A 56,977-nucleotide genomic window follows, 5' to 3' on the forward strand; every position below is an offset into this window, starting at 1 on the left:
ACGCCGCGCAGACCGTCCAGGTCTCCGCCTACCCCGACGCCTACGCCCAGTGGGAGCAGCAGGCCACCGACCTCGTCAACCAGCACTGGAACAGCTGACACCAGCACCACCGCACCACGACACCGACCGCTGGCCGGCACCCGCAACCCGGGGTGCCGGCCAGCGGCGTCTTCCACGCGACCCGACGGCACCCCGCAGGGGTCAGAAGAGGACCGTGGCGAGGGTGCCGATCGGCTGGAAGCCGCAGCGCTCGTACACCCGGCGGGCTGGGAGGTTGAAGTCGTTGACATACAGGCTGACGGTGGGGGCGACCCGCAGCAGCGCGTCGCGGACCACGGCTGCCATGGCGGCGGTCGCGATTCCTCGACCCCGCCACTCAGGCGCCACCCAGACGCCCTGGACCTGCGCCGTCCGCTTGGTGACCACGGCCAACTCGGCCTTGAACACGACCTTGCCGTCGACGAAGCGGGCGTACGCCCGACCGGCCCGGACCAGGTCGTTGACCCGCCGGCGGTAGCTGCGTCCGGCGTCTTCGGCCAGCGGGGAGACGCCGACCTCCTCGGTGTACATGGCCACCGCGGCGGGGAAGAGCCGATCGACCTCGCCGGAGCGGACCTGGCGTACCTCCGGGTCGGCCGGTACGGGTGGCAGGGTGTCGGTGGCCAGCAGTGGCTGGTTGGGGCGGACGTCCCGCGCTGGCCCCCACGTGTCGGAGAGGCGGTCCCACAGCCCGAGCACCGCATCGGCTCGGCCGACGATCGAGGAGCAGAGCCGCTCCTCGCCGGCGAGCAGGTCGGCGAAGGCGGCTACCGCGGCGTCGGTCGCCAGCACCGGCGTGAGGTTGCCGCCGAGCCAGCACAGTGATTCGAGGTTGCGGCGCGCGCCGTACCCCAGGATTCTGCCCTCGGCCCGCCACCAGGACAGCCCGCGCGCGGCGATCCGCTCGGCGACCTGCGCGCCCGCGAACGGGTCATGGTCGAGTAGACGCTCGACCGCGCGGCGCTCCGATTCCCCCAGTTGGCGTACCGGCACCGTCAGCACGACTACCAGCCTGCCAGATCGACCCCCCGCTTCGCCGGTCGAGTGGCAAGGCCGGCACCGGCTCGGCGGGCGCGCTTGTCGGCCGGCTCCGCCCGGCCCACCTGACGACCGGGGGCACCAGTGCCCCGAGCAGGAGGAACAGGGCACCGAGCACCAACCAGCCCGGTACGCCCCAGCCGAGCGCGAGGGTGGTCACCACCGCCGGCGCGAGCATCTTGCCCAGTTCGTAACCCATGCCGTACGTCCCCTGGTACTGCCCCTGGGCGTCGGCCGGCGCCAGCCCGAAGGAGATGCCCCAGCCGGCGGCGGAGTGCCACAGTTCCCCGGTTGCGTGGGCGATCGACCCGACGCCGAGCAGGCCCACCGCGCCGACGGTGGGCAGTGCGCCGCTGGCGGCGAAGAGTACGCAGGCAAGGGCGATGGCCACGCCCGCGCGACGGGCCGCGCGGGCGGCTCCGGGCACTGTGGTGGCGCTCCGGGCGGCGCGGACCTGGAGGAGCACCACGAGCACTGTGTTGACGAGCGTCAGCGCGGAGATCATCCAGATCGGCGCCCGGGTGTGCCCGGCGATCCACAGCGGCAGGGCGATGGTGAGCAGGCTGAAGTGCATGGACATCAGCCCGTCGACAAGGGTGAAGGCGAGGAACGGGCGGTCCCGCAGGGCGATCAGTCGGGGGCCGTGCGTCGGGGCGGCGATCGGGGCGACGCTGGGCAGGCGGAGGAAGATCGTCGCCGCGGCCAGGGAGGCCGCCGCGGCGGTGAGGATCAGCGCGACGTAGCCGGTTCGGGTGTCGGCGGCGATGGCGAAGCCGCCGAGGACCGCGCCGACGGAGATCCCCACGTTCGTGGTGGCCCGCAGGTAGGCGCGGGTGCGTACCCGTTGGTCGGCGGGGATCGCTCCGGCGATCAGCGCGCCCCGGGCGCCGCGCTCGATGGCGTCGGCAAGCGCCGTGGCGGCTCCGACGAGCACGAAGGTGGGGAACGAGCGTACGGCGATCAGACCTGTGGTCAGGGTGCCGGCGGCGAACAGTGCGCCGACCTGCACGCCGCGGGGGCCGACGCGGTCGGCCAGGTAGCCGCTCGGTGTGCTGGCCAGCACGCCGACGAGGGCCGAGATGGTCAGACCGATGCCCACCTGGGTCGCCGACAGGCCGACCGAGCGGGTGAGGAAGAGCGCGCTCGCGACGAGCCAGAGCCCTCGGCCGACGGTCTTGACCAGGGTGCCGGTGGTGAGGACGCGGGCCGGGCCCGGTGGGGGAAGCAGGCGCATGACCGCGACGCTAGCAAGACGTACGTACGGTTTGCAATTGAAGGCTTGTCGCCGGCGCAATTGAAGACTTGTCGCCGATGCGTTGCCGATATATCGTTGATGCATCAGCGACAGTACGAAGAGAGGAAGAACCCGATGCGGTTCCACCGACAGCACCACCAGATGCACGAGGCCCGGATGCGCGGATTCGGCTTCCCGCCGATCCCGCCCGGCCCGCACGAGCACGGACCCGGCGGCCCCTGGGGCGGTCGAGGCCGTGGCCGGGGTCGGGGCCGACGCCCCAACGTCCGAGCCGCCGTGCTGGCCCTGCTCACCGAGCGGCCGATGCACGGCTACGAGATGATCCAGGAGATCGACTCCCGCACCGGCGGTGCGTGGCGGCCGAGCCCGGGCTCCATCTACCCCACTCTCCAACTGCTGGAGGACGAGGGTGTGATCGTCGCCAGCACGGAGGAGTCCGGCGGCGGGCGGAAGCGGTTCACGGTCACCGAGGCCGGCCAGGCCGAGGCCACCGAGGCCGCGCAGACCCCGGCGTGGGCGGACGTCGCCCAGGGCACCGTGAGCAGTTGGCACGACATCCGCGACTCCGGCGCGCAGGCGATGAACGCCCTGCGTCAGGTGATGATGAACGGCACCGACGACCAGCGTGAGCGGGCCGCCCAGGTGCTCGACGAGACCCGGCGCAAGCTGTACGCGATCCTCGCCGAATCCGAGTGAGCCGCGGCGCACGACAAGCACGACAAGCACGACAAGCGCCACCCAAAAGCGAGGAAAGCGGCCGTCTCCCCGAGGGGAGGCGGCCGCTTTCCGCAGGCAGTGGAGATCAGTGCACGGTGACGGTTGGGCCGCTGATCAGCCCGCGCAGTTCCTCGGGCAGCTCGGCGCCCATCTCGTCGGCGATCCGCAGCGCCTCCTCGATGAGCGTCTCCACGATCTGCGCCTCGGGCACCGTCTTGACGACCTTGCCCTTGACGAAGATCTGGCCCTTGCCGTTGCCCGAGGCGACGCCGAGGTCAGCCTCGCGAGCCTCGCCCGGACCGTTGACGACGCAGCCCATCACGGCGACCCGCAGCGGCACCGGCAGCCCTTCCAGGCCGGCGGTGACCTCCTCGGCGAGCTTGTAGACGTCCACCTGGGCACGTCCGCAGGACGGGCAGGAGACGATCTCCAGGCCACGCTCGCGCAGGCCCAGCGACTCCAGGATCTGGTTGCCGACCTTGATCTCCTCGACCGGCGGGGCGGACAGCGACACCCGGATGGTGTCGCCGATCCCCTCGGCGAGCAGGGCGCCGAAGGCGACCGCGGACTTGATGGTGCCCTGGAAGGACGGGCCGGCCTCGGTGACTCCCAGGTGCAGCGGGTAGTCACACTGCTCGGCGAGCTGCCGGTACGCGCGGATCATCACGACCGGGTCGTTGTGCTTGACCGAGATCTTGATGTCGCGGAAGCCGTGCTCCTCGAACAGCGAGCACTCCCACAGCGCCGACTCGACGAGCGCCTCGGCGGTGGCCTTGCCGTACTTGCTCAGCAGGCGCTTGTCCAGCGACCCGGCGTTGACGCCGATCCGGATCGGCACTCCTGCCGCGCCCGCGGCACGAGCGATTTCCTTGACCTTGTCGTCGAACTGGCGGATGTTGCCCGGGTTGACCCGGACGGCCGCACAGCCGGCGTCGATCGCCGCGAAGACGTACTTGGGCTGGAAGTGGATGTCGGCGATCACCGGGATCTGGGACTTCTTGGCGATCGCGGGCAGCGCCTCGACGTCGTCCTGCGAGGGCACGGCCACCCGGACGATCTGGCAGCCGGACGCGGTCAGCTCGGCGATCTGCTGGAGCGTGGCGTTGATGTCGGAGGTGAGGGTCGTGGTCATCGACTGCACGGACACCGGCGCGCCGCCACCGACCGGCACCGAACCCACCATGATCTGGCGGCTGGCCCGACGGGGAGCGAGCGGCGGGGGCGGCACGGCGGGCATACCGAGACTGATAGCTGTCACTTCAGGCACTCACCTTGAGAAGAGCGTGATGGGGTTGACGACGTCCGCGGCGATGGTCAGCAGCGTGAACGCGCCACCGATCAGGATCACCACGTACGTGAAGGGCATCAGTTTGAGGTAGTCCACCCGGCCGGGGTCGGTCCGGCCGATGCGCGCGTAGACCCAGGAGCGGGCCCGTTCGAACCAGGCGATGGCGATGTGGCCGCCGTCCACCGGGAGCAGCGGCAGCAGGTTGAACACGCCGATGAAGAAGTTCAGTGACACGAAGAGCATGAAGAAGACGAGCCAGGCGTTGTTCTCCACCGCCTCGCCGCCGAGGCGGCTGGCGCCGACCACGCTGATCGGGGTGTCGACGTCCCGTTCGCCGCCGGTGAGGGCGGTCCACAGGGCGGGGACCTTCTGCGGGAGGCGTTGGAGCGCCTTCGCGGTGCCGACGGCCAGTTCACCTGTGAAGTCGGCGGTGGCGCCGAAGGCGCCGACCGGGCCGTACGTCACGCGGGTGGGCGTGCTGGGGACGAGCCCGACGCCGAGCGCGGCCACCGGCGCGGCGGCGCCCTTCGGGTTGTCCAACGGCGGACGCTGGGTCTGCGCGAGCACCGTGCTGGCGCTGCCCGGCTGCCCGTCACGGACGTACTGGATCTGCGCGGTCTCCCCCGGCTTGAGCGTGCGCAGGGTGGTGAGCAGGTCGCCGTAGTTGCCGATCGGGGTGCCGTTGATCGAGGTGATCCGGTCACCGTTGCGCAGCTGCGCCTGGGCCGCCGGGCTGGCCGCGTCGGCGGACGTACAGGCGCGCACCGCGTTCTCCGGCACCACGCACTGGCTGAGCTGGATGACGGCGGGCTCCTGGCGGGCCTGCCCCTCGGTGGTCGGGAAGTCGGGGTTGGGCAGGCCTGCGGAGACGGCGAGGATCCAGATCGTGACCAGGGCGAGCGCGAAGTGGGTGATCGACCCGGCGGCCATCACGATCGTGCGCTTCCACACCGGGTAGCGCCACATCACGCGCGACTCGTCGCCCGGCTCGACGTCGTCGTCCTGCGGCGTCATCCCGACGATCTTGCAGAAGCCGCCGAGGGGGATGCCCTTGAGGCCGTACTCGGTCTCACCCCGCCGGAACGACCAGATGGTGGGGCCGAAGCCGACGAAGTACTTGGTGACCTTCATCCCGAACATCTTGGCGGTCAGCAGGTGCCCCGCCTCGTGCAGACTTACCGAGACGAGGATGGCCAGGGCGAAGAGGACCACCCCGAGCAGGTACGACATCAAGCTCCTTCCACCGAACCCGCGATGATCTCCTGCGCGTGCGCGCGTGCCCACGACTCGGCCGCGAGCACGTCGTCGACGGTACCTGGTTCGTCGAAGTCCGGAGCGTCCTCCAGCACGCGCTCCAGGGTGTCGACGATGCCGAGGAACGGCAGTCGGCCCGCCACGAACGCCGCCACGCACTCCTCGTTCGCCGCGTTGTAGATCGCCGGGCGGCAGCGCCCGGCCTCCCCGGCGGCCTTGGCCAGGGCGACGGCCGGGAACGCGACGTCGTCAAGCGGAGCGAACTCCCAGGTGTGCGCGGCCGTCCAGTCGACGGCGGTGGCGGCCTCGGGCACCCGGTCCGGCCAACCGATGCCGAGCGCGATGGGCAGCCGCATGTCCGGTGGGCTGGCCTGGGCGATCGTCGACCCGTCGACGAACTCGACCATCGAGTGGATCACCGACTGCGGGTGCACCATCACGGTGATGTCGGCGTACGGCACGTCGAACAACTCGTGCGCCTCGATCACCTCAAGCGCCTTGTTGACCATGGTCGCCGAGTTGATCGTGACGACCGGCCCCATGTTCCACGTCGGGTGGGCGAGCGCCTGCCCCGGTGTGACATGCGTCAACTCGTCGCGCCCCCGACCCCGGAACGGGCCGCCGCTGGCCGTGACGATCAACCGCCGCACCTCGCCGCGCGTCCCGCTGCGCAGGCACTGCGCCAGCGCCGAGTGCTCCGAGTCGACAGGCACGATCTGCCCCGGCCGCGTCACCGCGGCCTTGACCAGCGGGCCGCCGGCCACGAGCGACTCCTTGTTGGCCAACGCGAGGGTACGACCACCCCGCAGCGCGGCCAGCGTAGGAGCGAGGCCCAGCGAGCCGACCACCCCGTTGAGCACGATGTCGCAGGGCCACTGGGCCAGCTCGGTCATGGCGTCCGGCCCGGCCACGATCTTGGGAAGCTTGAAGTCTCCGGTGGCCCAGCCACGCCGGCTCGCCTCGGCGTAGAACGCGAGTTGCAGGTCCTGCGCGGCGGACGCCTTGGCCACCCCGACCGCCTCGACGCCCAACTCCAGGGCCTGCGCGGCGAGCAGCTCGACGTTGCCGCCACCCGCACCCACCGCGACCACCCGGAACCGGTCCGGGTTGCGCCGGACGATGTCGATGGCCTGCGTGCCGATCGAACCGGTGGACCCGAGCAGGACGAGGTCGCGGGGGGAAGTCACACGGCCATTCTCCCCCACGGTCACTGAACACCCGCTGGGAGCCTCAACCCTCCCCGCCCACCTGTTCCGCGCCGCCCGTCGAGCGCCGCCGACCCTTGATCAACTCGCCTTCCAGGAAACCGGGCTATCCCCGGCACCCGGACACCCCGACTTCAACGAAACCGTGTCGATCACGCCAGGTCGTCGGCCGAGTCGGCGGGCGTCGGATCTGACGCTTCCTCGTCGAGCAGTTCGGCCGGGTCGATGGCGAACTCGAACGGCTCCCGCATGGCGAAGGTGCTTCCCGCCGCAGCGGCGGCCAACGGGCGATATTCACCGTCGACCAACTCGAGCAGGGCGATCGTCGGCACCCGGTTGCGCAGGTCCACCCGGAGGAAGAACGGCACCCCGACGGCCGCGTACTCCCGGGGCCTGTCGATCACGTCCTTGCGCCGGTTTCCCGGGGAAACGATCTCCCCCAGCAGCACCGCCTCGGCGATGGGAACCGCGGCGCGGCCACCACCTGATGTGCGCAGCACAGCGATGTCCGGGATGAAAAGATCATCCCCGGAGATCACATTGATCTCCGGATAGACCCAGAATCCGGCCTTCCGCGCAGCACGGTGCAGCACGTACGGCAACTCTCGCTCGACCGACTGATGATCGATTCCCGCGTGTGGTGTCACGATCACGCTTCCGCTCAGGACCTCAACCTTGGGGCCGTTGGTCTCCGGCAACAGGTCGAGGGCGAGCTGCGCGGTCCACGGCTCGTCGTGCCACCGCAGCACGTCGAACGACGGCTCGGTGTGCTGCGGCGCCGGCTCCGGCACGAACGCTGCCTGGGCCATCCGGGCTCACCCCCTCAGCGGACCATCCTGCTCAGCTCAGCCTAGTCCCGCAGCCCCGCGAAACCCCGGTCGCACAGCCTGTCCGTCGATGCGTGGGAAACCAGCGGGCTTCATCGCACAACTGCGCCTGAATTGAGAGCGAGGCCTGGACGTCACGGTGAATTGCCGGAGCCGTCAATCGATCGATGATCCACAGCAGTGCGGAGGAATCTCTTGCCGCTCCGCACAAGGCCCTCGCTGCGCGGTCGGGCTCGTTACCGCCAGGCCCGCGGCAAGCTCTGAGGCGCGAAGAATTCTTCATCGACGGTGGGATGCCGCTCCCGCCCGGCCGCAGCCACCACTGCCTCACCTCGCCACGTCGACAGGCTCTTCGATGCCCAATCGGCCAAGCCAGCAGGCATCGGCACAACCGACAGATCCGGCCCCAGACTAAATCGAGACGAGAGCACCCCCGCCGTTAATCCAAGCAGCCGACACGCACCCGTCGACGACGGCTTGGTCCTGCCAACCTTCGTGAATCAGCCCGTCAGATGTTGATTGATCCCGAATCTGACAAGATCTGGGAAGCTGTCAACGCGAATGTCTTTTGCGAAATCAAGGCCTAAAAACGCGCCCAAAGACCTTCCGATTTCGTCGCCCGCAACATCAGATAGCTCTTCATCTCGAGCCGCGTGGACCAAGGCTTCGAGAGCTCGGGGGTCCTTCCAATTCGCTAGATCAACGATAGCCTCGCAGCGTATATCCAAGTCCTCTGATTCATCGAGAAGCAGTCCGGAGAGACGCTCGGACCTCCAATCCCACACTAGAGTACTGATATCGGCCAAGTCTCTCAGGAAAACCCCAGGAGGGCGGTATCCGTGTTTTTCAACGTAATGCAGAATCATCATTGGCGCCGAATACACCTCACCAGCCTGAGTGTAGTAATGATATTCCCCGTTCCCCTCGAACACGGGACCTTCGCGACAGAACTCGCATTCATGGAAGCCCAAGGTGAGGCTCGACAAGCGCCACGAAGCGCTTAACAGGAGCTCCAACTCGTATCCGGTCACCCCGGATGCGGATGCGCCAACGCCCTGGACCCCATACTTGCGGCCCAGCCATCCCACAGAGCGCATAGGAAGTGGAAATGTCCGGTACTCGTAAGGCGAGAGATCGAGGTATTCCATACCGCCACTTTCAGCAACAGCCTTGGGGTGGGGGGGGGGGCCCCCCCCCCCCCACGCTGCGTCTGACGCACCACACGACCCGGCGTGGCACGCGCTGTGCCCCAGGTCACAGCACCTCAGGTAACAATCCGCGGCACCGATCCGTCCTTGAGGCAGACAACCACAAGGAGGACACATGTTCGCCGCTTACGTCACGCTCACGATTCTCGCCTCGGTCTTCACCGGCATCGCCGCCGTCACCTACCTGATCGGCCACGACTACCCGAAGGCCCAGATCGACATGAAGCGCCTGCCACACTCGTGGATGCCCCGGTTGGGCCTGACGCTGGCGGCGGGCTCGCTGGGCCTGCTGGCCGGATTCGCCGTACCGCTGGTGGGCACCCTCGCCGCCGCCGGCCTCGTGCTGTACTTCGTCGGCGCGCTCATCGCGCACCTGCGGGTGGGTTCCCGCCACCTGGTCGGGTGGGCCGTCTTCTTCACCACCACCGTTGCCACGCTGGCGGTGAACCTGGCCTACCACTGGTGACCCGTGCCGGTAGGCCTGCTCGTGGTTGCCTCGTCGTCCGCCGCCGATCGGGCCCGACGGTCAACTGCCGACGGTCAGCACCGCCGCGTCGTACGAGCCGACCAGAGTGGCGTCGTCGCGGGTGGGGCCCCAACCGGCATCCACAGGGATGAGGTCGCGTCGTCGAAAGCCTTCGCAGTGGACGGTGTCGTTATTCGGCGAGGAACGCCGTCAGGGTCCGGAGAAACTCGTCGGGAACCGCCTCGTGGACCAGGTGACCGGCCGTGATCGTCGTCAGCCGCGCGTCGGCCAGACGGTCGGCGAGTTCGACGAGATGCTCCTGGGGGATGGAACTCGCCGGGCCGCCACCGATGATCAGCGTGGGTGCCGTGATCTGGGCGACGATGTCGGCCCAGCCCGGATCCGGATCGTCGATCTCGGGTCGGATCTGCTCCACCAAGTGCCAGTCGAAGGGCAGGTCCCCCGCGGGACGGTCGGGAAGTCCGGGCGGCCGCGGGTGCAGATATCCGATGTCCTCGAGCACGAGTCTGCGGACGCTGTCCCGTCCCTCGGCGGCCACCCGGCAGGCCACCAGGCCGCCGAGGGAATGGCCGACCAGGTCCACCGGTCCGAGATTCAGCCGCTCCAAGACGCCGATGACGTCGTGCGTCAACAGTTCCAGGCTGTAGCTGCCGGGCCAGTCGCTGGCACCGTGACCCCGCAGGTCGACGGCGTAGACCGTGCGCTCGGCGCGCAGACCGGAGGCGATCACGTCCCAGTCACACGCGGTCCGGCCGAGGGCGTGAAGCAGCACGGCAGGCGTCCCGCTGCTGTCAACTGCGGACCACACCTGCAGGGAGAGGCGTAGATCTCCGACCGCGACGTCCATCAACTCGGGCATGCCCCGAGCCTGGCCACGGTCGACGCGGAATTCAAGACATTCGCCCGTGGGCAGAAGAGTGGGCTCTGACCACCCCGGATCGTCAGCAGCTGTTCGAGGCGCCAGCGGAGTCGCCGTCCCGCCTCGCCGTCGGGCACGGCTGCCACGGTCGTCGAGGGTATCCGGATGGCGTGAGCCGAGCAGCTTCCGACGGAAAGACTCTGGCTGGCTTTCGCTGGTCAAGACCTCGCGCTGGTGCCCCCGGCTAGAGACAAACCTGCACGGCTTGACCGTGACGCTGCCTGGATTGAGCTGCGCCGATGGCGCGCGTTGACCTGGTTGTCGAGCTGCCAAGGTGGCTGCAGGTTGGCAGGCGGTTCCAAACGGTGCTTCGTGCGCTGACGACCGGAAGCTGGCACTTCACTCAATCGATGGTCTTCGTTAATCAGCGCCTGCTGTGATCGCTGCGAGCGGACTTGCGCGGTGGACAGCATCGTTGCCTGCCTGCCTGCCTGCCTGCCCACCGCCCGCTTTCTGACGAGACCTCGACGGCCTCCCGGGCGGTACCGACGACGGAGGACCTGTGAGAAGAAGCGGCGCCCTGCGGCCCCGGCCGAAATCCGCTGTGTTGGCCCGACTGCGGATCAGTACCGCGATGATCGTGGTGGCAGCCCTGATCGGCGGCGGGCTGGCGGCACCGGCCCAGGCCGTTCCGGACCGGGCGCCGGCCACGCTGCCCGCCCAGGTTCCGATGGGCCCACTCGGCAGCATGACCGTCGAGGCCGCGGACGATGACATCGTCTTCACCCTGGATCTGGGGGAGACGGTCGATGTCGCCCGGGTACGCGAGGCGGCTTCGGAGTTCCAGGGCCGTGGCCCGGCGTTCGGGTCGACATTCCAGGCGGAGACCCAGGCGAATCCGCCCGGTGCCACGTACCCGGGTATGGACTCCTGGCCCGACTTCGACGGCACGATCAGCGTGACGGAGGCCGAACTGTCTCTCACGGTCACCCGGCCGGAGGTCCAGACCGATGCCGGCTGGCTGGCGCAGATTCTCGCCACCGGCGCCGGCGTCACAGTGCTGATCGTTTCGCGGGCGCTCTGCGTCGGGGCGCTGGTGGCCATCACCAGCCCGCTTGTGCTTCCCGTCGCGAAGCCCGTCTGCGCCTTCGTGGGCACGTTCCTGGGCAACCTCACCCGCGGCGGCATCCTGATCGCGGTGGACGGCGGCACGCTCGATGGCAGCGTCTGGGCACATCTGATCGTCGCAGGAATCATCCAGGCCGCCGGTGCGGCCGCCTGGGAATCCGGCATCGGACACTGGGCCGAGACCACCCTCCCCGGCTACCTCGAGCGGGCCGGCAACGGCGTCGTCACGCTGGCCACGAAGGTGGGCCGATGGTTCGCGTCCTTCAAGCCCGCGCTGATCCAGGCAGGAACCTGGCTCAGAGAGCACGTGACCGATGTTCGCAGGGCCGTCGACGAGGTCGGCATGGCCGATGTGCCGCTGAGGGTCATGCCGATGGGCGACTCGATCACGTACGGCGTGAGCAGTTCGACCGGGTCGGGATACCGCTCGGGTCTCCACAGCGCTTTGACCGCTCAGGGCGGGCAGGTCGAGTTCGTCGGCTCGCAGCGCTCCGGCCCGGCACCGAACGCCCACGAGGGGCACTCCGGCTGGCGCATCGCGGACATCGCCGGCATCGCGGACTCCGTGCTGAGCACTTACCGGCCCAATGTGGTGCTGCTGCACATCGGCACCAACGACATGCACCAGAACGGCGAACCAGCCGGCGCCCCGGGCCGGCTCGGCAGCCTGATCGACCAGATCTTCCGGGCGGTGCCCCAGGTGACGTTGCTGGTCTCGACCATCGTCCCGTCCGGCAACTCGGCCACCCAGGCCCGGATCGCCGCCTTCAACCAGGCAGTGCCCGGCCTGGTGGCGACGAGGCGGGCGGACGGCAAGCACGTGTATCTGGTCAGCATGAGCGCGGTGACCACATCCGACCTGGCCGACGGAATTCATCCCAACGACGCCGGCTACCGGAAGATGAGCGCGGAGTTCTACCGCGGTGTTCTCGCCGTGGCCGACGCCGGCTGGATCGTGGCACCCGGCGCCGTGACCCCGACGGCCGCCCCGGTCCGGGCGTGGAACTACCAAGGAGTGGTGGCGCCCGGCACGATGAGCCGCGATTCCTACCCGGGCAGCCTGTCGCTCGGCAGCGGCGACAAGGTCCTGTTCGGCGATGTCGACGGCGACGGCCGAGACGACTACCTCGTCAGCCACTCCGACGGCTCCGTGAACGTGTGGGTCAACGGCGGCGCCGGCCTGGACGGCACGATCGCCTGGATCGGACACGGTTCCAGCGGCTTCCCGTACGCTCCGGGCTTCCTGTGGCAGACCGCCGATATGAACGTCGACGGCCGGGCCGACCTGGTGCAGATCAACCCCAACACCGGCTCCCTGGGCCTGTATGTCAACGGCGGCACCGACTCGCAAGGCCGGTACATCTGGAACTCGGCAGGGCAGATCGTCCCCAGTCTCGATGCGCCCGGCAGCCAGGTCCGCTTGGCCGACATCAACGATGACGGCCGGCCCGACTACCTCTGGGTCCGGCCGGACAGCTCGGTGCTCGCCTGGCTCATCGGCCGGACGGGGGCGGGGGTATGGGGCTGGTTCAAGCAAGGCGAGATCGCCGCCGGCGTCAGTTCCCCGGGCAACCAGATCCGCTTCGCCGACCTCAACGGTGACGGCAAGGCCGACTACCTCGACATCGGGCCGGACAGTTCGATACGGGCCTGGCTCAACGGAGCGACGGACACGGACTTTCATACCGTCCCGCCCAACCTGAGATGGTCCTCGCAAGGGGTGGTGGCCCCCGGCGTCGGTTCCCCCGGCGGCCAGATCCAGCTCGCCGACCTGGACGGCGACCGCAAGGCGGACTATCTCGACGTCGACCCGGTCACCGGCGGCATCCGGATGTGGAAGAACTCCGGCGCGGCCCCCGGCGGCGGGTGGCAATGGGCCTCGCGGGGCTCGGTCGCCACCGGCAACCACGCCCGGGTCGTGTACGCCGACCTCAACGGCGATCGCCGGGTGGACTATCTGGAGGTCAGCGCGGACAGCTCGGTCAAGGCCTGGCTGAACGGCGGCTCCCAGGGCAACGGCGCCAGGGCGTGGAACTTCGTCGGCACGGTCGCCACCGGTGTCGGCGTGCCCGGCAGCAATGTGCGGTTCGCCGACATCAGCGGGGACGGCAAGGCCGACTACCTGGCCGTCGACGCCGACAGCTCGGTCGAGGGGTGGATCAACGGCGGGCCGGGCAACGGTGGTGGTTGGGTCTTCAACTCGCAGGGCATCGTGGCCACCGGCGTCGGGTCCCCGGGCGGCCAGATCCGTTTCGCCGACGTCAACGGGGACGGCAAGGCCGACTACCTCGACGTGGCGCCGGACAGCTCGGTCGAAGCCTGGCTGAGCGTCGGCGCATCCAGCGGCGGCGGTTGGCGGTGGACCTCGATCGACACGGTCGCCGTCGGCGTCCACGTGGCTGGCACCAGCGTGCGGTTCGCGCCGCTCTACGGGACGGCACGGGCCGACTACATCGCCCTCGGCGACAACGGCACCATCGACGTCTGGCAGAACGGTGGTCGTAACGGCAACGGCAACTGGCTGTGGCTGAACGGCGGCAAGGTCGCCGACGGTGTCGGCAGCCCCGGCAACCAGATCCAGCTCGCCGACATCAACGGGGACGGCCGGGCCGACTATCTCGACGTCGACCCTGCCACCGGCGCCACGCGAGCCTGGACCAACGCCAGCTGACAACAGGAAACGCCCGGCAGCTCGTTGCGAGCCGCCGGGCGTTCTCGTCGGTGGGGCTGGAGCGCGGCGCCGTACAGCAGGGTCGCGAAGGTCATGTGCAGGCCCGACCTGGTCGGCCCTTTGCGGGCTACCAGCGCTCCTGCTCGGTACGGGGCGGCGGGGTGTCGGCGGGGCGGCGGGGTGGCGGGGTGGCGGGCGAGCCCGACGATGAAGATCAGGGCTGTTGCGGCGACGATCAGCAGCGCCACGCGGGTGGAGCGGTGGACGCCGGGCCTGGTCGGCATGACCACGGTGGCGAGATTTCCCGGGACCGGGCCGACGTGCTGGGGCGGGAGGACCGCGATCACCCGCGGCGTACACGTCGAGGGTGCCGGCGCCCTGCGAGGCCGTCCGTTCCCCGCCGGGCGCGGGCCGCGCGGTCTGCTCCAGCCGGGCCTTGACATCGGCCTGCTTCAGATCGGGATGGTACGAGCGGACCAGAGCGGCAGCGCCCGCGACGTAGGCGGCGGCCACACCCGAGCCGGTGACCGTGTAGTGACCCGGACCGTGGGGCCCGACGCTGAACCATCACCGTGGGACGTCAGCTCTCCGTCGCCTGCGCACGTCCGGCCAGTACGTGGATCAGGATCCAGCCGCCCTCAACCTCCGTCATCGGGATGACGAGCCGTTTGGGTCGGCCCGGCGCCCGCTCGATCTTGAGCTGGCCATCGTCGAGTTTCCAGCCGGTGACTTCGCCCCAGGAAACGGTGGGCTTCTTCGCGTACGTGAGGCCGTGGGGGTCAACGGTCACCTTGCCGAAGGCCAGCGCCTGCCCGGCTGCGAGCCGGTCCAGGGCACGGCGGGCGAGAGGCTTAACGGCCGCAGCGTCCAACGACTCGGCCAGTATCGGGAACTGAGGCAGCAGCTCGCCGATTCTTGGGGACAGGGCGCCCAGGATGCCGCCGACCGGGCCGTAGGGGTCGTAAGCGTTTGTGAACGCGGTCGGCAGTTGCACCACCCGGCCGTCGCGGCCACGGAGGCGGTAGCCGACCAAGCTGGCACCGGCAGCGTCCACGTGCGGGCTCCACTCCCAGTCGACCTCGTCCACCTCCGCCCAGCGCAGGCTGTCCCGGACCCGTCCGCGGTAGTCGAGCGCGGCGAATCCGCCCTCGTACAGGTAAAGCCACCAAAGCCGACCCGGGCGGAAGAACTGGCGCCCGACCAGGAAGATCGCGACCAACAGCCCGGCGACGATCGCAAAAGCGACCCACAGCGGGGCGACCCCGGTCTCGTCCACTCCGATCGGCACGAGGCACAGCGAGAGGACCATACCGATCAGCAGCATCCCGAGGGCCGTCTGAGCCGGGCCTTGGGTCTCCCGGACGAAGAGACCGACGACCGGTCCCAACCTCAGCCCGTGTCCCAGCGACACGGCGTGCTCGTGTTGCGGCGCCATCTCCTGGCGGCGCTCCAGCACCCTGCGGTCCTCGGGCCTGTTCGGCATGCCTCGACCATCGCAACAACTGTCAAACAGAGCCCCGCGACTCAACAGAGTCGCTGAGTTGAGCACACCCACGCATCCGAGCAGGATCCTGTCATCGACACGAGCGCGCGCCGACCCGCACGGCGCACGCCGCACGGCCTACAGAGCATCACGAACCCTGGCCAGCCGTTTGCTCGACCAGGCCGGGCAGCGACGGCGTATTGCTGCGCCGCCGCCCCCTCAGAACCGGACGTGCACGTTTCCATGCATCCGGCTCAAGCAAGCCCGCAAGGATCGGTTGAGCCGACGCCGTACGGTGCCAGCTCGGTGAGCGGCATCGTCCTCAGGTCCGTTCACCGCCCGAGGGGCGGCGTCTAACTTGTCGGCTTCTGGACTGCGCGTTCCTGCCGGCACGACGTCACGGGTGTTCTCCGACGGCAGACTCTGCGCAGTCGCACCAGCACCGGCATGTCTGGACGTCAAACACCCCCGTTTGTGTCGGGGAAGTTCTACGGGATCTGCTCGCGCCGACCCGGTCCCCGAATCCGGCTCGCCCGGGCATTCCGCCAGGCCGCCGACTCCGGCGTGGTCAGCCACGCACGCTGCATCAACGCCGACGACCACCGATCCTGGCCGACGACCACCGATCCTGCATGGGCACCGACTACAAGGTCGGCTGCCGTCACCTCGGCCTTGCACCGGCAGGCACCGCCTGGCCTGACCCGCGCCTGGAGCACAACGGCACCCTAACCACTTACGCCAAGGCGCCGTTGTGCTCTCAGGGCATCACGAAGCTGGCTTGCACGATCAGTAGCCGCCCGATTGCCGGGCGTTGTCGCGGTTCTGTGACGTGCCCCCGGCAGGATTCGAACCTGCGACACACGGTTTAGGAAACCGATGCTCTATCCCCTGAGCTACGGGGGCGCGAGTGGTCAGTGTAACGACCTGCGGGTTCACCTGGGGTGGCAGGGAGTGGCCCACGTTCACCCACGTTGCCCGGACCGCCGTTCTCCCAGCCCAGGGCCACACGCCGAGCACACGAGCCCCGGTTTGCGACCGGCGGTCGGCCGTGATGGCCCGCGTTGGCATCGGTTGACCCGGGTTGGCATCCGCTGGAGGAGTCTCTACGCGAGTTCGCACGGTGCCACCTCTGCTGATCTTGGTTGTTTGGGCTGGTAGGGAGTCTTGTCGCGGATGCAGGCCCAGAGGACGTTGAGGCGTTGTCTGGACAGGGCGGCGGTGGCTTGGCGGTGGGTCTTTCCTTCGGCTCGTTTCTTGTCGTAGTAGGCGCGGGATCGTGGGCAGTGGGTCAGGGCGGTGAAGCTGGACATGCTGAACACCCGGCGTAGCCCGCGGTGGTAGCGGTGGGGTCGGACCTGGTGGCCTTGGCGGCGGCCGGAGTCGCGGGAGATCGGCGCGAGTCCGGCGTGCGCGGCGAGTGCCGCGGCGCTGGGGTAGGTGGTCAGGGTGCCGGCGTGGGCGAGGAACTCGGCGGCGAGGGTGGTGCCGATGCCGGGCAGGCTGGTGATGATCTCTCCCAGCTCGTGCTCGGCGACGATACCTGCGATGGTTTCCTCGATGGCGGTGATGCGGTCGTTGACCGCTTCCAGGTCGGTGGCCATCTGCGCCAGGATCCCGCCTGCGATGGCCTCCCCGGCGACGGCGACGGTCTGCGCCCGAGCGGCGGTGAGGACTTTGGCGGTGAGGGCCTTGGCGGCCCGGACGCCGTGCTGGCGTAGGTAGGCCAGGATGCGGGCCTCACCGGCGCGGCGCAGTCCGGCGGGGGTCTGCCACTGTGCGAGGAGCCGCAGCGCACCCTTGCTGCGCAGGTTCAGCGCCTTCTCCAGAGCGGGGCTGATCATGGCCAGCATGTCCTGGATGCGGGCGGTGAGGCGAACCCGGTCGGCGACCAGGTCCAAGCGGCGGGAGACGAGAGCTTCAACTGCTGTTGTACCCCGTCTGCGAGGGTGAGGGTCGGCAGGTCGCCGCGCATGCGCAGGGTCTGGGCGATGACGTAGGCGTCGTGGGCGTCGGTCTTGCGTTCGCCGTGGAACGCCTCCGCCATCCGCGAGGTGACGGTGCCGCTGACGTAGCGCACGTCCGCGCTGCGGTCGAACAGGACCGCCAGCAACAGCGAGGCGGGTCCGCCGCGCAGGTCGACGGCCCAGCGGATCGGCTTGCGGCGTTTGCCGAGCCGCCCGGCGATGCCGGAGATGGCCTGCTGGTCGTTGGGGATCTTCTCGGACAGGACCACGGTGCCGTCGTCGTCGACGACGCACACGTGGTGGTAGGTCTTGCCGACGTCGACGCCGGCCCACAGGCTGCCCATCGGGCATCACCCTTTTCGCTCGTGCTGGTCAGGGGCGTGGACCCGCCGCGGTTCAGTAGCCACAACTTCGGGAAGGGCGATCGGTCGCAAGTCTCCATCCAGTGCTGATACAGCGGTCGTCAGCGAGGGCCGGGGCGTCCTACTCCTAGCTGGCCATGACATCGGCAGCACACACCCAGACAGTCACCCGACCCTCCGGGTCCAACCCAGCAGACGACGTACTTCGATGCATGGTTGCGGGTCCCGACGGACTCCTGGATTCTGCTGCCGTTGGCGTCGGCTGTCCGGGGCGTCCCCGGTGCGCCACGGGGTCTCACGACCTTGCCGCACTTTGGCGACGCTCATCGGGCGGCAACCGTGCGTCAGGTGTCGAGGCCTGCGAGGTTGAGGCGTTCGAGCAGGCTGGGCTTGCGGGCGTGCACCGCCCGTAGCTCGGCCAGCCGCTGTCGGAACGATGTGCTGTCTCCGTCGCGTTCGCCGAGATCGCGTAGGTCGACGAGGAGCTGAACTGCGGTGTCGTACTCGCGGGGTTTCTTCGTGGCGATGAGTTCGTCAACCCGCTGCCATGCGGCGGTTTGGTCGACCGCGAGAGCGTCGAGGTGTCGTTGCCGGGCGGCTGCGGCGGACCGTTCCCGGCGAACCCGCTCGCGTTCGCGCTGGTCGACGTCCCGTCGTTCCCGTTCGGCGCGCAACTTCGCGGCGGTGGCGAGTAGTCCCCCGGCGGTGCGGGCGGCCGTCGGGGTGGCCGCGTCGGTGGGGTGTGCGTCGCGATAGCGGCGCAACAGTCGGCTGCGTAGGTGGTTGTCGCCGCCGGTGATCAGGTCGGTCAGGATGGCGTCCTTGTCCCGAGCGGGCAGCCCGACGACCCAGGTGCGTAGTTGCGCAGCGGCCGGTTCACCGGCGGCGGCTGGCGCTGACCCGGCCGCCGCAACCGCGATCAGATCAGAGTCGATGCGTAGGAACTCGGCGACAGCGGTGAGGGGCGCGTCGAGGGTGCCCAGTCCGGCGGGGACGGGCGGTTCGGGCTCGTCGTCGGCGATCTCCTCGGACTGTACGCAGCGCAGCCAGGCCAGGTAGAGCGGACGCAGGTCGCCGGCGGCGAGGCGGGCCCGGACCGGGATGATCGAGGTGAGCAGACCGTGGCCGTCGAGGTCCCACTCGTCGGTGCCGTCCTCGTCGTCGTGGAGGTCGATGATGATGTGCTCGCCGGCGGTCCACACGGACGCGCTGTCGCCCTGGCAGTAATGGGCGACGGTTGCGGGGTCGAGCAGGTGTTTCGGTAGCCGCAGCATGAGCTGGTGGGTTCCCCAGTTGGCCAGGTACACGTGGGCGTCGAAGTACCGTTCCATCAGTGTGCGGGGGTTGCCCTTGAAGTTGCCCCACTCGTAGGTGTTGACGAAGCTGGTGGCGGTGATGTCGGCCCGGGTCGACAGCGACCGCAGCTCGGCCCGCTCCCGGCCGGTGAGGGGCCGGTCGACGGCGATGAATTCGTAGTACTGGTACTCGCTCATCGTGGCCTACCTTCCGGCCCAGCGCCGGTAGGCGTCGATCCATGCGGCGCCGTCCGGCGCGGGGGTGGGTAGCGGCAGGTCGAGGAGGTCGATCTTCTGCCGGTGTCGGCCTCGGGTGCAGACCGCGACGATGCTGTCCGCGGTCAGGTCGACCTTCCGCACGGTGACCTCGACGCCGAGGACGGTGGTGGTGAACGGCACCGCCAGATGCTCCTTGAGCATGGCGAACAGGCCGGTGAGCTGCTCGTCGTCGCCGTACGCGTCGACGGTGGCTTCCTCGATCATCGCCTGCAGCGTGGCGTTGCCCTTCGATGCCATCGGCGGAGGATAGCGGACCGGTCTCGCGGTGCCCGGAGCCTGATGCGCGAGGATGGTCGGCATGGGTTCGGTAGCCGAGTTCGTCGATCTTCGGCGGGAGGTGGAGCGGTTACGGACGGAGAACGCCCGGCTGGCGCGTCTGCTGGAGCTGCGCGGCCAGGACACGTCTGCGGCGCCGGAGCAGTTGTCCGCGCCGGTTGAGCCGCCAGGGCTGGTCACCATGGCTTCGCCGACTCGGGACAAGCTGGCGTTGTTCGTCGACCGGTTCCGGGCACGGGCCGACGTGTACGCCGTGCGGTGGGACAACGTCCGTACCGGTGCCGCCGGTTGGATGCCCGCGGTCGCGGGCGGTTGGCGTAAGGGTATGGACCGGCGGGGTGCCGCCTACCTGCCCCGGACGACGGAGGTCGTCGCGGCGCATCTGGTCGGCGACGTGTTCATGGGCCTGTACCCACTGATGCCCGGCAACACCTGCCACTTCGTCGTGGCCGACTTCGACGGGCCGACGGCGATGCTCGACGCCCTCGCCTACGTGAAAGCGGCACGAGCCAGCGCGGTGCCCGCCGCGATGGAGATCTCCCAGTCAGGCCGCGGCGCCCACGTGTGGATCTTCTTCACCGGCGCTGTTCCCGCGGCCACCGCGCGCGCCGTCGGCACGGTCCTGCTGCGCGAGGCGATGGTGCTGCGCGGGTCGATGGACCTGCGGTCGTACGACCGTCTCTTCCCCAACCAGGACGTCCTGCCCGAGGGTGGCTTCGGCAACCTCATCGCCGCACCGCTGCAGGGCCGCCGCCGCAAGGAGGGGCTGACCACGTTTCTCGACCTCGGCACCCTCGAGCCGCACGCGGACCAGTGGGCGTTCCTGTCGACGCTGGACCGGCTCAGCCCCGGCGACGCCGAACACGTCGCCCGGCAGGCCAAGCAAGCCGTCACCGGTGCCGACGTCGCCACGATGAGCCGGTCCGCCGCGACCCAGGTCCACCCTCCGCTCCCTCCGGTGGTTGACGCGGAGGTAGGCGCCGGGCTGAGCATCGACGCCAGACAGCTCACCCCCGCCGCGCTGGCGACGTTCAAGCACGCCGCCGCCATGGCCAACCCGAAGTTCTACGAGTTGCAGCGACTCCGCAAGTCCACCTGGGACACCCCACGCTTCATCCAGGGCTACGACCTCACCCTCGATGACCGCTTGGTCCTCCCGCGGGGCCTGCGGCACACCATCACCACGATCGTTGAGCGCGCCGGATCCCGGCTGGCAGTCACGGACGCACGAAACCCCGGGACCGAGATCGACGCCGCGTTCACCGCCGAACTCACCAGCAGGCAGGCCAACGCGGTCAGCGCGCTTCTCGCCCACGACGACGGGATCCTGGTAGCCCCACCGGGCTCCGGCAAGACTGTCATGGCCTGCGCCGTGATCGCCGAACGCAACACCTCCACCCTCGTCCTCGTCGACCGCAAAGCCCTCGCTGACCAGTGGCGCACCCGGATCCAACAGTTCGTCGGATTGAGGCCGGGGCAACTCGGCGGCGGCCGACGCAAGCTCACGGGCACGGTGGACATCGCGTTGCTGCCCTCCCTGGCACGGCGCGACGACGTCGCCACCCTGACTCAGGGGTACGGGCACGTCATCGTCGACGAATGCCACCACCTCGGCGCGGCCGCGTACGAGCACTCGGTCAAACGGATCGCCGCGCAGTTCTGGCTCGGTCTCACCGCCACACCCACCCGACGCGACGGCCTCTGGGCCTGCCCCGTTTTGACGGACATCCGAGATCAGGGGACCTGGGGTCTCCGGGAGGATGTCCATCATCATGGAGAGCATGGGAAAGAAGCGGCCTCGGCCTCGGCGTTCGTTCACGCCGGAGTTCAAGGCCGAGATCGTCGAGTTGTGCCAGCGCGGTGACCGCACGATTCGGCAGGTCAGCCAGGATTTCGACCTGACCGAGACCGCGGTGCGTGACTGGGTCAAGCAGGCCGACCTCGACGCCGGTACCCGCACCGACGGGCTGACCAGCAGTGAACGAGACGAGCTTGCGCAGTTGAGGCGGGAGAACCGCAGGTTGCGCGAGGACGTGGACATCCTCAAGCGGGCGACGGCTTTCTTCGCGAAGGAGACCCGGTGAACGTGCACCCGTTCATCGAGGCGGAGCAAGCCGGCGAACACAACGTCAAGCGTGCGTGTGAGCTGCTCGAGGTCTCCAGGTCCGCCTACTACCAGCGCAAATCCGGTGTCCAGTCCGTCCGCGGGCACGTTGATGCCCAGCTCACCGAGAAGATCATCCAGATTCATGCGGCGTCGAAGGGCACCTACGGGGCGCCACGCATCCACGCCGACCTCGTCGACGCCGGCATGCGGCACGGCCGTAAACGCGTCGCCCGGCTGATGCGCGCCGCTGACCTGGCCGGCAAAAGCCCTCGCCGGTGGCGGACCACAACGATCCCGGACCCGAACGCCAGCAGACGCCCCGACCTCATCGGGCGCGACTTCACCACCAACCCGGGCGCCCTCGATTCCCGCTGGTGCGGGGACATCACCTACATCAACACCTGGCAGGGCTGGCTCTACCTGGCCACCGTCATCGACCTGGCCTCACGCCGCATCGTCGGCTGGGCCATCGCCGACCACCTCAAAACCGACCTCATCGACGCCGCCCTCACCGACGCCCTCATGCGACGCCGACCCACGTCCGGGCTGGTCTTCCACTCCGACCGCGGCTGCCAATACACCAGCGCCCAACACGCCCGCCTCGCGCACCGTCACGGCATCCGCCTGTCCGTCGGACGCCGCGGGCAGTGCTGGGACAACGCAGTCACCGAATCGTTCTTCTCCACCATCAAAACAGAACTACTGCACCGCCAGCCATGGCCCACCCACCAAGCCGCCCGCCAAGCCATATTCGAGTACATCGAAGGGTGGTACAACACCCGCCGCCGACACTCGACCCTCGGCTACCTCAGCCCCGCCGCCTTCGAAGCCACCGGCTCGCACCTTCTACCAACGGTCCAGGCAGCCTGACTAAGATCAACACATCGACCCTGTCCGTCGAAACGGGTCAAGCCCACTCGGCCAACTCGTCACCTGGCAACTCGGACCCGTCCGGCACACCCTGGCCGACGAGGAACAAGGCACTCTCGCGGCAGCGATGGACACCGACGCCGGACCCCGTCGAGCGCTGTTCATCCACGAGACCATCTTCCAGCCCGGCGACGTCGACCTTGACGCCCCCGGCGCGCTCGCCGAGGTACACCGGCGACTGGCCCTCGACGAGCCCCGCAACACCCAGATCGCCGAAGATGTCGCCGTAGCCCTGACCCGCGGTCGCAACTGTCTCGTCCCGACCCGACGGGTCGCCCAGGTCGGGGCACTCACCGCTCTGCTTGCCGCACGCGGACATCAGGCGCTCGTGCTCCAAGGCGCGATGAGCACCAGCGAACGGCGGACCATCGTTCACCGGCTCGACGGCGCCAAGACCGGCGACGGCCTGCTCGTCATCGGCACCACACCGTTCATCGGCGAAGGCTTCGACGCCCCAGCCCTCGACACACTCTTCCTCGCCGGCCCGATCTCCTACGACGGCCTACTCGTCCAGTGCGCCGGCCGCGTCATCCGCGCCGCACCCGGCAAGGACGTCGCCGAGGTCCACGACTACCACGACCCGGCCACCCCCATCCTCGCCGCCTCACTCCCACGCCGCATGCCCGGGTATCGAGCACTCGGCTTCACCAGAACATGAGTGCATCCGATCGTGATCACATGGCTGGTCCCGCCGGTAACCCGGAAATAACCGAAAGCCAAGCGCGCTTGGCCTAGCGTAGTAGGCTGACGAGCATGAGCCGGTTCTCCGAGGATGAGCTGCATGGGGTTGTCTCCCGGTACGAGGCGACGCGGGCGGCCGCGTTGACCGAGCGGGACGAGCAACTGCGGGCGTTCCATGCGGCCGGCTGGCGACCGGTGGATCTGCAGCGGGTCACCGGGTACAGCCGGGAGACGATCCGTCAGGCGCTACGACCGGAAGTCCGACGGGCGACAAACATCAGCCGACGCAGGACATCACCCCAGCCGCCGGCGGACTACCGGCCCTACGGTGACCGGAGGCCCTACGTAGTGGCCGAAACCCTTACCACGCTGCACGGCCCGACCGAGGGCTCGGTGACGCTTCCGCGTCATCTCGACTGGTCCGGGCAGGCCGAGTACGACCTCGACCGGACCGCACGCCTGGCCAGCATGTACAAGGTGGTGCTCACCGAAGCCAGTACGGTCGAGGATCTGAACACCTGGCTCGAAGCCGACCTCCTCCAGCAGCTCTGGCCCACCCTCTGGCTGCCACCCCAACTCCGCCAACGCTGGGAAGAGACCTTCCCCGAACTCGCCGCGACCCGCAGCAACGCGGCGTAGCGGTGGACCCCTTCCACGAACGCCTCGCCCGTACCGGGCTCGGGGCGGCCGACCGATACGGCTTCGCTCTGGCCGGCGGCTACGCGGTCCAGGCCGCCGGACTCCTCGAGCGGCCCAGCGAGGACGTCGACCTGTTCACCGCCTGGGACCGCCGGCGGGAGTTCACCGCCGCGGTCACCGCCGTCGTGCACGCCTACCGAGAGGACGGCCTGACCGTCGAGACCGAGCGGCAGTACGACACCTTCGCCCGGCTGGCCGTTACCGACGGCGTGCGGGTCTCCAAGGTCGAACTCGGCGTGGACTGGCGTGCCAACGAACCGATCCTCATGGCGATCGGACCGGTACTACACCCCGACGACGCGGTAGCGAACAAGATGAGCGCCCTCTACGGACGAGCGTTCGCCCGGGACTTCATCGACATCGACGCCACACTCCGATCCGGCCGCTACACCCGCGAAAACCTCCTCGCCCTCGTGCAGCGCGCCGACCGTGGTTTCGACCGGCGCGTCTTCGCCGACGCCCTCGGACAAGCCGCCCTGCTCGATCCTGAGGACTTCGCCCAGTACGGCGTCACCGGCCCAGCGCTGGACGATCTCCGAAGCCGATTCGCGGAGTGGCGCCGCGATCTGCTCGACGACGAGGAGGGATGACTCGGCTCCCGACTCGCGGCAATGTCAAGCTGCACCCGGAGGACCCACAGCGTTCCAGCTGATCTTCGGCAAGCGATCGCAGCGAGCCCGCGAAGCGACCGGCACGCAAGGGGTGACAGTAGGAAAGCCGCAGGCCGTCGGCTCGTGGACACCGACGGAGCGTCGTCTTAGGAAACCGATGCTCTATCCCCTGAGCTACGGGGGCGCGAGTGGTCAGTGTAACGACCTGCGGGTTGATCCGCGTTGGCAGGGAGTGACCCGCGTTCACCTGCGTTGACCCGGCGAACCGCCCGACCGACGACCACACGGCGACCACACCGGGCCGGTCGGCAACCATGATCATTAACTCCGGCCGACCTGCAGTGGCACGGATTGACCCGGGGTGACCTCCGCTGGAGACCACACGGCGACCATCAACAAGATCAATATCGGGTTGTCCTTCGGCCCGCAACGCCCGCTCATGCTTGATGACTGCGCGTCCGAGTAGACACATCTCGACGGGCTGCCCGATAGCTCTGCGGCTGTGGCCAACGATGTGCCGGCGATTCAGCTACGCATCGATGCCGTGGGTGGCCCGATCCACGAGGTTGAAGACCGTGTACGGATCACGTCCGCCGAACAACAGCGAGATCACGATTGCTGCCATGGCCTCGAGGTGGTGCGCGTGTCGGAGGTCGCCGATCAGCAGTGGTTCGCCGCCAAGGTCGGTGATGAGCTGCCGGGTCATGTCCAGTGCGGCAAAATGTTCACCACAGTAGGGAACCACGAGACGGCGATTGTCGAATACCGGCGGCTCCATCTGCCACACATGCGCCTCGCAGAGGTTGAACGCCTTGACGACGTGACCGCCGGTGGCCGACTCGATCTGCTGTGCCATCGACCGGCCGGGTTCGGTGACCAGTGTGAAGTGTTCGATCTCGACTGGGTTGTTGCAGTCGACGATCGGTTTGCCGCGCAACCCGTCACCGATCTCGGCCAAGGTTGCCGTCATGCCTTGGTAGAGGACCGCGATCAGCGCGATGTCGCCGAACTCGGCCACCTCCTCGAAGCTGCCGGCGCGGGCGCCCCACTTACGGGCCAACGCGTCGGCCTTGACTGCCGTCCGGCCCGCGATCATCAACTCGTGGCCGGCCGCCGCCCATCGGGTGCCGAGCGCATCGGCCATCACTCCGGCACCAAGAACACCTATCTTCATGACAGCGACGTTAGGCAGCCGTGGGGCACCATCCGGTTCCCCGCCTGATCAGCTGCCGTCGTCGACGGCAAGGTCGTCGGCATGGTCCTCGGCCCACCGAGCGAGGACCGACACCGGCCCGAGCAGGCTCTGCCCGAGGTGGGTCAACCGGTACTCCACGCCCGCGGGCGCGGTAGCCAGGACTCGTCGCTCCACGAGGTTGTTGCTCTCCAACTTGCGCAGTGTCTGAGTGAGCATCTTCTTGCTGATCCCGCCGATTCGATCGCGAAGATCGCTATAGCGTTGCGGACCACGTCCCAGCCCGAACACCACGACCACCGACCAGGTGTCAGACACCAGTTCAAGCGTCGTACGGGCAGGGCAGTCAGCGAGAAACACGTCGTAGTCACTCACGCAACGCCCACCTTCGCTTCTCGTCATGCCCTCCGGCGGTCAGCCCGGGGCCTGCTCGAGCATGGCAGAACCGCTTGGCGCAGTCGGCCGTCGCATCCTTCACATCCCCACGCTCGCCGCCAAGGCGGGGCGGCGGTGTCCGTAGCCGCAATGAGCGCACCTTGGTCGATGTCCGTCGGCGGCGCCGGCGGCGCCGACGACCACATGCTGTCTATGGCCCTGCACCTACGCGACCAGGAACTGAGCCTGCGCGACATCGCCGCCCGGCTCGTCATCACCAAGGGCAAGAAGAAGGGCCAGCACCCGTCCCCCGCGACCGTCCTGCGACTGCTCCGCGAGCACGACGAGGCGACCATCACGGTCTCGACACCCGCCCGAGCAGGCCGGGCAGCGGAGACTCCTACAAGATCAACTCACGGGCCGACCGGCCCCTAAATGCGGTGCCCGTGGGGGAGCCCGGCGGTAGCGTGCCACGGCATGAACCTGACACGGCTGCGTTGGTCCGACATCCCGGACTCCCTCCGGAACCGCGCCGAGCAGGCCGTGGCCACCCCGCTGCACGAGATCGCGAGCGCATCCGGCGGGTTCACCCCCGGTGTGGCGTCGACCGTGGCCGGCGAGTCGGGCGCCCGGTTCTTCGTGAAGGCGATCGCCCGGCACACGTCCGAGGTGGCCGGGGCCTATCTGCGTGAGGCCCGGATCGCCGAGGCGCTGCCGCCGCAGACGCCGAGCCCCCGCCTGCTCTGGTGGCACGACGACGGGACCTGGATCGTCATGCTGTTCGAGCACGTCGACGGCCGCACCCCGGCCATCGCCGACCTCGACCCGGTAATGACGGCGGTGGCCGCGTTGGGAGAGACGCCTGGACCACCGGGCCTGCCCCGGCTCGTCGACGAGTTCGCCGAGGACTTCACCGGCTGGCGCGACATCGCCGGCGCCGCCTCGTGGACAGCGGTCACCGCCGCCTACCCGGAGCTCGCCGGCGCCTCGATCGACGTGCTCGCCGCCCGGGAGAAACGCTGGACGGACGCCGCCGACGGAACCGCCCTGGTCCACGGTGACCTGCGGCTGGACAACATGATCCTAGCGGCCGGCGGGGTCCGGATCGTCGACTGGCCCAACGCGTGCACCGGCGCCGGCTGGTTCGACCTGGTCCTGATGACCCCGAGCCTCGCGATGCACGGCGTCGACGTCGAACAGCTACTCAACGAGCACCCGCTGACCCGCGAGGCCGATGGGGAGGACCTGGACACGATCCTGGTCGCCGGTGCCGGCTACTTCGTCAGCCGTTCCCTGCTGCCACCACCGCCGGCGGCACCGGCCGTCCGGGCCTTCCAGCGGGCCCAGGCGAAAGCTCTGCTGGCCTGGCTGGGGACCCGCCGCCCCGACATCCTCACCGATCGGACGTGACCGTGCCCCTGAAGCTGTACGCACTGTGTTTCGACGCGAAGGAGCCCACCCACCTCACCGCGTACTGACCCCCGATACGTCCGGCCCCGCTCGACCGGAATCACAGGGCCCCAGCCGATCGACAGAGGGCTGTCCTCGTCGCGAACCCATAGGCAGCACATCCGACGCTCACACAGCGTGACTCGATCGCAGAAATGGCCTCGAACACAGACCACTTGAATACCGGTCCCTGCCGGTGTGCACCCCCTCGTGACACGCAACCGCAGATCACGGCACACGGGGCGATGTCAGCCAAGGAACGGTCGGTACTGCGGCTCGGCGAAAACAAAGTCGAATTGTTCGCCCTTCACGCGCACTGTCGCCGGCTGGGCCACGGCGCGCCACTCGCATGCCCACACTCGTGCCAGCAGGATCACCGGCGGACGTGTCCCGTCGGCGAGTACGACACTCGGGGCGGCGCTGCCGGGCAGTTCACCGTAGATAGGCCACCACGTCGCGACCCCGCCCCATTCGCCGCCTCGCGCCTGCGGCTGGGCAAGCCCGCTCCAGCACACCCAGTCTCCTGGGTCGGCACGCGTGTGCCGTTCAGTTCGTCGTGATGCTGGGCGTCGTTCAGGTCTCGCCAGAAGCCATCGCCGCGCCACTGCAGCAGCCAGCCGATTCCAGGCAGCCTCAGCGTCGTGATGTCTCTGGCAGCGGAATCGTCTGCCACGGCGTCCCCTCGCCCAGGCCTCAGCCAAGATCAGCCGGACGCCGACCCCGCAGCTCACCTGACCAGGCTAATCGTTGTTTTGCGCTGGAAACTACGGGCAGGCCCTGTCCGCGTACGCCTCGAACTGCAGAGCCGCGTACGCCATGAAGTACACAGCAGCCATTGACGTCGGCGCGTCCGCGAGGGCAGGCCGCGAGCATTCGTCGACTACGCTAAGTCACCGCAAGCGGGGACGGCGGTGCCCGGATCTGTCGAATCGAGGGCATGTCTGCGGGACACCCATCGACCACGTCATGCGCTGCTGCCCGGTGTCATTCCACGGGGGCTCGCGGCGTTGAGAACACGCTCCCACTCGCCTATCAGTGTGACCTCAAGCCCAGAGTCCATCTGACCAGACTCGACCATGCCTACAAGTTCGCCGGCGTACTCAGCCTGGAATGAGGCACCATACTCATCCGAGATACGACAGACTTCGCCGAGCAGCTCCTTTACCTCCTCAAGATGCGCCCTGTCCACCTGAGGATCGATCTGCTCTCCCCAAGGGGGCAGAGCTGTATAAAGCATTAGCCCGAACCCCACCCAGTCAGAGCCGTGCTCATCTAACTGGTCAAGGAAGACCGGCGGACCGAGGACCCAGGTCCGCCGGCCAGCAAGCCTTTCGATCGACGCTTGCATCGTGCTGACGATTGATGCGGATACCTCGTCTTCGAGCGCGACCACGAGTCGATCGATGGGATGGTTTTCTCGCATGAAGCACCTCCAGCTATGCCAGCTGATGTAGTCGATCCGAAGCGGCAGTGCCGGAGGTCGTTGAGGGCGGGGGCGATGGCCTTGGACGCGGTGCCGTCGTCGGATCCAGTTGCACCGATATCATGACAGACGTGGGCTGTCTCCGATTCGAAGCGTCACGCGCTGACCGCGTGCACTGATCTGAGCCGCGATCCGGGTGTCATCTCACGTCCACCGATTACTCATCGTGAGTGGCGGAGTTAGTACTTCAGCCGCAGTACTAAGCGCACGCCGAACGGGCCTGCCAGCCTGATAGTCGACGGAAAGTTAGCACCGCCTCCCGGCTATGGGCAGCGCAGCGACGAGCGGGTCAACTCCCGCAACGGATACCGGATGCGGGAGTGGGACACCCGCGCCGGGACGATCGACCTGGCGGTGCCGAAGTTGCGCACTGGTTCGTACTTTCCGGACTGGCTGCTGACGCACCGCCGTCGGGCCGAGCAGGCGATGGCCGGGCTGCGTCGCACGCACCGCCTCACCGGCGCCGACGACGCCCGCCAGGTGCACGAGGCCGCCCTCCGCGACGAGGTCCACGATGCGCTGCTCGGCGTCGTCGAGCTGGATGCCACCGGGCACAGCCGGGAGACGATCCGTCAGGCGCTACGACCGGAAGTCCGACGGGCGACAAACATCAGCCGACGCAGGACATCACCCCAGCCGCCGGCGGACTACCGGCCCTACGCTGACCGGAGGCCCTACGTAGTGGCCGAAACCCTTACCGCGCTGCACGGCCCGACCGAGGGCACGGTGACGCTTCCGCGTCATCTCGACTGGTCCGGGCAGGCCGAGTACGACCTCGACCGGACCGCGCGCCTGGCCAGCATGTACAAGGTGGTGCTCACCGAAGCCAGTACGGTCGAGGATCTGAACACCTGGCTCGACGCCGACCTCCTCCAGCAGCTCTGGCCCACCCTCTGGCTGCCACCCCAACTCCGCCAACGCTGGGAAGAGACCTTCCCCGAACTCGCCGCGACCCGCAGCAACGCGGCGTAGCGGTGGACCCCTTCCACGAACGCCTCGCCCGTACCGGGCTCGGCGGCCGACCGATACACCCTCGCCCGGCTGGCTGTCACCGACGGCGTGCGGGTCTCCAAGGTCGAACTCGGCGTGGACTGGCGTGCCAACGAACCGATCCTCATGGCGATCGGACCGGTACTGCACCCGGACGACGCGGTCGCGAACAAGATGAGCGCCCTCTACGGACGAGCGTTCGCCCGGGACTTCATCGACCTCGACGCCGCGCTGCGATCCGGCCGCTACACCCGCGAAAACCTCCTCGCCCTCGTGCAGCGCGTCAGCTAGCGCTCCAGCTGATCTTCGGCAAGCGATCGCAGCAAGGCCGCAAAGCGACCGGCACACACAGGCAGAAAGCAGAAAGCCATCGCCCTGCGAACATCGGCGGAGCGTCGGGTTAGTCCCTGTCGCCTCTGGCGATGCGGCCCGTTCCGGGCTGAAAATCGTGTTGGTCGCTCGCTGACGTCGTATCTCCTTGGTCCGTACGAGGTCGTGGGTTAGTCGGACGCTGGTAGCCGCGTTATGGGCCCTTCACTGTTGCTGCGAGCACGCGAGTTAGATTCACCCGTTCTGTGGCTGCCGCGAGCGACCGCCCTGATGTTCGCGCTGGTGGGGAGGGGTTCGGTTGCTGGAACAGGCCCAGGATGAAGAGCAGATCATCACGCGTGTGGCGGGGTTGGACATCGGTAAGGCGTCGTTGGTGTGTTGCGCGCGGGTGCCGGACGAGGCGAAGCCCGGACGGCGGCTGCAGGAGGTGCGGACCTATCCGACGATGACCCGTTCGCTGACCGGGTTGGCTGAACGGCTGGCCGCGCTGGGGGTGACCCGGGTGGTGATGGAGGCGACCAGTGACTACTGGAAGCCGGTGTTCTACCTGTTGGAAGCGCACGGGTTCGAGGTGTGGCTGGTCAACGCCCGTGACGTGAAGCATCTACCGGGGCGGCCGAAGACCGACAAGCTGGACGCGGTGTGGTTGTGCAAGGTCGCCGAGCGGCAGATGATCCGGCCGAGTTTCGTGCCACCCGCGCCGATCCGGATGCTGCGGGACCTGACCCGCTACCGCGTCGATCTGATCGCCGAGGCCGGCGCGGAACGCCAGCGGGCGGAGAAGCTGCTCGAAGACGCGCAGATCAAACTGTCGGTCGTGGTCAGCGACCTGTTCGGCACCTCCGGGCGGGCGATGATGGCCGCGCTGATCGCCGGGCAGCGTGACCCACACACCCTGGCCGAGCTGGCCCGTTCCAGCCTGCGCCGCAAGATCCCCGACCTGCGGGAGGCGCTGACCGGGCACTTCACGGATCATCACGCGTTCCTGCTGGGCAAGATGATCACCCGTGTCGAGCAGATCGAGGCCGACATCCGCGAGGTCGACGCCCGGATCGAGGCGCACCTGGCCCCTTTCGCCCCCGCGGCGGCCCGACTACGTGAGATCCCCGGGATCGGCTCGGCCGCCGCTGCCACGATCATCGCCGAGATCGGCGTGGACATGACCCGCTTCCCCACCCCGGCCCACCTGGCCGGCTGGGCCAAGTTCGCCCCCGGCGTCAAGGAATCAGCCGGCCGCCGCAAAGGCAACGGATCAACCGGGCACGGCAACCGCTACCTCGCCCGCGTCCTCGGACAGATCGCGGTCTCCGCCGCCCGCACCAACACGTTCCTCGGCGAACGCTACCGACGCATCGCCCGACGACGCGGCGCCAAACGCGCGATCGTCGCAGTCGGCCGCTCGATCCTGACGATCATCTGGCACCTGCTGTCCGACCCCACAGCCGGGTTCCGTGACCTCGGCGCCGATTTCTACCTCAGCCGCACCGACACCGAGCGCCGCAAACGCAACCACATCCACCAACTCGAAGCCCTCGGCTACCGCGTCACCCTCGACCTCGCCGCCTAACCACCGCCACACCACGACCCATCCCACGCCGCTTCGCGACGCGGGATGCTGCCGCGTGTCTACGCACGGTTCGATTTTCGAGTTAGGAAACCGATGCTCTATCCCCTGAGCTACGGGGGCGCGAGTGGTCAGTGTAACGACCTGCGGGCCGACCCGCGTTGGCAGGGAGTGACCCGCGTTCACCTGCGTTGACCCGGCGGACCGCCCCTACCGACGACCACACGGGCGTGCCGGGGGCAGAGCCGCACCTTTCAGAGGCGGAAGATCCGAACTATCAACCCGGTGTCGTGCATCGTGTGTGGTGCGAAGGCGTGGTACGCCCAGGCGTGCACCCAGGCATTGCCGGTCCGTACGGTGAGCCAGGTCTTGAACGCGCCGGGCAGCGTGTAGATGAGGAGCACGAACAGGATCGTCAGCGTGGCCTCGCGCGGCGACCCGAACCTGCCCCAGCCCTCGAACACGTGCAGTGCCGCGTACGTCAGGCCGCCGAGGGCGAGGGTCGCGGTGGTGGAGCCGGTCAGACGGGCGTATCGGGGGACGAGGATGCCCTGCACGAAGATGACTGTGGGCAGCACCGTGCCAGCGAAGTACAGCAGGAATGTCAGTGGCACTCCGACTGCGAGCTGGCCCGGGGCCAGGCCGGCGAACGCGTGGCCGAGCACCACCCATTGCGCGAGCGATTCGAGGACCAGCACGGCAAGGATGAGGATGACATCGCCGCGCCGATCCGCCGAGCGCAGACACATCTGGTGGGCGGTGTAACGCCGCCGGAACCACAGGAGTGGCAACAGTGCGTAGACCACGACGTTGTACGTGGCCCAGCCGAGCGCCTCGGCGGGCCCGACCGGATCGGTGGTGCCGACGAGCGTGCCGGCCAGGTGGAAGCCGATCGGGTGCCAGCCGAGCCCTCGGGCGATGAGCAGTCCACCGAGTTGCGCGAGGACGCCGTACGCCAGGACGAGTCCTGTTTCCCAGCGAGCGGTCGGGAGCGTCGGTGCGCGCTCGGCGATCATCGGCGCGGGTCGACCACGGGTGAGCGCGTATGCGACGGCGGCGAGCAGTACCAACTCGACGAGGGTGCCCTGAGCGGCGATCACCTGGCCGAGCCCGGATGGCGGGTCGTGCTGCGCTGGCCAGTCGAAGGGGGCGTCGCCGGGCGCGAGGAGCAGTACCGCGCCGTTGAGTGCGATCCAACCGACCACCGCTGCCGTGAGCCAGGGATGTTCTCGACGTGACACAGATGCCCCCGTTTATCTAGCACAGTTGTGTTAGCACAAGAAGGTAGCACGAGTGTGTTATAAAAAGTGGTGCCGAAGCTGGTGGATGCGCAGGCCCGACGGACCGAGCTCGCCGAAGCGGTCTGGCGGATCGTGATGCGCGACGGCCTTGAGCAGGCATCCGTGCGAAACGTGGCACGCGAGGCCGGCCTGTCGATGGGTTCGTTGCGCCACTTCTTCACCACCCAGTCCGAACTCCTCGGATTCGCCCTACGGCTGGTGGGAGAACGGATCGAGGAGCGGATCCGAGCCGTGGACACCACGGGCGACCAGCGTGCGGTGGTCCGGTCGATGATCGACGAAATGCTGCCGCTGGACCGGCCACGGCGCGGCGAGTGCGAGGTGTGGCTCGCGTTCACGGCACGCGCCGTCGTCGAACCGACAATGGCCGACCTGCGCAGGGACATCGACAAAAGTCTCACCGAGGCCTTCACCACGATGATCCGACGACTGGCCGACGCCGGTGCGCTCCGGCCGGGGCTCGATCAGTTGGACGAGGCAGAGCGTCTCTATGCCCTCGTCGACGGCGTGATCCTGCATGCCCTCCTGCGCCCCGGCCGGACCTCGAACGCAACCGCCAAGGCCACCATCGCTGCACACCTCGACCAGATCGCGCCAGCCACCGCGGATAAACGCTAGTCAGCCGTACGCCGGCATCACCCGCCGTAGAGGTGAACGCGGTGGTCGACGTCATGGTCGGGCCTGCGGGCGATGAACTCGTCGCGTCGCACCTCGTCGTTGGCCACGAGAATCAGCCAATCCTCGTAGTACCAGCTCGGATTGCACGCGCAGGTGGTGACGGTGAACCGAAAGTTTGCCCGGTACCGGCCGACCTGCCCCGGCAGTAGCGTGAAGAGACGGCCTGGCCCACTCTGGCGGGGGTAGGCGGCCCGGCCGGGTAGCCGGTCGACGACCAACCTCGCGGTTTCCGTAGACAGCCACAGGTCGAGGTCGCGAGCACGCCCCACGCCGCCAACGGTAACCCCGTCCTGGCGCGTGTATCCGTTTGCCTCATCGGCGAGTACGTCGTGGACAACCACGTCACCGCCCGGCAGTGACGGAGGAAGCAGCACCGGACGACACAGCCCGCGTCGCGCATTCGCCTGCGGCGCGCCGCGGGCTGCCGCGCTCCACCGCACACGTATCCGCTGGACGGTGATCACGACTCACTCTGGCCCGCCGGGGCGGCGACGCACCAGTCGTTTTCGGCATCTGGCGATACGCAGCCGGGCCGGGGGTACCGCCGGCGGATTCGCCCGAGGCGGGTGGCAGTGCAGAGTAAGAGCGAGGCGGTCACCGACCCTCGGCTACGACACGTTCTGAAGACCAGTGAGCACCGATGAGGGAGAAACCGTGAACGACGAGGTCACCCAGTACATCAACAAGACGCAGCCGTGGCAGGTCGAGGTCTGCGAGAAGCTGCGCGCGATGATCGACAAGACGGTTCCAGGCGTGGAGGAACGACTCCAGTACGGCAAGCCGCACTACCTCAAGAACGGCCACTACGCGGCCGTCATCGCGGTGGCCAAGGCCAAGGTCTCGTTCATGGTGTTCAACGCGACGGACGTCCCCGAGGTCAAGGGATTCCTCCGGGCGATGGGCAACGGCGAGCGCAAGACCGTCGACATCACCGAAGGGCAGGACGTCGACTTCGGCGCACTCGCCGACATCCTGGGAAAGACAAGCGCTGGCCTGTAATAACCAGCGTGCCGCGATCGAGTTGTGGTGCCGGCCGGCGTCCGTCCTGCGGCGCGGGCCGGCACCGTGCCCGTCGAGTGCGTTGCCCGGCGCGAGACCAACCTCGACAAGCCGTGGGGATCCTGGTCAGTCGAACAACCGGCCGACGAGGGCGCCCTGGCCGGATTGCAGGACGTACGCGGCCCGTTACGAAATCCAGAAGCACTCGAACCGGGTGGGTGCCTGCTCGCCTTGCGCACGACGGTGAACCCCGTCAGTCCGGTCTCTTCGCGGGCCTCGCGCAGCGCGGCGTCCGCCGGATCCTCACCTGATGCGCTCACCCGCGCCGTAGCCACTTTTTTGTGGGTACTTGTCGGCGCGTCGGGTGCCGGGTGAATCTGGTTGTGGCGGGTCGCGGGGCCGGGATTACGGGGAGGCGGGTGATGGTGCGGGCGACCTGACCGCCTCGGTGAGCTTCGCCAGGCGACGGTGGCCCCAGTCGTCAATGGGAGCCAACGCTTCGGAGAGGTCCCGGCCGAACGCGGTCAGGGAGTAGACGGTCTTGAGCGGCAGGCCCTCGTGCACCTCCCGGTGCACCAGTCCGTCGGCCTCCATCTCACGGAGCGCCTGGGTCAGTACCTTCTCGGTGAGGCCCGGCAGTTGCCGGCGCAGCTCGCCGGGGCGGCGGGGACCGGATTCCAGCAGCCAGAGCAGAGCCGTCTTCCATTTGCCGTCGATCACAGCGATCGCGGCTGTCACTCCGCAAACATTCAGGTCTTGTGTACGACTGCGCGCCATCTTCGTCCTATTCGCTCTTTTTCTTACACTTTCTGGGAGTTGAAGCATGTCCTCGTACTCCGAAAAGTCTGTCACGGTGCTGGGCCTGGGGCCGATGGGGCGGGCCCTGGCCGGCGCGTTCGTGGACGCCGGCCTGAAGACCACGGTCTGGAACCGGACCCCGGGCCGGGGACGAAACCTGGTCGAGCGGGGTGCCGTCGCCGCCCGGTCGGCCGAGGAGGCGGTCGCCGCGAGTGGGCTGACGGTGGTCTGCGTGGTGAACTACGACGCCTCGGACGCCATCCTGAGAGGCGACGCGGTCACCGACGCGCTCAAGGGACGCACGGTGGTGAACCTGACCGCGGACACTCCGGGCCGAGCCCGGGACACCGCGCAGTGGGCCGCCGGGCACGGCATCGGGTACCTGGATGGAGCGATCATGACGCCGATCACCTCCATCGGGACGCCCGCCGGATTCTTCCTCCACAGTGGTCCGTCGGATCTCTACCGGGAGCACCGGCAGGTGCTGGACGCGCTGGACGGCACCCACACCCACCTGGGCGAGGAGATCGGCCGGGCCGCGGCGTACGACATCGCGTTGCTCGACGTCTTCTGGACCGCGATGATGGGCTATGCGCACGCGTTGGCGGTGGCGCGGGCGGAGGGTGTCACCGCGCGGGAGCTGGCACCGTTCGCCGCCGGCATCGGCGCGATCCTTCCGCCGATCTTCGAGCAGGCCGCCGAGGAGGCGGACAGCGGCAGCTACTCCGGCGAGGACAACCCCATCACCTCGGCGGTGTCGTCGATGGCCCACATCGTCCACGTCTCCGAGGCCCACGGCATCGACGCGGGCGTGATGCGCGCGGCCGAGGGCATGGCCCGCCGCGTGATCGGACTGGGCCACGGCGCCGACGGGTTCACCCGGGTCACCGAGGTGCTGGGGCGCTCTCGCCTGCTGCCTACGAGCGTGCCGTCCGGGCGGCACGGCGACGCTCGGTGAGCCGCCGCGCCTTCACCACGTTGCCGCAGTCGGCCATGCGGCACCAGCGGCGGGACCCGCTGCGGCTCTGGTCGAGGAACAGCCAGCCACAGCCACCTTCGCGCACCGGGCAGCGGCGCACCCGGGTCAGGTCGGCCGTCAGCATGACGTCGAGGGCGGCCCCGGCGATCCGGTCGGGCACCAGCATGGCCGGCACCGTGCCGTAGGTCAGCCGCACCCGCGACGAGTCGAGCACGAATCGTGCTCGGGCGGCCGCGCCGGACCAGCGCTGGTGGAGGGCGACGAGCGCGGCGCCGGCCGCGACCGGGTCACCCGCCGTCGCGCCGTCCGTGTCCGTGATCGTCGCGAGCAGGACGAGATGCAGTCCTTCACGGATGTCCCGCACGGCGGCCAGTCCCGCCTGCGCCGCTGCGGGCTCGTCGCACCACGCCCGGTCGACCTGGTCGGCCTCCCCGTCGCTGAGTACGCCCACCCGAACCGACCAGCGCAGCAGGGCGGAGCTGTCGGACAGGAAGTCGTGCGGCGACCCGCCCCCTCGTTCGAGTGTGTTGACCAGGTCGAGCACCGGGTGCCCGCCGACCAACGGCAGCTGGGACACGTCGAGTGGCATGTCGAAAAGGCTACCCCCTAAGCCATCGAAGGAGGTTACGCACCGATCGGGAAACGAGATTTCCGTCGGTCTATGCTACCGTCAAAACCAGGTTAGCTGGAATCACGCCGGCGCGGCTTAGACTGCGTCCAGGATCTGGGGGTGGCCGATGGCGCACCGACGTCGCGCGGCCTATGCCCTCGCCGCACTGTCCGCCGCCACCTTCTGTTACGTCACCACCGAGGTGCTTCCGATCGGGTTGCTCACCCTCATCGCGCCAGACCTGGGGCGCTCCAGATCCGAGGCCGGCCTGCTGGTGACCGGGTACGCCGTGGTGGTCATGATCGTGGCGCTCCCGCTGACCCGGGTCACTCGGCGAGTGCCCCGACGCCCGCTGCTCGCCGGCGCACTCGGTGTGTTCGCCGCGGCGACGACGGTGTCGGCCCTCGCGACCTCCTATGAGGTGCTGCTCGCCGCGCGGCTGGTGTCCGCCACCACCAACGGGGTCTTCTGGGCGGTGGTCTTCCCCGTCGCGATCTCGATGTTCCCCCCGGACATCCGAGGCCGCATCGTGGCTCGACTGTCGATCGGCAACGCCCTCGGCCCGGTCCTCGGCGTGCCACTGAGCACCTGGTTGGGCGGGCAGGCCGGGTGGCGGGCCGCCTTCGTCGCGATGGCCGTCCTCGGCTTCGTCACCTGCGTCGCTGTCGCCCTGCTCCTGCCGAGCGTCACGCCACTTCAGGGTGCGGGCGACGTCGGGCCCCTGCCGGATCGACACCGCTTCGTCGTGCTCCTCGTCGCCACCGTCCTCGCGGTCACCGGCGCGATGGGCGCGTTCACCTACATGACAGTCTTCCTCCTCGACGTCAGCGGGTTCGCCGCCGCATCTCTCGGCCTGCTGCTCTTCGTCCAGGGCTCGTTCGGCGTCGCCGGCACCTGGGCGGTCGGCCGGGTGCTGGACCGGTTCCCGCTCGGTGTCGTGCTGGGACTTCTCGGGCTCATCACCGCCGCGATGCTCGGCCTCTACGCGGTTGGCGGGAGCAGGGCACTGACGATCCCGTTGCTCGCCGTGGCGGGGATGTCCTTCAGCTCGCTGATCGCGGGAATCCAGCACCGCGTCATGCAGGTGGCCCCGTCGACCACCGACATGGCGTCGGCCAGCCTCAGCGTCGCGTTCAACGTCGGCCTCGCCGCCGGCTCGCTCATCGGCGCGGGCCTGCTGGCGACGATCGGGGTGCGCGTCATCCCGTTGTTCGGGGGCCTGCTGACGGCCGCGGCGTTCGCGTTGCTCGCCGGCCACGAGATGTCCCGCGGGAGAAGACACCGGGAGACCGCCGGTCGTCATCCCGACCTACCATCGGTCGGACAATCCGTGGCTCAGGTGTGAGTCCGCAGGTCCGGCCACCGACCCGGGCGTGCCCGCGGTAGTGGGCCAGGAGGCCGGCATGACCGAGCAGGTGCCAACCCGCGTGGCGCTGTACACGTCGGCCCGGCACGGCAATCGGCGCGTTGCCGAGTTTCGTTGGCAGCCCGACCAAGCGGTGTCGCTGACCGTCCTCGACCCGGATTGGAGCGCGCTCGCCCAGGATTTTCACGACAACGGCGTGCCGGTCGGCGCGGAACGGGTGCCGCCCGAGGCCGGTCCGGAATTCATGCGGGCCCTGCTGCAACGTTTCCGGATGAGCTACTACCGGTTCGTGGACGAGAGCGACTGAGCCGACGAATCCGCCGGCTGCCGTCCCGGCTGATCCGTCGCCGGCCCCGACGCGGACGGGCCCGGCGCGGAGCGTGGTGCTCCGCGCCGGGCCCGTGACGTCGAGCGGGGTCAGCTGGCCGCACAGACGGCCGTCGCGCCCGGACCGGTGCCGGTGCCCTGGAAGCCGAAGTTCGTCGACTGCCCTGCGCCGACCCGTCCGTTGTAGCCCACGTTCGTGTAGCTGATGGTCCCGCTGGTGCCGCTGGCCTGGGCGCTCCAGACGCCGGTGACCGCCGCGCCGCTGGGCAGCGTGATGGTCGTGGTCCAGCCGTTGATGTCCGCGGAGCCGGCGGTGACCGTCACGCTCGCGGTGAAACCGCCGGACCACTGGTTGACCACCACCGACGCGGAGCAACCGTTACCGGTCGGCGGCGGGGTGGTCGGCGGAGCCGTGGTCGGCGGCGCGGTCGTCGGCGGAGCGGTTGTCGGGGGCGCCGTGGTCGGGGGCGCCGTGGTCGGCGGCGCGGTCGTCGGCGGCGCCGTGGTGGGCGGATTGGGCACGCCGTTGGCCAGGCTGTAGGCCAGGTCGGGCTGGAACGAACCGGCCGTGTAGCGGCAGCCGTCCGCCTCACCCGGCGGCTTCACCCAGAGGTACGCGTCGATGTTGCTGTCGCCGGTGTTCGTCGTCGGGTACTGCCCGATGCGCCTGTCGCTGTTGTCGTCACCGCACCAGTCACCACTGGCGCCACCGTTACGGCTGGTGTCGATGACCTGGCGCTTGCCCGAGATGCCCATGCCGTTGAGGGCGGAGATGACCGCCCGGCCAAAGTTCGCCTCGCTGGAGGTGGAGTTGTAGTTCGACACGTTGCTGAAGAAGCCGTCGGCGTACTGCACGCCGGCCGCCCGGAGCCGATTGGCCGTCTCACCCGCGCTGTTCCAGGTGGAGTGACCGGCGTCGAGGTACACCTTGGCGTTGGGGTTGCCCGACTTGATGGTCCGGGTGGCCGTCGAGATCGCCTGGTTGCGCGCGTTGATCTCGCCGCTGCTCAGGCACGTCAGCAGGGCGAGCGAGTCGGTTTCCAGGATGATGATGACGGTCTGGTTGCCCAGTCCCCGGGCGAAGTTGGACACCCACGTCTGGTACTGGTTGAGGTCAGGCGCCCCACCGGCGCTCGCCCCGCCGCAGTCCCGGTTGGTGATCTCGTAGACCGCCAGCACCGGGATCTGCTGTGCCGCGTTGGCGGCACCGATGAACCCGGACACCTCGGACTGCACCGTGGAGGGGTTGAAGTTCGCGAACCAACGGGCCTGCGGCTGACTCGCGATCTTGTCGCGGATGACGGCCGCCCGCGAGTCGCCGGGGTTGGCGGCGACCCAGCGGACGACTGCCGAACTCGGGTCGCGGTAGAGCGATCCGGACAGCGTGCCGGCGGAGGCACTGCCGACGGTGAGGCAGACGCCGACGGCGGTGGCGCCCGCGACGGCCGCCAGGCTGGTGGCTACCGATCTGCGGCGGAGCGAGGAGAGGATAGCCACGACGTGTTGCCTCCTGGTCACATAGACGTTTCCAAGTTTGTGGGAGCGTTCCCATGGACGGTAGCGGAGGCACGCTTCGCTGCCAAGACGTGGAGGCCTATCGATGCAACGCCGGACTGTTGTCGGCGGCCCGCAGCGGTGGCCACTGCCGCTCGGTCCAGGCCCGCAACAACCACTCCATCGGCCCGTACTGGAACCGCGCCATCCACGCCGCGCTGACGGCGAGCTGCACGCCGTAGATCGCGACCGCGATGAGGATGACGACAGCGGGTGCGACAGTGCCGGCGAGGCCCAGACCAACGCCCGTGAACACCAGCACGCAGAGCAGCGACTGACCCAGGTAGTTCGACAGGGACATCCGGCCGGCCGGCGCGAGTACGGCGACGACCCGCCGCCCCCGGTCACTCCTGAAGAACTGGAGCAGGCTGGCCGCGTACGCCGCCGCGAGCAGAGGCGCGGTGAGCACGCCCGCCGTCAGACCGGTCAGGTTGGCGGTGCCCCCACCCGAAGCGAAGATCACGCCACCGGCCAGGCCGATCGGATAGCCCACCTGCTGCACCCGGCGCAGGAGCTGCCGGTTCTCGCCGACGGTGGCGAGTAGCCGGCGTCGCCCGGCCGCGTAACCGAAGAGGAAGGCCGAGAAGGCGAGCGGCCCCTGCACGAGGAGCGCGCCGAACATCGCCGGCAGCGAGCGTACGTGCTCGGCGATCACCGAGCCGAGCCCACCCTGCAGTGCCTCGGTCGACCGCTGCCCGGCCGCGAGTGCCGTCGCCGGATCGGTGACCAGCTCCACCCCTCCCGTGGCGGCGAGCGCGAGGACGAAGCCGATCCCGCCGGTCACCAGTACGGCGATACGCACCGCGGTCCCGACGCTGACTCGCCGCATGGCGAACAGGCCCAGACCGAGCAATGCGTACGTGGTCAGGATGTCGCCGTGGAACAACAGCACCGCGTGCAGGATGCCGAGCACGAAGAGCCCGGCCAGTCGTCGCCGGAATCGTGGCGCGAAGTCGACGTTTCGCCGTGCGGCGGAATCAAGCTGGAGCGTGAAGCTGTAGCCGAACAGAAAGGAGAAGAGCAGATACGCCTTCATCGCGAAGAGCGCCTCGACCAGCCACACGACCGCCTGGTCACCCCACGAGTCGTGCGCGGGATCCGGAACCAACTGGAAGGAGTAGCCGGAGGCGAAGAACGCGATGTTGACGATCAGGATGAGGAGCAGCGCCGCGGCGCGCAACGCGTCGACGTCGACGATCCGGGTGGGCTTGTTGGACGGTGCCCGATTCCTGGCAATCGGATCTTCGATGGAAGGGTTCATTGGCCACCTCCGGAGCATCAGGAGTTGTGTTTAATGACTCTCCCGTAACGCTAGGAAGTAGCCCGTCCGGATGACAGCCAGCGAGCGGGAAGGCTGCCGGTGGGGTTGGCCCTACCCCCAGACACCCTCTCCGTGATCGCAACCTGCCGGACACAGCATTGACATACTTCACTGCCCGATCTAGCGTCGGGTCGAATCGATTCGAGGTCGAGGCGGGGCTCCGGCACCGTCCGGCGACCGGTCGAAGGTGTCGGGCATCCACGGTGTCGGCCACCGACGATTCGACGACCAACTGGTCCCGCGCGGTCGCCGTGGACCCCTGTGCCTGAGTCAGTTCGTGTCGAGTGGCAGGAGCCCCATCATGACAAGACGTAGACCCATCCTTGGTCTTCTGGCAACGGCCGCGGCCGTCGTCGTGACCGTGAGCGCGGGGGCACTGGCCGGCGGCCTGGGCACCACCGCGTCGGCCGCGGACATCGCCCCGGCCGCGGCGACCGCCGGATGCGGCAAGGCACCCACGTTGACAAGCGGTCAGCGGACCATCCAGAGCAGCGGCCAGAACCGTAGCTTCATCCTGCGGATCCCGGACAACTACGACCGGAACCACCCGTACCGGTTGATCTTCGGATTCCACTGGAACGGCGGCACCGCCGGCGACGTCGACGGTGGCGGGTCGGACGGGGCTGCCTGGTCCTACTACGGGCTGCGGCAGCAGGCGAACAACAGCACCATTTTCGTCGCCCCCCAGGGCAATGGCAACGGCTGGGCCAACCCCAACGGCCAGGACGTCACGTTCGTCGACAACATGATCAGCCTGATCGAGGCGGACCTGTGCGTCGACACCACGCAGCTCTTCGCGCTCGGCTTCAGTTACGGCGGAGGCATGAGCTACTCGCTTGCCTGTTCCCGGGCGACAGTCTTCCGCGCCGTCGCGGTCTACTCCGGCGGGCAGCTCAGCGGCTGCAGCGGTGGCACCCAGCCGATCGCGTACATGGGGATCCACGGCCTCGGGGACTCGGTGCTCAACATCTCCGCCGGACGGTCCCTGCGGGACAGGTTCGTGCGGAACAACGGGTGCACCGCGCAGAACCCGCCCGAGCCACGAGCGGGCAGCCTGACCCACATCACCACCACCTACTCCGGCTGCCGATCCGGCTATCCGGTGGTGTGGGCCGCCTTCGACGGTGGGCACGGCCCCGGCCCGGTGGACGGCGGCGGCGAAAGCGGCGCCCGGACCTGGACCAAGGGCGAGGTGTGGAGGTTCTTCACCCAGTTCGGCAGCACCGATCCGACACCGACCCCGACCACGTCGCCGACCACGTCGCCCACCGGCAGCCCGACCACCCCGCCGCCGGGCGGCACGTCGGCCCTGCGTAACGCGTCCTCGGGGCGGTGCCTGGACGTCAACGGCGGCGCGCAGACCAACGGCGCGACGGCGATCATCTGGGACTGCCACGGCCAGAGCAACCAGAGCTGGACCGCGACGGCCGCCGGCGAGCTGCGCGTCTTCGGCGGAAAGTGTCTCGACGTCAGCGGCGCCGGCACCGCGAACGGCAGCTCGGTGATCATTTGGGACTGCAACGGCCAGTCCAACCAGCGGTGGACGGTCAACGCCAACGGCTCGATCACCGGCGTTGGCTCGGGCCGGTGCCTGGACGTGGTCAGCAGCGGTACGGCCAACGGCACGCGCGTCCAGATCTGGGACTGCAACGGCGCGGCCAACCAACGATGGAGCCGCAGCTGAACCCGGCGAACGTGGCGGGATAGCAACGGTAGATCCGGCTCGGCGGCGGAACCACCCGGTTTCGCCGCCGAGCCGCGCCGCTGGCAGAGCATGTCGGCGCCTCCGTTGGTTGAATATGCTCGACGGGTGGAGGACAACGATCAGGCCGTGCTGGCCGGGATGCTCGAGTCGGCAGAGGAGGCCGCTCCGGTCGAGGCGGTCGAGGCCGTCACCGGCACCATCGCCACGGCGTTGGAAGCGCTCGACGTCTCGCTGCTCATCGCCGACCTCAGCGGCCGGGCACTGGTCCGGCTGACCCACCAGCCGATCACCGGCCGCCCCGGTCGGCGTCAGGGCACAGAGGCCGCCGAGGTTCTTCCGTTCGACGGCGGGCCCTACGAGCAGGCGCTGCGCCAGCAGACCACGCTCGTGCTCCCCGCAGACGGCCACTGGACGGTGCTCGCACCCGTCACCGAGCGCGGCGAGGCCATCGGCCTGCTGGAAATCGGCCTGCCCGACGAGCCGGACGCCGCCGCGATCGCGGAGATCGCCCGCACCGCACACGCGCTGGCGTTCGTGGTCATCGCCAACCGCCGGCACACCGACCTGTTCGAATGGGGGCAACGCAGCACCCCGTTCACGCTCTCCGCCGAGATCCAACGCCGCCTGCTGCCCGCCTCGTTCACCTGCGAGGCCGGCTCGTTCGCGCTCTCCGGCTGGCTGGAGCCCGCCGCGAGCATCGGCGGGGACACCTTCGACTACAGCGTGGCCCGCGACGTGCTGCACGTCAGCGTCACCGACGCGATGGGCCACGGCGTGGCCAGCGCGTTGACCGCCACCCTCGGCGTGGGTAGCCTGCGCAACACCCGCCGCCGCGGCGACAGCCTGGTCGCGCAGGCCGAGGAGGCCAACCGGGCCGTCGCCGAGCACGCAAACGTCCGCGGCGCCTACGTGACCGCCGTGCTGGGCCGTATCGACCTGAACACCGGGCGGTGCGAGCTGCTCAACGCCGGGCACGTTCCGCCGATGCTGGTCCGGGGCGGCCGGGCCGCGCCGCTGGAGCTGCCCGCCAACTTCCCGCTCGGCATGTTTCCCGACGAGGGCTTTCGCAGCGGCGTGGTGTCCCTGCTGCCCGGCGACCGGCTGGTCATCGTCACCGACGGCGTGCGCGAACGCAACGCCGCCGACCTGGACCTGCCCGCCGCCCTGCTCGGCATCTCCCACCTGCATCCCCGCGAGGCGGTCCGGGCGCTGTCCGACGCGGTGTTGGCGATCGCCGGGCCGGTTCTGGCCGACGACGCGACCCTGCTCATCATCGACTGGTACGGGGGCGACGGATCGCGGTCGAGCACCTCCGGCGCGGACACCGACCGCGCCAGCACCTTCCCCTAACGACTGTGGTCACGACACCACCCGCGCCGCCTCCTCGGCGTCGTCCACGGTGTCGAAGACGTCGATGACCCGGTCCACCGAGGTGATCGACAACACCGTACGCACCGAGCGACCGACCCCGGCCAGGGAGAGCGAGCCGCCCCGCTCCCGCAGGTCCTTGTAGGCGACCACGAGCGTGCCCAGGCCACTGGAGTCCAGGAAACCGACGCCGCTCAGGTCGACCACCACCACCTTGACGCCGCTCTCCACCAGCTGACGCAGCTGGTCCCGCAGCTCGGGCGTGGTGCTCATGTCGAGGTCGCCGGCGACCTCCACCACGGTGCCGATCCGCCCCTGCCGCGTCGACAGCGTGAAGTCCACGTAACCCCCTCGATACGGCCGTCACCGGCAACTCGGCAACACGTCGCGCCGTACCCACGGTGCCAGAAACCAGCCGCGATCGCTCGTTGACGCGTGCCCCCGGGCACGACGAACGTGGCGGTCCTCACCGACGGGCCTCGTCCAGGCAGGCGGCGTTCGCGCCGACCAGCAGGGGCAGCGCGGCCAGGAACTCCCGCAGCACGTGCCGGGGGTCGTGCTCCCGGGTGTCCGCCACCTCGGCCTGCGCGCCGGCGTCGGCGAAGGCCTGACAGACGTCCCACAGGCTGGCGCCCACGCTGCTCCACTGCCACACGTCGTGCGCCAGCGCCGGCAGCCGCAGCACCGGCGCGGTACCGAAGAGACCGATGCCGTAGCGCAGCGGATCGTCCGGGGAGTTGCCCAGCGACACCATCAGCGGATGCACCCGGTGTGTGCGGGCGAAGTCCTCCACCTCGGGCGCGCCCGGCGCGGTCTCCACCAGCAGGCCGTCCTCCAGGAACTCCGCGACGATCCGGTCCGGGTTGGTCACGCCGAGCCGCGTGGCGGCGTCGATGACCGCAGCCCTGTCCCAGGTCGCGTCGGGCCGGTCGACGGCCCGGTGCGCCGCGGCCCAGACCGCAAGGGCCTGCGGGTCCTCGATGGTCACCGAGAGGCGGCCGATGCTCAGCGAGTGGTACCGCACCGGGGCACCGACGGCCGGGTGGAACTCCCCGGTGTAACGCCCCACCGGCAGGATCAGCGAAGCGGCCATCGCGGGGTTCCTCGTCCTGTCGGTCACGGCAGCGGCTCCAGGTAGACGACGCTGGCCACGAGCAGGAGATGGATGGTGCGGAGGAACGAGGTGAGGAGCTGTTCCGGGTCGACCAGGTCCGGTTCGGTGCCGCCGGCCTCCCGTTCCTCGTTCGCGAGCGCCTGGCACATCGTCCACAGACTCTCCCCGGACGGGCACTGCTCCCACAGGTCGTAGACCGTGCGGGTGACGCTCACCACCGGGCGTTGGAAGAAGCCGATCGACCAGAGCCAGGGTTGCTCGGCGCTGTTGCCCAACCCGAGCATGCGGGCGCCGACCCGGTGCCGGCGAGCGAACTCCACCGCCTCTCCGGGAGCGACCTCGACGGCCAGCCCCTCGGCCAGCAGCCCGTGCAGCAACGACGCACCGTCGACGCCGGGCAGTTGGCCTGCCGCCGCGTCGCATACCGCCGGCACCGTCCAGGGCTGCTCGGCCGGCCGGTCGCCGGTGCCGTGCGCCAGCGCCCACAGGGTGAAGCGCTCGTTGTCCAGCTCCCACACCTCGTCGCCGAGTCGGACCCGGTGATAACGCTCGGTCGAACCGGCCACCGGGTGGAAGGTGCCGAAGAACTCCCCGACCGGCAGCAGCATGGCCTGCGCGGTTTGCGGCGTGCGGGGCTGCTCCTCGTGCTGGGAGTGGCCGGCCTCACCGGGCCAGATCAGTTGCGCCGGCGGCAGGTCAGGCAGCTCGATCGGGGTCAGCCGGCCCAGGAATCTGCCGATCGAGCGGGCGATCGGTACGAGGTGCCGCTCTCGCTCGGCAGCACCAGCCGGACCTGCCGGCCCGCCCAGGCCGGCGTCCGGCAGGAAGTAGACACCCTCCCGTTCCATGTCGCGCTCCCGCAGCGCGAGCACCAGGAGACCGCCGGAGAGGCTCGCGATGACCAGCAGGTCCGGCGACAGCCAGGGATCCCGGTGTACGCGCTGCGCGTGCACCAGGTCGATCGCGGGGTGCTGCGGGTGGACGCCGAGCAGGGGGCGTTCCGGGATGAGGGCGAACGGCAGACCGGGGACGTGATGCTCGACCTCGGGCTGCGCCCCGTTGTTCTGCCCCAACCACCTTCGGTAGTTCGGTGGCAGCTGAGTGCCGAGCTCGGCCTCCACCGCCAGCAACTGCGCCTCGTTCAGCTGACCGTAGGGCCGCAGCCTCATCCCCTTCCAGACGCGGCCGGTAGGTGGCGTCATCACCTCGTTCTCGTCGACCCGGCGGACGATCACCCGCCACTCGTCGGCGCTCTCCATGTCGACGTCCGCGAAACGCCAGGTCTCGTCACCTACGGGGAAGGTCTCGCCCAGGGTGAGGTCGTAGCGAAAGGACTCCTCGTCCCAGTGGGGCATCACGATGATCTCCGCCCGGACCGGAGGGCCCTCGTCGATCCACCGAACGCCGAGCCTGGCCGACCCGGTGACCGCCAGCGCGTTGTGGGGGATGGACTCCACGTCGGTGTGGGAGCGCAACGGCTCTCCTCCCAGCTCTCGTCTCGGCACGGTCACCCGTCCACCTTCGGCCACACCTGCCGGCCCGTGAGGTGGCCTTGTCGACGAGCCTCCACATACTGCTGGAGGATCAGTCGGACTGGCAGGCTCGGGTGCGCCGTCACCACGCCGGTCCGGTAGCGGTGACCGTCCGTGGAGGACTTAGGCATCCACAGGGGAAACTACGCGCAGATGTGCCTCCTTCCCCGTCCGGGAGCCACCTCCGCCCGTAGCGGGAGGTCGGCCTGCTCGTGACGGGCAAGCTCGACTTCCAGCCCAACATGGTCACGCCCCTGGTCGTGGGCGGGCTCGCCGGGTTGGCGCTCGCCCCGCTCGAGACCCGGTCGGCCAAGGACTGGTTCGGCGGCAACTGACGCTGACGACAAACGCTCAGCCGCCGGCCGGCCCACTGTGTCGTTCCCGCAGCGGTCCGGCAGCCCATTCGGCGGCCACCCGGAGCGGGTCACCGGTGCGGAAGAGCGGCGGTTCGTGCAGCAGGAAGTCCCGGTGGCTGATGTTCCAGGCGTACGCGCCGGCCATGGCGAAGGCCAGCACGTCACCCACGCCGATCGGCCCGGCGGTGGCCGAGGAGGACAGGACGTCCTTCGGGGTGCAGAGCTGCCCGACCACGGTGACCGGCCCGCCGTCGGTGCGCGCCGCGTCGGACCCGCGCCGCCGGTGCACGGTGAACGGCTGCGGGTGGCCCTTCGCCGCAGGCGTGCGCAGGTGGTGGGTGCCGCCGGCCACCACCGCGAACCACTGGCCGTGCGAGCGCTTCACGTCGATGACCTCGGTGAGGTACGCCCCGCAGTAGACGGTGACCGACCGGCCCGGCTCGATACGCAGCCGCACCCCGGGGTGCGCGTCGAGGACGTCGGCCAGCGCCCGGCCGTAGCCGACCCAGTCGAATCGTGCGGCCGGGTCGGCGTAGTCGACGGCCATCCCCCCGCCGACGTCGACCTCGGCGGCACCGACCTCGGTGACCGCCCACTCGACCACGGCGGTGGCGACCGCGCCGGCGAGCGGGGCGTCCAGCCCGCTGGCCAGATGCGCGTGGACTCCGCGTACGTCGATGCCGGCGGGCGGGCGGCGCGCACACTCCACCACATCGGCCGGGTCCATGCCGAACGGGCTGGGACCGCCACCCATGAGCAGGCTCGCGCCGGGCGCGTCGACCGGCAGGTTCACCCGCAGCAGCACCTGGGCGGACCGGCCCGAGGCGGCGGCCAGCGCGCCGAGTCGCCGCAGCTCGGCGGGAGACTCGACGTGGATGCGGCGTACTCCGGCGGCCAGCGCGGCGGCGAGGTCCGCGTCGGTCTTGCCCGGCCCGGCGTACGCGGCGGCGGCGCGGCCCGGCAGCACCTCGGCCAGTCTCCGCAGCTCGCCCCGGCTCGCGGCCTCGAACCCGTCGACGACCGGGGCGAGGGTCCGCAGTACGCCGGGGTCCGGGTTGGCCTTCACCGCGTAGAGCAGCTCCACCGGCCGGGGCAGCGCCGCCCGGATGGCTCCGGCGTGTGCGGCCAGCGCGTCGAGGTCGTGGACGTAGACCGGGCGGGTCACCGGGCCCGGCCCATCGGGTTGGGCACCGGCACGAACGGTGCGGCCCGGTCCGCGTCGCGTCGCCAGCGCACCAGGAGGTTGGCCTTCGCCACCAGCGGCTCGCCGTTGAGCAGCGCGCGCAGCTCGGGCGGATCGTCGAGGTCGGCGGCGACCGCCTCGACGACGGCCCGCAGCTCCTGCCACAGCCGCCGTTCGATGCCCGGCCGCGCGTCGCAGAGGGCCCCGCTGATACCACCGAGGTGGTTGACGAACAGGCAGTAGACGATCCGGTGGCGGGCGTCTGAGGGGCCGTAGCGGACCTGCGCCGGAACGCCGTCCGGCCAGGTGGCCCACCTGTCGGCGGCGAGCTTCACCCCCTCCAGGTCGCGCAGCAACATGTGTACCGGTCGGCGGTCGGGGTCGAGCACGACGACCACGTTCTGCAGGTGCGCCTCGTGCACCACGCCGTGGCTGAGCCAGGAGCGCAGGACCGCCGGCACCAGCAACTCCACGTACGCCCGCCACCAGGCCACCGGGTCCGGTGTCGCCAGCGGCTCGGCGGCCAGCGCCGCCGCCAGGATCGGGGTGTCCCCGGGTCGCAGGTGCGGGCGCAGACCGGTGCGCAGGATCGTCCCGTACGCCTCGTCCGGGCCGGGGACGTCGACAGTGCGGTAGGCGGGCTCGGCGAGCAGCCCGACCCCGTCCGGCAGCGGCACCCGGGCCAGCAGATCGGTCAGGGCGACCGCGCCGGTCAGTTCGTACCTGGCGTTCTTGCGCAGGCAGTTGGTGATCCGCACGTGCAGGCTGGTCTTGACGAACAGGTCGGCCGCCGGGGCGTAGAGGGTGCGGACGCTTGCCGTCGGCCGCACCGGCACGCCGGCCTCCCCCAGGTCACGCAGCCCGGGGTGGGTCGGCGGGAGCAGTGACAACTGCCAGGGATGCACCGGCAGGACGCGGTGCCCGCGCGGGGGCCGGGGCGGGTCGAGGGCGGCCATCAGCGCATCGAACGGTCCGACGCCGGCGACCAGGTCCTCCGGTACGGCGAGCCAGTGCAGCCGGAACGAGGTGCGCAACTCCGGCGCGTACGCCCGCCAGTGGTCCGGGTCGCCGCTGCGCCACTTCGGGGTGGGATGGTGCGGGTGGCCGAAGACAAGTGACTGCTCCGAGTCGACGTACGCGTCGATGGCGGGCTCGCCGGTGGGGGCGGGATCCTCGGCCGGGCGTTCGGCCAGCAGCCGGGCCACGGTGTCCCGGCTGGCCCGGACCTGCTCGACGAACTCGTCGTTCGCCAGACCGGTCCGGGTGGTGAGTTCCGCCGCGACCAGGGCGGCCAGCCCGTCGGCGTCCAGGTTCTCCCAGCGCCCGTCGTCGGTCATCCGCTGCACCGGGCCGGCGTAGCGGTGCGCGCCGAGCGGCGCGACCCGCGCGACGGCGCAGCGCAGCGTGACGTGCGGGTGGCGCAGCAGCACCCGGGCGGCACCGTCGACGACGATCGGGGCACCGTCCGGCGGGGCGAGCTCGCGGATCAGGCAGCCGAAGACGGCGTGGGCGGCGGCCAGGTCGGCGAGCTGGCCGGTGGCGGTGACCGGCCGGGGGCACAACCGCACGCTCGTCATCGTGTCTCCCGGAGGTAGTTCGGGCCGGTACGCAGGTAGTACTTGTTGATGTCGGCGCAGCCCAGCCGCTGCTTGGGCAGCAGGGTGCCGGCGGTGAGCATCGCCTTGATGGGCAACTGGGCTGCGCGCAGGACCTGGTCGGTGAAGGTCCGTGCCGCTGGCCCGTCGCCCCACCGGTCCCGGGCGGCGGCGAGCCGGGGCGCCAGCGCCTCGGCGGGGGACGGCACCGGCAGCCCTCGGGCGGCCAGGGCGACCAGGGGCGCGGCGGCGGCCAGGTGCAGGGTGATGGTGATGAACACGTCGGCCAGCTCCTGCGGATCGCGCGCCCACATCCGGTCGTCGTGCAGGGTGAGCCCGCGCGGGCCACCGTACCGCGTGTCGAGTCGAGCGCCGTCGTTGTCCTTGTAGAGCAGGCCGGCCGCGCCGTCGGGGTGCACCAGCAGGTGGATGTTCTGCGGGTGCGCCTCCAGGGCGATGCCGTGGCGTAACCACAGGAAGACGTGCCAGTCGAGCAGCAGGTCCAGGTAGGACTCCAGCAGTCGTTCCGGCCGTTCGGGGCTGATCCGGGCCAGGACCGTGCCCGCCACCGGGTCGGTCGCGGCGAGGGCCGCGACCGGCACCACCTGGACCCCGGCCAGGTCGCGCGGAAACCGGCGCAGCAGGAAGCCGCGCCGCTCGTCGCCGTCGACGTGCGCCCAGGTGCTCTCGTCGGCGTGCCGGATCCGCCCGGCGAAGGCGGGTTCGGCGTTCGCGGTCCGGTCGAGCAGCGCCGCGACTGTCGCGCCGTCGGCGAGCGAGCCCGGCTGCAGGGTGCGTCGGTTGCGGGCGCCGAGGCTCGCGGTGGGTAGCGGCAGCTTGAGATGCAGGTACGGGTCCTCATCGAGCGCCACCGTCCGCATGGAGAGGGTGGGCCGCACGGGGGTCACCGGCAGGTCGGTCAGCGGGAGCGCGTCGCGAGCCACGGTGATCGGATGCGCGGGCAGCAGCAGCTGATCCGGTCGCGGTGCGCGCGGCCACCAGGACGGCAGCTCGCCCGCGAGCCGGACGTCCCGGGCGGGGGCCGCGTACCAGCGCAGCGCGAAACGCGGGGCGTGCTCCGGGGCGTACCGGAGCAGTTCGTCGTCGGTGAGACCGTGGCGGCACCTGTCGGTGGGGTAGACGGGGTGGCCGTGGTGGGCGGCGAGCACGTCGTCCAGGAGCGCCGCCGGCAGACCGGTCGGGGTGCTCGCGCGCGCGGCGGCCACCTCGGCGAAGACCCGTGGTCGGTGCCGGGCGGCGAGCCGCCGGGCCCGGAGGTCGGCGCGGCACTCGGCCCCGAAGTCGCGCCAGCCGGCCACCGCCTCGGCGTTGTCCCGTGGGGCGAGCAGCGTCAACAGCCCGGCCAGGGTGTCCGTCCGGTGGGTGGCGCCGTCGGCCAGCACCAGCACCGTCGGCGCGGCGCTGCGCAGGGCCTGCTGGAAGCCGTCCACCCGCACCGGAATGCGCAGCAGGCCGGCGGGGTGCGGCACCTGCCACCAGCCCGGCCCGTCCGGCCGGCCGGTGCTGAGCAGACCGAGGTGGTCCTCGCGCAGCAGGGCGTCGAGCACCCGGGTGAAGACCTCCCGCTCGCAGTCGTCGCTCACTCGACGATGGTCCACGTGAGGTCGGCGCGGAAGGCCGCCAACGACGCCCGGACGCTGTCCCGGTCCGGGCCGATCGCGTGCAGCACGGCCAGGTAGTCGCGGTTCGTGCCGGTGTGCTCGGCGAAGCGGCCCACCGCGCGCAGCGGGCGGCAGCCCAGCCGGACCTCGCCGTGCCCGGTGTCCAGCGGGCCGGGTGCGGCGGTGAGCCGGCCCGACCGGTCCGCGCAGACGTACTCGACCTGGGCGTACCTGTCCACGGTGGTGGGCAGGCCGAGGGCGGCCACCGGCTCGCCGAGGTGCAGCCGGATGACGTGTTCGAACAGCGGAACGCCGAGCAGCTCGGCGAGGATCAGGTCCATCCGGTCACCGATGAGGCGGTAGTTCACCTCGATGAGCCGGACCCGGCCGTCGGCGGCGACGACGTACTCGGTGTGGCAGGCGCCGAGGCCGACCCCGAGCGCGTCGAGGCACGCCCGCAGCTCAGTGCTCGCCGGCTCCGTCGGGGGTGACCAGGCAAGGCTCTCCTCGGTGAAGGTCGGTGGCGGGCCGAGGGCGGTGCGCCACCCGCCGAGGGAGGCGAGATCCGTGCCGTCGCCGAGGGTTTCGAAGGTCCGCAGCTCCCCGGCGAGATACTCCTCCACCACCAGGGCCGCGTCCGGCCGCCGGCTGCGGATCTCGGCGACCCGGGCGACCAGCTCGGGCCGGTCGGCCACCAGGTACGCGTCCTCGCTGGCCACCCCCTCCCGGGGTTTGACCACCGCCGGAAACATCCCGGCCGAGACCTCCGGCGCGGTGCCGGGGTCGACGGTGACGGTGCGGACCAGGTCGAGGCCGGCAGTCGCGATCGCCCGCCGGGCCGCGGCCTTGTCCTTGCAGAGACGGGCGGCGTCCGGGTCCTTGCCGGGCAGGCCAAGCTTTCGGGCGGCGATCGCGGTGGCCTCCTGGAGATGGTCGCTGTTGGACAGTAGCGCCACCGGCCGGTTCGACGCCGCCGCCGCGACCACCGCGCCCGCGTCCCGGACGGCGCAGCGCGTCACCGGTGCGTCCGCCGGCCATTCCGCGGGCCGGTCGGTCAGCACCGTGGCCGAGAGCCCCAGCGACTCCGCCGCCGGGAGGAACCCTTCCAGGACAGCGTCGGTGGGGTTGAGCGCGGTCAGATAGATCCTCATACCGCCTCCGTCGACGACCCGATGTCGCGATTAGGGTAGCCTATCCTTATTGGGCGATCCCGATCAGCACGGCAGCTCGATCAGCACGGCGGACGGTGGGCGTCAGCTGTTGGCGTTCCAGAAGCCGACGAGGGTGGCGGTCCACCAGCCGAGCTGGGAGAGGGTGGCGGCGGCGACGCCGGGGAGCAGGGCGGACCAGGGTGGACGGCCCCGCACCGCGACGAGTCGTTCCCGGACCCGGCCGAGGAACAGCCCGTTGACCCCGACCAGCAGCACCGCGAGCAGCTTCACCCAGACCAACCCGGACGACGTGTCCGGGCCCAGGGCGGCGCCGCTGGCGAGCAGACCCACCAGGCCCAGCCAGATGAGCAGGTGCGCACCCCGCGCGGCGGTCAGCACGGTGCCGAGCGGTTCCCGGCGCAGCAGCCACCGGAGGCTGAACCAGTCCACCGTCAGCACCGCGCCGAAGCCCACCACCAGGCAGGTCAGGTGGCAGAAGAGGGCAACCATCCGCCAACCCGGCGAGAGGGTGACGTGTGGCGCGGCGAGGATCGCGAGCAGCCATCCGACGCTCACCGTCAGGATCGAGGCGGTGACGGCGGCGCGCCCGGCCGCGCGACGATGGCCACCGCGCCAACCCGCAGTCGGTGTCGAGACAGACGCGTCGGGCGGCGGCGTTCTCCGCGTACGGTGCGTCGCACTCCGAGCGGGGCGGGCTACGTCCGACGTGCCGGCACGGTGCGTCGCACGACGTGACGCGGTCGACGAGGAAATGTCGGCCCGCAGGTCAGCTGCCCGCATCGGCCGGTCCTTTGGGCGGCATGCTCAGTTGACCGGCGCTGCCTCGGGCGCGCCGGGCCGACTGTCCAGGGCGCTCAGCTCGGTGGTCCGCGCCTGCTGGATCCGGCCGGCGAGCGCCCTCAGCTCCGGGCTCCCACCGGCGGTCTGCTCACCCCGGCACAGCACCACCGTCTGCGCGAGGTGCGCTCGGAGCAGGGCAGTCGCCCGGGCCGGCACCTCGGCGTCCGGCGCGCCGCGCAACTCGGCGAGGCTGGCGTCGGTGACCATGCCGGGCATCTGGTGCCCCTCATGGATGTTCAGCTCCGCGACGTTGCCCGCGGCCAGCAGCCCACGGAGGTCCCGCAACTCCGTTTGATGAGCCTCCCGGACCTCGCCGAGAAGGGCCCGCAGCGACGGATCCGCGTCCGCCGGCCGGGTGTCGAGGTGCTCGATCAACGCGAGCACACCCTCGTTCATCGGGATCAGCAGTTGGATGAAGGCGTCGTCGGTGCCGTTGAGCAGCACGGGCGCGGTCGTCACCGGAGCGGTCGGCGCTGCGGTGGGCGGCTGGTCGGGGCTGCCCCAACCCTGGGTGAGACCGACGGCCAGCGCCGTCGCGACAAGGGTCACGGCGACGCCGACGATCCGCCAGGCGCGCGCGGTGGACCCGTGGCGTTCGCCGCCGGTCCGGTGCTCGTCCATTCGTCCGCCCCCGCTCACCGGGCGGCTTGGAACGCGCGGCCGACGACCGTCGCCTCGGTGCCGTCCGTGAACAACCCGGATCGGTCCTGGTCGGTGGCGGGCAGACCGAACCAGGCGTAACGCTGCACGTAGGGCAGTCGACCGAGCATGGCGGTGGCCGCGGTGAGGAAGGCCGCCTGCTGCTCCTGGCTCGGGAACTGTTGACGGCCGGAGTCGAAGCGGATCAGGGCGAACTCGGTGAGCCAGATCGGTTTCCGGTAGCGCTGGTAGACAGCCTGCAGATACTGCCGGAGTTGGTCGACGGCGGTGGCGCTCGTGAAGTCGGCGCCGAACCAGTGCAGCGTGATGAAGTCCACCCGGTGGCCCCGGGCCTGGGCACCGGTCATGAACCGGTCCAGCCAACCCTGCGGATCCGGCCCGCCCCAGGCCACCGCCGGGCTGCCCAGCCTGCTGCCCGTCGCCATCAGCTGCGGCCACAGGTCCAGCGCCTGCTCGACGGTCATGTTCGCCTGCTCGGGCAGGTCCGGTTCGTTGAAGGTGAGCAGGTCCGGCCCGGCCGCCTTCGCCCGGGCCAACTCGGCGGCGGTGACGTTCTCCGCGCCACGGATCATGGGCACGAACGTCACGCCTCGCGGCGTGCTGATTCCCGGGTGCTGGGTGCCCCACGTGTAGTACCAGCCGGCCTTCGAGTTCGCCAGCGCCTGGCTGGCGCCGGCGAAGTTCCACACCCCGACGCCCTTGCGGGCGGAGCTGACCGCCGGGGCGACCGGGGCCTTCGACGAGGGTCGGGCGCTCGGCGACGGCGGGCTGCTCGGCGGGGCGACGGCGGTGGGCGCCGCGGACGGCGGGGCGGCCCACGAGGGCGCTGGTGGATCCTCCGGCAGGATCACCACCGCCGTGGTGATGGCGAGAACGGCCGCGGCCACCCCGGCGGCGAGAGAGGGGAGCAGGCCACGGGGTCGGTTCACCGCGAGGTCGAGAGCGCTCGGGCCGCCGCCCCCATCGGTGGGCACACCACCGGCTGGGCTCTGCCCGGCGGCGTGCCCGGCCGTGGCGGGCTCAGGCCCGACGGCCTGCGCGCCGGCCGGAGACACCGCAGCGCCCGGGAAGTGCGCGCTGAGACCCGCCGGCAACGGCAGCATCGGCATTCCGGCGAGCAGCCGGTCGATCGGCAGCAGGGTGGTGCCCAGCCGCCCGCAGAACGCGCAGTCGCGGACGTGTCGGGCCAGTCGCTTGCGCCACAGCGGGCTGGGAGTGCCATCCCAGTCGGCGGTCGCGACCGCCAGGTCCGGGCAACCAGGGCGGGCGCGCAGCGCGCGGACCACGCCGCGGGCGCTCTGGATCTGCTCCTTCATCCGGTGGATCCGCACCGCGACGTGTCCGGGCGACAGGCTGAGCGCGTCGGCGACCTCGTTGCGGGTGATCTCGCCGGTCTCCTCCAGCCACCACAGCGAGAGCAACTCCTGGTCATCCGGGTCGAGCCAGCGGGTCGCCTCGGCGACCTCGCGTCGTTGGTCGGTGAGACCGAGCCGGAGGATCGTCATGCCGGCGAAGTCGGAGGCGGGGTCGGGCACGTTGTGGATGACGTCGAGCCCGGCGTCGCGGTTGAGCGCCACACGTCGGCGCTGTTCCCAGTCGCGCACCTGCCGGATGGTGATCGCCACCAGCCAGGACCGGTACGCCGCCGGGTCGTTGAGCGCGGGCAGGTGCCGGATCACCCGTACCAACGTCTCCTGGACGACGTCGTCGACGTCGGCGTGGCCCCGCAGCGCACGCCCGACGATGTTGTAGACCAACGGGAGCGAGGCCGCGACGACGTCATCGAGGGCGCGCTGGTCGCCCTGTCGGGCCGCGACGACCAACCCGACATCGGGTAGTGCTCGACCGGCT

At 69.9% G+C, this 56,977-nt stretch carries 50 protein-coding genes, 1 tRNA gene and 5 pseudogenes (1 of these 56 cut by a window edge); 22 read left to right on the top strand and 34 right to left on the bottom strand.

From position 1 onward, the window contains the following. Positions 1-201 precede the first annotated feature (201 nt). Positions 202-1,041: a GNAT family N-acetyltransferase gene (locus ACLQ29_RS32605; RefSeq protein WP_393373065.1), complete on the bottom strand. Its 840-nt coding sequence runs from the start codon at positions 1,039-1,041 to the stop codon at positions 202-204. Beyond that, positions 971-2,311: an MFS transporter gene (locus tag ACLQ29_RS32610; protein WP_425775219.1), complete on the bottom strand. Its 1,341-nt coding sequence runs from the start codon at positions 2,309-2,311 to the stop codon at positions 971-973. The genes ACLQ29_RS32605 and ACLQ29_RS32610 overlap by 71 nt, the downstream gene beginning before the upstream one ends. 135 nt (positions 2,312-2,446) lie before the next feature. Here ACLQ29_RS32610 and ACLQ29_RS32615 point away from each other — a divergent pair, with 135 nt between their 5' ends. After that, positions 2,447-3,028, top strand: a complete 582-nt coding sequence (locus ACLQ29_RS32615) for a PadR family transcriptional regulator (RefSeq protein ID WP_393373060.1) — start codon at positions 2,447-2,449, stop codon at positions 3,026-3,028. 106 nt (positions 3,029-3,134) lie between these two features. Here ACLQ29_RS32615 and ispG read toward each other — a convergent pair whose 3' ends face one another. The 5 genes from ispG to ACLQ29_RS32640 form a co-directional block, all read right to left on the bottom strand. Further along, positions 3,135-4,307 (bottom strand): flavodoxin-dependent (E)-4-hydroxy-3-methylbut-2-enyl-diphosphate synthase, encoded by a 1,173-nt coding sequence (gene ispG, locus ACLQ29_RS32620; protein WP_393373057.1) that lies wholly within the window; start codon positions 4,305-4,307, stop codon positions 3,135-3,137. Positions 4,308-4,316: 9 nt separating this feature from the next. Next, on the bottom strand, positions 4,317-5,567 hold the full coding sequence (locus ACLQ29_RS32625; protein WP_425775220.1) for a M50 family metallopeptidase: 1,251 nt from the start codon (positions 5,565-5,567) through the stop codon (positions 4,317-4,319). Beyond that, entirely contained in the window at positions 5,567-6,778 is a 1,212-nt protein-coding gene (dxr, locus tag ACLQ29_RS32630; RefSeq protein ID WP_425775221.1) for a 1-deoxy-D-xylulose-5-phosphate reductoisomerase, read from the bottom strand. Before dxr ends, ACLQ29_RS32625 begins: the two co-directional genes overlap by 1 nt. Before the next feature lie 170 nt (positions 6,779-6,948). Then, positions 6,949-7,605, bottom strand: a complete 657-nt coding sequence (locus ACLQ29_RS32635; RefSeq protein ID WP_425775222.1) for a Uma2 family endonuclease — start codon at positions 7,603-7,605, stop codon at positions 6,949-6,951. A 518-nt stretch (positions 7,606-8,123) separates the two neighbouring features. After that, on the bottom strand, positions 8,124-8,771 hold the full coding sequence (locus ACLQ29_RS32640; RefSeq protein ID WP_425775223.1) for a HEAT repeat domain-containing protein: 648 nt from the start codon (positions 8,769-8,771) through the stop codon (positions 8,124-8,126). Between the two features lie 175 nt (positions 8,772-8,946). Here ACLQ29_RS32640 and ACLQ29_RS32645 point away from each other — a divergent pair, with 175 nt between their 5' ends. Continuing rightward, on the top strand, positions 8,947-9,297 hold the full coding sequence (locus tag ACLQ29_RS32645) for a DoxX family protein (protein WP_393366045.1): 351 nt from the start codon (positions 8,947-8,949) through the stop codon (positions 9,295-9,297). 190 nt (positions 9,298-9,487) lie between these two features. On the opposite strand, the gene ACLQ29_RS32650 is transcribed toward ACLQ29_RS32645, so the two are convergent. Next, on the bottom strand, positions 9,488-10,177 hold the full coding sequence (locus ACLQ29_RS32650; protein ID WP_425775224.1) for an alpha/beta fold hydrolase: 690 nt from the start codon (positions 10,175-10,177) through the stop codon (positions 9,488-9,490). A gap of 562 nt (positions 10,178-10,739) precedes the next feature. On the opposite strand from ACLQ29_RS32650, the gene ACLQ29_RS32655 reads away from it, so the two are divergent. Continuing rightward, complete coding sequence (locus ACLQ29_RS32655; RefSeq protein WP_425775225.1) at positions 10,740-13,976, top strand: FG-GAP-like repeat-containing protein; 3,237 nt, start codon at positions 10,740-10,742, stop codon at positions 13,974-13,976. A gap of 381 nt (positions 13,977-14,357) precedes the next feature. Here ACLQ29_RS32655 and ACLQ29_RS32660 read toward each other — a convergent pair. The 6 genes and pseudogenes from ACLQ29_RS32660 to ACLQ29_RS32685 form a co-directional block, all read right to left on the bottom strand. After that, positions 14,358-14,495, bottom strand: a pseudogene (locus tag ACLQ29_RS32660) (S8 family serine peptidase); the annotation flags it as partial. Positions 14,496-14,556: 61 nt separating this feature from the next. Beyond that, positions 14,557-15,432 (bottom strand): hypothetical protein, encoded by an 876-nt coding sequence (locus tag ACLQ29_RS32665; RefSeq protein WP_425775226.1) that lies wholly within the window; start codon positions 15,430-15,432, stop codon positions 14,557-14,559. 857 nt (positions 15,433-16,289) lie between these two features. After that, positions 16,290-16,362 (bottom strand) — tRNA-Arg (locus ACLQ29_RS32670). A 200-nt stretch (positions 16,363-16,562) separates the two neighbouring features. Then, positions 16,563-17,767 (bottom strand): annotated as a pseudogene (locus ACLQ29_RS32675) (IS110 family transposase). 362 nt (positions 17,768-18,129) lie between these two features. Next, positions 18,130-19,278 carry a hypothetical protein gene (locus tag ACLQ29_RS32680; protein ID WP_425775227.1) on the bottom strand — a complete coding sequence of 383 codons (1,149 nt, stop codon included), beginning with the start codon at positions 19,276-19,278 and terminating at the stop codon, positions 18,130-18,132. 6 nt (positions 19,279-19,284) lie between these two features. Then, complete coding sequence (locus tag ACLQ29_RS32685; protein WP_425775228.1) at positions 19,285-19,596, bottom strand: hypothetical protein; 312 nt, start codon at positions 19,594-19,596, stop codon at positions 19,285-19,287. Positions 19,597-19,657: 61 nt separating this feature from the next. Here ACLQ29_RS32685 and ACLQ29_RS32690 point away from each other — a divergent pair, with 61 nt between their 5' ends. The 6 genes from ACLQ29_RS32690 to ACLQ29_RS32715 all read left to right on the top strand — a co-directional run bounded on the left by ACLQ29_RS32690 (position 19,658) and on the right by ACLQ29_RS32715 (position 24,642). Then, complete coding sequence (locus ACLQ29_RS32690; RefSeq protein WP_425775229.1) at positions 19,658-21,499, top strand: TOTE conflict system archaeo-eukaryotic primase domain-containing protein; 1,842 nt, start codon at positions 19,658-19,660, stop codon at positions 21,497-21,499. Beyond that, entirely contained in the window at positions 21,417-21,719 is a 303-nt protein-coding gene (locus tag ACLQ29_RS32695) for a transposase (protein WP_425775230.1), read from the top strand. The genes ACLQ29_RS32690 and ACLQ29_RS32695 overlap by 83 nt, the downstream gene beginning before the upstream one ends. Next, positions 21,716-22,612 carry an IS3 family transposase gene (locus tag ACLQ29_RS32700; RefSeq protein WP_425775231.1) on the top strand — a complete coding sequence of 299 codons (897 nt, stop codon included), beginning with the start codon at positions 21,716-21,718 and terminating at the stop codon, positions 22,610-22,612. The genes ACLQ29_RS32695 and ACLQ29_RS32700 overlap by 4 nt, the downstream gene beginning before the upstream one ends. A 127-nt stretch (positions 22,613-22,739) precedes the next feature. Further along, entirely contained in the window at positions 22,740-23,330 is a 591-nt protein-coding gene (locus ACLQ29_RS32705; RefSeq protein WP_425775232.1) for a DEAD/DEAH box helicase, read from the top strand. Between the two features lie 95 nt (positions 23,331-23,425). Beyond that, complete coding sequence (locus tag ACLQ29_RS32710; RefSeq protein ID WP_425775233.1) at positions 23,426-23,992, top strand: hypothetical protein; 567 nt, start codon at positions 23,426-23,428, stop codon at positions 23,990-23,992. 2 nt (positions 23,993-23,994) lie between these two features. Beyond that, positions 23,995-24,642, top strand: coding sequence for a nucleotidyl transferase AbiEii/AbiGii toxin family protein (locus ACLQ29_RS32715; protein WP_425775234.1), 648 nt, complete (start codon positions 23,995-23,997; stop codon positions 24,640-24,642). A 550-nt stretch (positions 24,643-25,192) separates the two neighbouring features. Here the strand turns inward: ACLQ29_RS32715 and ACLQ29_RS32720 are convergent. After that, on the bottom strand, positions 25,193-25,837 hold the full coding sequence (locus ACLQ29_RS32720) for an NADPH-dependent F420 reductase (RefSeq protein ID WP_425775235.1): 645 nt from the start codon (positions 25,835-25,837) through the stop codon (positions 25,193-25,195). Between the two features lie 48 nt (positions 25,838-25,885). Further along, entirely contained in the window at positions 25,886-26,230 is a 345-nt protein-coding gene (locus tag ACLQ29_RS32725; RefSeq protein WP_425775236.1) for a winged helix-turn-helix transcriptional regulator, read from the bottom strand. A 150-nt stretch (positions 26,231-26,380) separates the two neighbouring features. On the opposite strand from ACLQ29_RS32725, the gene ACLQ29_RS32730 reads away from it, so the two are divergent. Both ACLQ29_RS32730 and ACLQ29_RS32735 read left to right on the top strand, forming a co-directional pair. Then, positions 26,381-26,665, top strand: coding sequence for a hypothetical protein (locus tag ACLQ29_RS32730; RefSeq protein WP_425775237.1), 285 nt, complete (start codon positions 26,381-26,383; stop codon positions 26,663-26,665). 42 nt (positions 26,666-26,707) lie between these two features. Continuing rightward, positions 26,708-27,640 carry a phosphotransferase family protein gene (locus tag ACLQ29_RS32735; protein WP_425775238.1) on the top strand — a complete coding sequence of 311 codons (933 nt, stop codon included), beginning with the start codon at positions 26,708-26,710 and terminating at the stop codon, positions 27,638-27,640. Between the two features lie 1,003 nt (positions 27,641-28,643). Here the strand turns inward: ACLQ29_RS32735 and ACLQ29_RS32740 are convergent. Continuing rightward, complete coding sequence (locus ACLQ29_RS32740; RefSeq protein WP_425775239.1) at positions 28,644-29,102, bottom strand: hypothetical protein; 459 nt, start codon at positions 29,100-29,102, stop codon at positions 28,644-28,646. A gap of 324 nt (positions 29,103-29,426) precedes the next feature. Between ACLQ29_RS32740 and ACLQ29_RS32745 the strand changes: the two are divergent. The 3 genes and pseudogenes from ACLQ29_RS32745 to ACLQ29_RS32755 form a co-directional block, all read left to right on the top strand. After that, positions 29,427-29,639: pseudogene (locus ACLQ29_RS32745) on the top strand (transposase); the annotation flags it as partial. A 552-nt stretch (positions 29,640-30,191) separates the two neighbouring features. Further along, positions 30,192-30,434: pseudogene (locus ACLQ29_RS32750) on the top strand (nucleotidyl transferase AbiEii/AbiGii toxin family protein); the annotation flags it as partial. Positions 30,435-30,822: 388 nt separating this feature from the next. Beyond that, positions 30,823-32,049: an IS110 family transposase gene (locus tag ACLQ29_RS32755; RefSeq protein ID WP_425775240.1), complete on the top strand. Its 1,227-nt coding sequence runs from the start codon at positions 30,823-30,825 to the stop codon at positions 32,047-32,049. 251 nt (positions 32,050-32,300) lie between these two features. Here the strand turns inward: ACLQ29_RS32755 and ACLQ29_RS32760 are convergent, their stop codons facing one another. Then, positions 32,301-33,287 (bottom strand): hypothetical protein, encoded by a 987-nt coding sequence (locus tag ACLQ29_RS32760; RefSeq protein ID WP_425775241.1) that lies wholly within the window; start codon positions 33,285-33,287, stop codon positions 32,301-32,303. A gap of 69 nt (positions 33,288-33,356) precedes the next feature. Here ACLQ29_RS32760 and ACLQ29_RS32765 point away from each other — a divergent pair, with 69 nt between their 5' ends. Then, positions 33,357-33,965: a TetR/AcrR family transcriptional regulator gene (locus ACLQ29_RS32765; protein ID WP_425775242.1), complete on the top strand. Its 609-nt coding sequence runs from the start codon at positions 33,357-33,359 to the stop codon at positions 33,963-33,965. A 17-nt stretch (positions 33,966-33,982) separates the two neighbouring features. Here ACLQ29_RS32765 and ACLQ29_RS32770 read toward each other — a convergent pair whose 3' ends face one another. Beyond that, a complete protein-coding gene (locus ACLQ29_RS32770) occupies positions 33,983-34,489 on the bottom strand; it encodes a hypothetical protein (protein ID WP_425775243.1) in 507 nt (168 codons plus the stop codon). 190 nt (positions 34,490-34,679) lie between these two features. Between ACLQ29_RS32770 and ACLQ29_RS32775 the strand changes: the two genes are divergently transcribed. Beyond that, the gene (locus ACLQ29_RS32775; RefSeq protein ID WP_425775244.1) at positions 34,680-35,024 is read left to right on the top strand and encodes a DUF1801 domain-containing protein; all 345 of its coding nucleotides are present in this window, start codon (positions 34,680-34,682) and stop codon (positions 35,022-35,024) included. A 263-nt stretch (positions 35,025-35,287) separates the two neighbouring features. On the opposite strand, the pseudogene ACLQ29_RS32780 reads toward ACLQ29_RS32775, so the two are convergent. After that, positions 35,288-35,359: pseudogene (locus ACLQ29_RS32780) on the bottom strand (hypothetical protein); the annotation flags it as partial. A gap of 70 nt (positions 35,360-35,429) precedes the next feature. Continuing rightward, positions 35,430-35,762: a winged helix-turn-helix transcriptional regulator gene (locus ACLQ29_RS32785; protein WP_425775245.1), complete on the bottom strand. Its 333-nt coding sequence runs from the start codon at positions 35,760-35,762 to the stop codon at positions 35,430-35,432. An 85-nt stretch (positions 35,763-35,847) separates the two neighbouring features. Here ACLQ29_RS32785 and ACLQ29_RS32790 point away from each other — a divergent pair, with 85 nt between their 5' ends. Beyond that, the gene (locus ACLQ29_RS32790; RefSeq protein ID WP_425775246.1) at positions 35,848-36,780 is read left to right on the top strand and encodes an NAD(P)-dependent oxidoreductase; all 933 of its coding nucleotides are present in this window, start codon (positions 35,848-35,850) and stop codon (positions 36,778-36,780) included. Here ACLQ29_RS32790 and ACLQ29_RS32795 read toward each other — a convergent pair. Beyond that, on the bottom strand, positions 36,740-37,390 hold the full coding sequence (locus ACLQ29_RS32795; protein ID WP_425775247.1) for a CGNR zinc finger domain-containing protein: 651 nt from the start codon (positions 37,388-37,390) through the stop codon (positions 36,740-36,742). The genes ACLQ29_RS32790 and ACLQ29_RS32795 overlap by 41 nt on opposite strands. 148 nt (positions 37,391-37,538) lie before the next feature. Here ACLQ29_RS32795 and ACLQ29_RS32800 point away from each other — a divergent pair, with 148 nt between their 5' ends. Next, positions 37,539-38,756, top strand: coding sequence for an MFS transporter (locus tag ACLQ29_RS32800; RefSeq protein ID WP_425775248.1), 1,218 nt, complete (start codon positions 37,539-37,541; stop codon positions 38,754-38,756). 58 nt (positions 38,757-38,814) lie between these two features. Then, positions 38,815-39,084: a hypothetical protein gene (locus tag ACLQ29_RS32805; RefSeq protein WP_425775249.1), complete on the top strand. Its 270-nt coding sequence runs from the start codon at positions 38,815-38,817 to the stop codon at positions 39,082-39,084. A gap of 110 nt (positions 39,085-39,194) precedes the next feature. Here ACLQ29_RS32805 and ACLQ29_RS32810 read toward each other — a convergent pair whose 3' ends face one another. Together ACLQ29_RS32810 and ACLQ29_RS32815 are read right to left on the bottom strand one after the other, a co-directional pair. After that, a complete protein-coding gene (locus ACLQ29_RS32810) occupies positions 39,195-40,601 on the bottom strand; it encodes a glycoside hydrolase family 6 protein (protein WP_425775250.1) in 1,407 nt (468 codons plus the stop codon). A gap of 97 nt (positions 40,602-40,698) precedes the next feature. Then, positions 40,699-41,919, bottom strand: a complete 1,221-nt coding sequence (locus ACLQ29_RS32815) for a DUF418 domain-containing protein (protein WP_425775251.1) — start codon at positions 41,917-41,919, stop codon at positions 40,699-40,701. A gap of 361 nt (positions 41,920-42,280) precedes the next feature. Here ACLQ29_RS32815 and ACLQ29_RS32820 point away from each other — a divergent pair, with 361 nt between their 5' ends. Then, positions 42,281-43,663 (top strand): lectin, encoded by a 1,383-nt coding sequence (locus ACLQ29_RS32820; RefSeq protein ID WP_425775252.1) that lies wholly within the window; start codon positions 42,281-42,283, stop codon positions 43,661-43,663. Positions 43,664-43,789: 126 nt separating this feature from the next. Beyond that, positions 43,790-45,034 (top strand): PP2C family protein-serine/threonine phosphatase, encoded by a 1,245-nt coding sequence (locus tag ACLQ29_RS32825; protein ID WP_425775253.1) that lies wholly within the window; start codon positions 43,790-43,792, stop codon positions 45,032-45,034. Between the two features lie 9 nt (positions 45,035-45,043). Here the strand turns inward: ACLQ29_RS32825 and ACLQ29_RS32830 are convergent, their stop codons facing one another. From ACLQ29_RS32830 to ACLQ29_RS32840, 3 genes are all read right to left on the bottom strand, one after another. Next, the gene (locus ACLQ29_RS32830; RefSeq protein ID WP_425775254.1) at positions 45,044-45,394 is read right to left on the bottom strand and encodes an STAS domain-containing protein; all 351 of its coding nucleotides are present in this window, start codon (positions 45,392-45,394) and stop codon (positions 45,044-45,046) included. A 124-nt stretch (positions 45,395-45,518) separates the two neighbouring features. Beyond that, the gene (locus ACLQ29_RS32835; RefSeq protein ID WP_425775255.1) at positions 45,519-46,145 is read right to left on the bottom strand and encodes a hypothetical protein; all 627 of its coding nucleotides are present in this window, start codon (positions 46,143-46,145) and stop codon (positions 45,519-45,521) included. 23 nt (positions 46,146-46,168) lie between these two features. Then, positions 46,169-47,641 (bottom strand): DUF6406 domain-containing protein, encoded by a 1,473-nt coding sequence (locus tag ACLQ29_RS32840; RefSeq protein WP_425775277.1) that lies wholly within the window; start codon positions 47,639-47,641, stop codon positions 46,169-46,171. 269 nt (positions 47,642-47,910) lie between these two features. On the opposite strand from ACLQ29_RS32840, the gene ACLQ29_RS32845 reads away from it, so the two are divergent. Further along, entirely contained in the window at positions 47,911-48,033 is a 123-nt protein-coding gene (locus ACLQ29_RS32845) for a hypothetical protein (protein WP_425775256.1), read from the top strand. 16 nt (positions 48,034-48,049) lie between these two features. Here the strand turns inward: ACLQ29_RS32845 and ACLQ29_RS32850 are convergent, their stop codons facing one another. From ACLQ29_RS32850 to ACLQ29_RS32880, 7 genes are all read right to left on the bottom strand, one after another. Further along, on the bottom strand, positions 48,050-49,219 hold the full coding sequence (locus ACLQ29_RS32850) for an alanine racemase (protein WP_425775257.1): 1,170 nt from the start codon (positions 49,217-49,219) through the stop codon (positions 48,050-48,052). After that, a complete protein-coding gene (locus ACLQ29_RS32855; protein WP_425775258.1) occupies positions 49,216-50,814 on the bottom strand; it encodes an IucA/IucC family protein in 1,599 nt (532 codons plus the stop codon). Before ACLQ29_RS32855 ends, ACLQ29_RS32850 begins: the two co-directional genes overlap by 4 nt. Next, positions 50,811-52,436, bottom strand: coding sequence for an IucA/IucC family protein (locus tag ACLQ29_RS32860; protein ID WP_425775259.1), 1,626 nt, complete (start codon positions 52,434-52,436; stop codon positions 50,811-50,813). Before ACLQ29_RS32860 ends, ACLQ29_RS32855 begins: the two co-directional genes overlap by 4 nt. Beyond that, positions 52,433-53,605 carry an ATP-grasp domain-containing protein gene (locus ACLQ29_RS32865; RefSeq protein WP_425775260.1) on the bottom strand — a complete coding sequence of 391 codons (1,173 nt, stop codon included), beginning with the start codon at positions 53,603-53,605 and terminating at the stop codon, positions 52,433-52,435. The genes ACLQ29_RS32860 and ACLQ29_RS32865 overlap by 4 nt, the downstream gene beginning before the upstream one ends. A gap of 102 nt (positions 53,606-53,707) precedes the next feature. Next, positions 53,708-54,181, bottom strand: a complete 474-nt coding sequence (locus ACLQ29_RS32870; RefSeq protein WP_425758354.1) for a hypothetical protein — start codon at positions 54,179-54,181, stop codon at positions 53,708-53,710. Between the two features lie 249 nt (positions 54,182-54,430). Then, positions 54,431-55,087, bottom strand: coding sequence for a DUF305 domain-containing protein (locus ACLQ29_RS32875; RefSeq protein WP_425775261.1), 657 nt, complete (start codon positions 55,085-55,087; stop codon positions 54,431-54,433). A gap of 14 nt (positions 55,088-55,101) precedes the next feature. Further along, positions 55,102-56,977, bottom strand: partial view of a sigma-70 family RNA polymerase sigma factor gene (locus ACLQ29_RS32880; protein WP_425775262.1) — the 3' portion only. 8 nt of this gene lie beyond the right edge of the window; the window shows 1,876 of its 1,884 coding nt (coding positions 9-1,884); its start codon lies beyond the right edge, outside the window; it ends in the stop codon at positions 55,102-55,104.

Source organism: Micromonospora sp. DT228 (assembly GCF_049841595.1).
GTDB lineage: Bacteria > Actinomycetota > Actinomycetes > Mycobacteriales > Micromonosporaceae > Micromonospora.

What these genes read in the sequence shown, in the direction of transcription:
- ACLQ29_RS32815 (WP_425775251.1), bottom strand. Translation starts at nt 41,919, where the DNA reads ATGAACCCTTCCATCGAAGATCCGATTGCCAGGAATCGGGCACCGTCC.
- ACLQ29_RS32820 (WP_425775252.1), top strand. Translation starts at nt 42,281, where the DNA reads ATGACAAGACGTAGACCCATCCTTGGTCTTCTGGCAACGGCCGCGGCC.
- ACLQ29_RS32790 (WP_425775246.1), top strand. Translation starts at nt 35,848, where the DNA reads ATGTCCTCGTACTCCGAAAAGTCTGTCACGGTGCTGGGCCTGGGGCCG.
- ACLQ29_RS32735 (WP_425775238.1), top strand. Translation starts at nt 26,708, where the DNA reads ATGAACCTGACACGGCTGCGTTGGTCCGACATCCCGGACTCCCTCCGG.
- ACLQ29_RS32835 (WP_425775255.1), bottom strand. Translation starts at nt 46,145, where the DNA reads ATGGCCGCTTCGCTGATCCTGCCGGTGGGGCGTTACACCGGGGAGTTC.
- ACLQ29_RS32855 (WP_425775258.1), bottom strand. Translation starts at nt 50,814, where the DNA reads ATGACGAGCGTGCGGTTGTGCCCCCGGCCGGTCACCGCCACCGGCCAG.
- ACLQ29_RS32795 (WP_425775247.1), bottom strand. Translation starts at nt 37,390, where the DNA reads ATGCCACTCGACGTGTCCCAGCTGCCGTTGGTCGGCGGGCACCCGGTG.
- ACLQ29_RS32705 (WP_425775232.1), top strand. Translation starts at nt 22,740, where the DNA reads ATGGACACCGACGCCGGACCCCGTCGAGCGCTGTTCATCCACGAGACC.
- ACLQ29_RS32690 (WP_425775229.1), top strand. Translation starts at nt 19,658, where the DNA reads ATGGGTTCGGTAGCCGAGTTCGTCGATCTTCGGCGGGAGGTGGAGCGG.
- ACLQ29_RS32645 (WP_393366045.1), top strand. Translation starts at nt 8,947, where the DNA reads ATGTTCGCCGCTTACGTCACGCTCACGATTCTCGCCTCGGTCTTCACC.
- ACLQ29_RS32650 (WP_425775224.1), bottom strand. Translation starts at nt 10,177, where the DNA reads ATGCCCGAGTTGATGGACGTCGCGGTCGGAGATCTACGCCTCTCCCTG.
- ACLQ29_RS32610 (WP_425775219.1), bottom strand. Translation starts at nt 2,311, where the DNA reads ATGCGCCTGCTTCCCCCACCGGGCCCGGCCCGCGTCCTCACCACCGGC.
- ACLQ29_RS32680 (WP_425775227.1), bottom strand. Translation starts at nt 19,278, where the DNA reads ATGAGCGAGTACCAGTACTACGAATTCATCGCCGTCGACCGGCCCCTC.
- ACLQ29_RS32635 (WP_425775222.1), bottom strand. Translation starts at nt 7,605, where the DNA reads ATGGCCCAGGCAGCGTTCGTGCCGGAGCCGGCGCCGCAGCACACCGAG.
- ACLQ29_RS32800 (WP_425775248.1), top strand. Translation starts at nt 37,539, where the DNA reads ATGGCGCACCGACGTCGCGCGGCCTATGCCCTCGCCGCACTGTCCGCC.
- ACLQ29_RS32875 (WP_425775261.1), bottom strand. Translation starts at nt 55,087, where the DNA reads ATGGACGAGCACCGGACCGGCGGCGAACGCCACGGGTCCACCGCGCGC.
- ACLQ29_RS32625 (WP_425775220.1), bottom strand. Translation starts at nt 5,567, where the DNA reads ATGTCGTACCTGCTCGGGGTGGTCCTCTTCGCCCTGGCCATCCTCGTC.
- ACLQ29_RS32695 (WP_425775230.1), top strand. Translation starts at nt 21,417, where the DNA reads ATGGGAAAGAAGCGGCCTCGGCCTCGGCGTTCGTTCACGCCGGAGTTC.
- ACLQ29_RS32865 (WP_425775260.1), bottom strand. Translation starts at nt 53,605, where the DNA reads ATGAGGATCTATCTGACCGCGCTCAACCCCACCGACGCTGTCCTGGAA.
- ACLQ29_RS32720 (WP_425775235.1), bottom strand. Translation starts at nt 25,837, where the DNA reads ATGAAGATAGGTGTTCTTGGTGCCGGAGTGATGGCCGATGCGCTCGGC.
- ACLQ29_RS32710 (WP_425775233.1), top strand. Translation starts at nt 23,426, where the DNA reads ATGAGCCGGTTCTCCGAGGATGAGCTGCATGGGGTTGTCTCCCGGTAC.
- ACLQ29_RS32730 (WP_425775237.1), top strand. Translation starts at nt 26,381, where the DNA reads ATGAGCGCACCTTGGTCGATGTCCGTCGGCGGCGCCGGCGGCGCCGAC.
- ACLQ29_RS32640 (WP_425775223.1), bottom strand. Translation starts at nt 8,771, where the DNA reads ATGGAATACCTCGATCTCTCGCCTTACGAGTACCGGACATTTCCACTT.
- ACLQ29_RS32685 (WP_425775228.1), bottom strand. Translation starts at nt 19,596, where the DNA reads ATGGCATCGAAGGGCAACGCCACGCTGCAGGCGATGATCGAGGAAGCC.
- ACLQ29_RS32740 (WP_425775239.1), bottom strand. Translation starts at nt 29,102, where the DNA reads ATGCGAGAAAACCATCCCATCGATCGACTCGTGGTCGCGCTCGAAGAC.
- ACLQ29_RS32805 (WP_425775249.1), top strand. Translation starts at nt 38,815, where the DNA reads ATGACCGAGCAGGTGCCAACCCGCGTGGCGCTGTACACGTCGGCCCGG.
- ACLQ29_RS32615 (WP_393373060.1), top strand. Translation starts at nt 2,447, where the DNA reads ATGCGGTTCCACCGACAGCACCACCAGATGCACGAGGCCCGGATGCGC.